The 56,279-nt window shown below is 61.2% G+C and carries 55 protein-coding genes and 1 pseudogene (1 of these 56 running past the window's edge); 27 read left to right on the forward strand and 29 right to left on the reverse strand.

The window, feature by feature from the left end; all coding sequences use genetic code 11:
* Together H7C86_RS36985 and H7C86_RS24920 are read left to right on the forward strand one after the other, a co-directional pair.
* Positions 1–193: pseudogene (locus H7C86_RS36985) on the forward strand (hypothetical protein); the annotation flags it as partial.
* Between the two features lie 521 nt (positions 194–714).
* Positions 715–1,212 (forward strand): hypothetical protein, encoded by a 498-nt coding sequence (locus H7C86_RS24920; protein WP_020971070.1) that lies wholly within the window; start codon positions 715–717, stop codon positions 1,210–1,212.
* 194 nt (positions 1,213–1,406) lie between these two features.
* Here H7C86_RS24920 and H7C86_RS24925 read toward each other — a convergent pair whose 3' ends face one another.
* The gene (locus H7C86_RS24925; protein ID WP_019745679.1) at positions 1,407–1,898 is read right to left on the reverse strand and encodes an Lrp/AsnC family transcriptional regulator; all 492 of its coding nucleotides are present in this window, start codon (positions 1,896–1,898) and stop codon (positions 1,407–1,409) included.
* A gap of 137 nt (positions 1,899–2,035) precedes the next feature.
* On the opposite strand from H7C86_RS24925, the gene kynB reads away from it, so the two are divergent.
* The 3 genes from kynB to H7C86_RS24940 are packed head-to-tail and all read left to right on the forward strand — an operon-like array spanning position 2,036 to position 5,500.
* Positions 2,036–2,752 carry an arylformamidase gene (gene kynB, locus H7C86_RS24930; RefSeq protein WP_182262414.1) on the forward strand — a complete coding sequence of 239 codons (717 nt, stop codon included), beginning with the start codon at positions 2,036–2,038 and terminating at the stop codon, positions 2,750–2,752.
* Entirely contained in the window at positions 2,749–4,014 is a 1,266-nt protein-coding gene (kynU, locus tag H7C86_RS24935; RefSeq protein WP_182262415.1) for a kynureninase, read from the forward strand. The genes kynB and kynU overlap by 4 nt, the downstream gene beginning before the upstream one ends.
* 52 nt (positions 4,015–4,066) lie before the next feature.
* Positions 4,067–5,500: an amino acid permease gene (locus tag H7C86_RS24940; protein ID WP_080909824.1), complete on the forward strand. Its 1,434-nt coding sequence runs from the start codon at positions 4,067–4,069 to the stop codon at positions 5,498–5,500.
* Between the two features lie 13 nt (positions 5,501–5,513).
* Here the strand turns inward: H7C86_RS24940 and H7C86_RS24945 are convergent, their stop codons facing one another.
* Positions 5,514–6,200, reverse strand: a complete 687-nt coding sequence (locus tag H7C86_RS24945) for a dienelactone hydrolase family protein (RefSeq protein ID WP_182262416.1) — start codon at positions 6,198–6,200, stop codon at positions 5,514–5,516.
* A gap of 73 nt (positions 6,201–6,273) precedes the next feature.
* Between H7C86_RS24945 and H7C86_RS24950 the strand changes: the two genes are divergently transcribed.
* The 4 genes from H7C86_RS24950 to H7C86_RS24965 all read left to right on the forward strand — a co-directional run bounded on the left by H7C86_RS24950 (position 6,274) and on the right by H7C86_RS24965 (position 10,739).
* A complete protein-coding gene (locus H7C86_RS24950) occupies positions 6,274–7,218 on the forward strand; it encodes a D-cysteine desulfhydrase family protein (protein WP_182262417.1) in 945 nt (314 codons plus the stop codon).
* Positions 7,215–8,072 carry an AraC family transcriptional regulator gene (locus tag H7C86_RS24955; protein WP_020971067.1) on the forward strand — a complete coding sequence of 286 codons (858 nt, stop codon included), beginning with the start codon at positions 7,215–7,217 and terminating at the stop codon, positions 8,070–8,072. Before H7C86_RS24950 ends, H7C86_RS24955 begins: the two co-directional genes overlap by 4 nt.
* A gap of 95 nt (positions 8,073–8,167) precedes the next feature.
* Complete coding sequence (locus H7C86_RS24960; protein ID WP_092764801.1) at positions 8,168–9,151, forward strand: ABC transporter substrate-binding protein; 984 nt, start codon at positions 8,168–8,170, stop codon at positions 9,149–9,151.
* A 421-nt stretch (positions 9,152–9,572) separates the two neighbouring features.
* Positions 9,573–10,739, forward strand: a complete 1,167-nt coding sequence (locus tag H7C86_RS24965; RefSeq protein ID WP_019745671.1) for an alkane 1-monooxygenase — start codon at positions 9,573–9,575, stop codon at positions 10,737–10,739.
* Positions 10,740–10,777: 38 nt separating this feature from the next.
* Here H7C86_RS24965 and H7C86_RS24970 read toward each other — a convergent pair whose 3' ends face one another.
* Entirely contained in the window at positions 10,778–11,725 is a 948-nt protein-coding gene (locus H7C86_RS24970; RefSeq protein ID WP_019745670.1) for a nuclear transport factor 2 family protein, read from the reverse strand.
* Between the two features lie 2 nt (positions 11,726–11,727).
* Entirely contained in the window at positions 11,728–12,366 is a 639-nt protein-coding gene (locus H7C86_RS24975; RefSeq protein ID WP_019745669.1) for an NAD(P)-dependent oxidoreductase, read from the reverse strand.
* A 167-nt stretch (positions 12,367–12,533) separates the two neighbouring features.
* Between H7C86_RS24975 and H7C86_RS24980 the strand changes: the two genes are divergently transcribed.
* From H7C86_RS24980 to H7C86_RS24990, 3 genes are all read left to right on the forward strand, one after another.
* Positions 12,534–13,505 carry a serine/threonine dehydratase gene (locus H7C86_RS24980; RefSeq protein ID WP_070795553.1) on the forward strand — a complete coding sequence of 324 codons (972 nt, stop codon included), beginning with the start codon at positions 12,534–12,536 and terminating at the stop codon, positions 13,503–13,505.
* Between the two features lie 58 nt (positions 13,506–13,563).
* Complete coding sequence (locus H7C86_RS24985; RefSeq protein ID WP_020971062.1) at positions 13,564–13,965, forward strand: hypothetical protein; 402 nt, start codon at positions 13,564–13,566, stop codon at positions 13,963–13,965.
* Between the two features lie 61 nt (positions 13,966–14,026).
* Positions 14,027–14,863 carry a DUF1206 domain-containing protein gene (locus H7C86_RS24990; RefSeq protein WP_019745667.1) on the forward strand — a complete coding sequence of 279 codons (837 nt, stop codon included), beginning with the start codon at positions 14,027–14,029 and terminating at the stop codon, positions 14,861–14,863.
* Between the two features lie 19 nt (positions 14,864–14,882).
* On the opposite strand, the gene H7C86_RS24995 is transcribed toward H7C86_RS24990, so the two are convergent.
* The 3 genes from H7C86_RS24995 to H7C86_RS25005 form a co-directional block, all read right to left on the reverse strand.
* The gene (locus H7C86_RS24995; RefSeq protein WP_182262418.1) at positions 14,883–16,190 is read right to left on the reverse strand and encodes a serine hydrolase; all 1,308 of its coding nucleotides are present in this window, start codon (positions 16,188–16,190) and stop codon (positions 14,883–14,885) included.
* 82 nt (positions 16,191–16,272) lie between these two features.
* The gene (locus tag H7C86_RS25000; protein WP_182262419.1) at positions 16,273–17,010 is read right to left on the reverse strand and encodes an SDR family oxidoreductase; all 738 of its coding nucleotides are present in this window, start codon (positions 17,008–17,010) and stop codon (positions 16,273–16,275) included.
* Positions 17,003–17,710 (reverse strand): TetR/AcrR family transcriptional regulator, encoded by a 708-nt coding sequence (locus H7C86_RS25005; protein ID WP_020971059.1) that lies wholly within the window; start codon positions 17,708–17,710, stop codon positions 17,003–17,005. Before H7C86_RS25005 ends, H7C86_RS25000 begins: the two co-directional genes overlap by 8 nt.
* 175 nt (positions 17,711–17,885) lie before the next feature.
* On the opposite strand from H7C86_RS25005, the gene H7C86_RS25010 reads away from it, so the two are divergent.
* Positions 17,886–18,656, forward strand: a complete 771-nt coding sequence (locus H7C86_RS25010; protein WP_182262420.1) for a DUF4190 domain-containing protein — start codon at positions 17,886–17,888, stop codon at positions 18,654–18,656.
* 13 nt (positions 18,657–18,669) lie between these two features.
* On the opposite strand, the gene H7C86_RS25015 is transcribed toward H7C86_RS25010, so the two are convergent.
* From H7C86_RS25015 to H7C86_RS25070, 12 genes are all read right to left on the reverse strand, one after another.
* Positions 18,670–19,146, reverse strand: coding sequence for a hypothetical protein (locus tag H7C86_RS25015; protein ID WP_182262421.1), 477 nt, complete (start codon positions 19,144–19,146; stop codon positions 18,670–18,672).
* 161 nt (positions 19,147–19,307) lie between these two features.
* Complete coding sequence (locus H7C86_RS25020; protein WP_182262422.1) at positions 19,308–20,408, reverse strand: alcohol dehydrogenase catalytic domain-containing protein; 1,101 nt, start codon at positions 20,406–20,408, stop codon at positions 19,308–19,310.
* Positions 20,409–20,418: 10 nt separating this feature from the next.
* The gene (locus tag H7C86_RS25025) at positions 20,419–21,381 is read right to left on the reverse strand and encodes an ROK family protein (RefSeq protein WP_019745660.1); all 963 of its coding nucleotides are present in this window, start codon (positions 21,379–21,381) and stop codon (positions 20,419–20,421) included.
* On the reverse strand, positions 21,378–22,046 hold the full coding sequence (locus H7C86_RS25030) for an HAD-IA family hydrolase (protein ID WP_182262423.1): 669 nt from the start codon (positions 22,044–22,046) through the stop codon (positions 21,378–21,380). The genes H7C86_RS25025 and H7C86_RS25030 overlap by 4 nt, the downstream gene beginning before the upstream one ends.
* Entirely contained in the window at positions 22,043–22,927 is an 885-nt protein-coding gene (locus tag H7C86_RS25035) for a TIGR03619 family F420-dependent LLM class oxidoreductase (RefSeq protein ID WP_020971055.1), read from the reverse strand. Before H7C86_RS25035 ends, H7C86_RS25030 begins: the two co-directional genes overlap by 4 nt.
* Positions 22,924–23,721, reverse strand: coding sequence for a VOC family protein (locus tag H7C86_RS25040; protein WP_153211467.1), 798 nt, complete (start codon positions 23,719–23,721; stop codon positions 22,924–22,926). Before H7C86_RS25040 ends, H7C86_RS25035 begins: the two co-directional genes overlap by 4 nt.
* Positions 23,718–24,617 carry an NADP-dependent oxidoreductase gene (locus H7C86_RS25045; RefSeq protein ID WP_020909402.1) on the reverse strand — a complete coding sequence of 300 codons (900 nt, stop codon included), beginning with the start codon at positions 24,615–24,617 and terminating at the stop codon, positions 23,718–23,720. Before H7C86_RS25045 ends, H7C86_RS25040 begins: the two co-directional genes overlap by 4 nt.
* Positions 24,614–25,435 carry an SDR family oxidoreductase gene (locus H7C86_RS25050; RefSeq protein ID WP_019745655.1) on the reverse strand — a complete coding sequence of 274 codons (822 nt, stop codon included), beginning with the start codon at positions 25,433–25,435 and terminating at the stop codon, positions 24,614–24,616. Before H7C86_RS25050 ends, H7C86_RS25045 begins: the two co-directional genes overlap by 4 nt.
* Entirely contained in the window at positions 25,428–26,423 is a 996-nt protein-coding gene (locus H7C86_RS25055; RefSeq protein ID WP_020909399.1) for a zinc-binding dehydrogenase, read from the reverse strand. Before H7C86_RS25055 ends, H7C86_RS25050 begins: the two co-directional genes overlap by 8 nt.
* A gap of 5 nt (positions 26,424–26,428) precedes the next feature.
* Positions 26,429–27,631 carry an MFS transporter gene (locus H7C86_RS25060; protein ID WP_020971053.1) on the reverse strand — a complete coding sequence of 401 codons (1,203 nt, stop codon included), beginning with the start codon at positions 27,629–27,631 and terminating at the stop codon, positions 26,429–26,431.
* 3 nt (positions 27,632–27,634) lie between these two features.
* Positions 27,635–28,663 carry a 3-oxoacyl-ACP synthase III family protein gene (locus H7C86_RS25065; RefSeq protein ID WP_182262424.1) on the reverse strand — a complete coding sequence of 343 codons (1,029 nt, stop codon included), beginning with the start codon at positions 28,661–28,663 and terminating at the stop codon, positions 27,635–27,637.
* Entirely contained in the window at positions 28,660–29,895 is a 1,236-nt protein-coding gene (locus H7C86_RS25070) for a sedoheptulose 7-phosphate cyclase (RefSeq protein ID WP_021345782.1), read from the reverse strand. The genes H7C86_RS25065 and H7C86_RS25070 overlap by 4 nt, the downstream gene beginning before the upstream one ends.
* A gap of 176 nt (positions 29,896–30,071) precedes the next feature.
* Here H7C86_RS25070 and H7C86_RS25075 point away from each other — a divergent pair, with 176 nt between their 5' ends.
* Entirely contained in the window at positions 30,072–30,686 is a 615-nt protein-coding gene (locus tag H7C86_RS25075) for a TetR/AcrR family transcriptional regulator (RefSeq protein WP_020909395.1), read from the forward strand.
* Positions 30,687–30,779: 93 nt separating this feature from the next.
* Here H7C86_RS25075 and H7C86_RS25080 read toward each other — a convergent pair whose 3' ends face one another.
* The 4 genes from H7C86_RS25080 to H7C86_RS25095 form a co-directional block, all read right to left on the reverse strand.
* Complete coding sequence (locus H7C86_RS25080; RefSeq protein WP_256922173.1) at positions 30,780–31,223, reverse strand: hypothetical protein; 444 nt, start codon at positions 31,221–31,223, stop codon at positions 30,780–30,782.
* A gap of 21 nt (positions 31,224–31,244) precedes the next feature.
* Complete coding sequence (locus H7C86_RS25085) at positions 31,245–31,913, reverse strand: FadR/GntR family transcriptional regulator (protein ID WP_084325439.1); 669 nt, start codon at positions 31,911–31,913, stop codon at positions 31,245–31,247.
* A gap of 101 nt (positions 31,914–32,014) precedes the next feature.
* The gene (locus tag H7C86_RS25090) at positions 32,015–33,223 is read right to left on the reverse strand and encodes an MFS transporter (RefSeq protein WP_020971048.1); all 1,209 of its coding nucleotides are present in this window, start codon (positions 33,221–33,223) and stop codon (positions 32,015–32,017) included.
* 121 nt (positions 33,224–33,344) lie between these two features.
* Positions 33,345–34,319, reverse strand: coding sequence for a YafY family protein (locus tag H7C86_RS25095; protein WP_182262425.1), 975 nt, complete (start codon positions 34,317–34,319; stop codon positions 33,345–33,347).
* 102 nt (positions 34,320–34,421) lie between these two features.
* Here H7C86_RS25095 and H7C86_RS25100 point away from each other — a divergent pair, with 102 nt between their 5' ends.
* Positions 34,422–34,889 carry a VOC family protein gene (locus H7C86_RS25100; protein WP_182262426.1) on the forward strand — a complete coding sequence of 156 codons (468 nt, stop codon included), beginning with the start codon at positions 34,422–34,424 and terminating at the stop codon, positions 34,887–34,889.
* Positions 34,890–35,273: 384 nt separating this feature from the next.
* Here the strand turns inward: H7C86_RS25100 and aztD are convergent, their stop codons facing one another.
* From aztD to H7C86_RS25115, 3 genes are all read right to left on the reverse strand, one after another.
* On the reverse strand, positions 35,274–36,521 hold the full coding sequence (gene aztD, locus H7C86_RS25105) for a zinc metallochaperone AztD (RefSeq protein ID WP_182262427.1): 1,248 nt from the start codon (positions 36,519–36,521) through the stop codon (positions 35,274–35,276).
* 688 nt (positions 36,522–37,209) lie between these two features.
* Positions 37,210–38,667, reverse strand: a complete 1,458-nt coding sequence (locus tag H7C86_RS25110) for an APC family permease (RefSeq protein WP_259349291.1) — start codon at positions 38,665–38,667, stop codon at positions 37,210–37,212.
* A gap of 273 nt (positions 38,668–38,940) precedes the next feature.
* Entirely contained in the window at positions 38,941–39,534 is a 594-nt protein-coding gene (locus tag H7C86_RS25115) for a TetR/AcrR family transcriptional regulator (RefSeq protein WP_019745642.1), read from the reverse strand.
* Between the two features lie 341 nt (positions 39,535–39,875).
* Between H7C86_RS25115 and H7C86_RS25120 the strand changes: the two genes are divergently transcribed.
* Genes H7C86_RS25120 through H7C86_RS25160 form a run of 9 tightly spaced genes read left to right on the forward strand, consistent with a single transcriptional unit; the run spans position 39,876 to position 50,001 of the window.
* A complete protein-coding gene (locus H7C86_RS25120; RefSeq protein ID WP_019745641.1) occupies positions 39,876–40,550 on the forward strand; it encodes a hypothetical protein in 675 nt (224 codons plus the stop codon).
* Positions 40,543–41,922: a glutamine synthetase family protein gene (locus H7C86_RS25125; protein ID WP_020971041.1), complete on the forward strand. Its 1,380-nt coding sequence runs from the start codon at positions 40,543–40,545 to the stop codon at positions 41,920–41,922. Before H7C86_RS25120 ends, H7C86_RS25125 begins: the two co-directional genes overlap by 8 nt.
* Positions 41,923–41,942: 20 nt before the next feature.
* Complete coding sequence (locus H7C86_RS25130; RefSeq protein WP_029256442.1) at positions 41,943–43,028, forward strand: Zn-dependent alcohol dehydrogenase; 1,086 nt, start codon at positions 41,943–41,945, stop codon at positions 43,026–43,028.
* The gene (locus H7C86_RS25135; RefSeq protein WP_029256441.1) at positions 43,006–43,764 is read left to right on the forward strand and encodes a gamma-glutamyl-gamma-aminobutyrate hydrolase family protein; all 759 of its coding nucleotides are present in this window, start codon (positions 43,006–43,008) and stop codon (positions 43,762–43,764) included. The genes H7C86_RS25130 and H7C86_RS25135 overlap by 23 nt, the downstream gene beginning before the upstream one ends.
* Positions 43,751–45,241 (forward strand): amidase, encoded by a 1,491-nt coding sequence (locus H7C86_RS25140; protein ID WP_259349292.1) that lies wholly within the window; start codon positions 43,751–43,753, stop codon positions 45,239–45,241. Before H7C86_RS25135 ends, H7C86_RS25140 begins: the two co-directional genes overlap by 14 nt.
* Positions 45,238–46,722, forward strand: a complete 1,485-nt coding sequence (locus tag H7C86_RS25145) for an aldehyde dehydrogenase family protein (RefSeq protein WP_019745636.1) — start codon at positions 45,238–45,240, stop codon at positions 46,720–46,722. Before H7C86_RS25140 ends, H7C86_RS25145 begins: the two co-directional genes overlap by 4 nt.
* A 15-nt stretch (positions 46,723–46,737) precedes the next feature.
* Positions 46,738–48,219, forward strand: coding sequence for an NAD(P)/FAD-dependent oxidoreductase (locus tag H7C86_RS25150; RefSeq protein ID WP_029256439.1), 1,482 nt, complete (start codon positions 46,738–46,740; stop codon positions 48,217–48,219).
* Between the two features lie 5 nt (positions 48,220–48,224).
* A complete protein-coding gene (locus H7C86_RS25155) occupies positions 48,225–49,100 on the forward strand; it encodes an NAD(P)-dependent oxidoreductase (protein WP_037120596.1) in 876 nt (291 codons plus the stop codon).
* Between the two features lie 10 nt (positions 49,101–49,110).
* Positions 49,111–50,001 carry a phytanoyl-CoA dioxygenase family protein gene (locus tag H7C86_RS25160; protein ID WP_020971037.1) on the forward strand — a complete coding sequence of 297 codons (891 nt, stop codon included), beginning with the start codon at positions 49,111–49,113 and terminating at the stop codon, positions 49,999–50,001.
* Between the two features lie 186 nt (positions 50,002–50,187).
* Here H7C86_RS25160 and H7C86_RS25165 read toward each other — a convergent pair whose 3' ends face one another.
* Both H7C86_RS25165 and H7C86_RS25170 read right to left on the reverse strand, forming a co-directional pair.
* Complete coding sequence (locus tag H7C86_RS25165; protein ID WP_020971036.1) at positions 50,188–51,816, reverse strand: 4-hydroxyphenylacetate 3-hydroxylase family protein; 1,629 nt, start codon at positions 51,814–51,816, stop codon at positions 50,188–50,190.
* 11 nt (positions 51,817–51,827) lie between these two features.
* A complete protein-coding gene (locus tag H7C86_RS25170; RefSeq protein ID WP_019745631.1) occupies positions 51,828–52,397 on the reverse strand; it encodes a flavin reductase family protein in 570 nt (189 codons plus the stop codon).
* 275 nt (positions 52,398–52,672) lie between these two features.
* Between H7C86_RS25170 and H7C86_RS25175 the strand changes: the two genes are divergently transcribed.
* Positions 52,673–53,611: an AraC family transcriptional regulator gene (locus tag H7C86_RS25175; protein ID WP_047889028.1), complete on the forward strand. Its 939-nt coding sequence runs from the start codon at positions 52,673–52,675 to the stop codon at positions 53,609–53,611.
* On the opposite strand, the gene H7C86_RS25180 is transcribed toward H7C86_RS25175, so the two are convergent.
* On the reverse strand, positions 53,608–54,378 hold the full coding sequence (locus tag H7C86_RS25180) for an IclR family transcriptional regulator (RefSeq protein ID WP_029537119.1): 771 nt from the start codon (positions 54,376–54,378) through the stop codon (positions 53,608–53,610). The genes H7C86_RS25175 and H7C86_RS25180 overlap by 4 nt on opposite strands.
* A 198-nt stretch (positions 54,379–54,576) precedes the next feature.
* Between H7C86_RS25180 and catA the strand changes: the two genes are divergently transcribed.
* Both catA and H7C86_RS25190 read left to right on the forward strand, forming a co-directional pair.
* Positions 54,577–55,416, forward strand: coding sequence for a catechol 1,2-dioxygenase (catA, locus tag H7C86_RS25185; RefSeq protein ID WP_019745628.1), 840 nt, complete (start codon positions 54,577–54,579; stop codon positions 55,414–55,416).
* A gap of 29 nt (positions 55,417–55,445) precedes the next feature.
* Positions 55,446–56,279, forward strand: the 5' portion of a protein-coding gene (locus H7C86_RS25190) for a muconate/chloromuconate family cycloisomerase (RefSeq protein ID WP_019745627.1). The gene runs 288 nt beyond the window's last position; only the first 834 of its 1,122 coding nucleotides appear in the window; it begins with the start codon at positions 55,446–55,448; its stop codon lies beyond the right edge, outside the window.

Raw genomic sequence — 56,279 nt, forward strand, 5'->3', positions numbered from 1 at the left:
GCATGATCTGCATCCTTCACAAAAACGGATGCGGCATCAAACCCGGCACGGTTCAAAGATGTCGTCAGACTACTGGGCAGGGATGGTCAATCTCATGTCGAGTTTCGTTGGGGTTGTATTGTTCGGCCTCAGCACTGCTTCCGCCGAAGGTGCGGGCTGGTCCAGCGCAGAGTCGCTCAGCGCCGGCAGGTGACGCCACTTGATTGGTGGACGAATTCACCAATCTCGTAGCTCGAAAGATGTTTCGGCACAGGTGTTTTCTGAAGTTGATTGATGAGGTGGGTGCACGTGGTGCGCCCACCTCTCTTCGTGCAATCGAACACTGGTGATTGTGCCGAGGAAGTGTTGCATGAGCGTCTTCGCTATCTGACTGCCTGTGTGGCTGGCGGGACCACATCCTGCGCCCTAGTGGCAACGAAGGATCTCGAAAAGTGATGTTGTGCAACATTTTTGAGAATGTCTAAATCGCCGACAAGCGTAACAAAAAGTGCATATAGTGTATGTAGCACGACGGTTAGTTCAGTTCACGGCCGGAGCGTCGAACTGCCGAGTGCCCAAGACGGGGAAACTCAGATCATCGCCACAGCTGCATGAACCATGTGTCTTCCCTGCGCTCTGAATGGCGTGCAAACAGGAGGTTTCCGAGCCGCACAGTGGACAGAAGATTCGAATAGCGATTCGTTCGCGTTTCATCTACGAAAGGTGTTCACAGTCATGGGATTTAAGAGAGTCGGAATTGGTGCGGGTGTTCTTGCGTCCGCCGCTGCCCTCGCGTTCGCAGGAACCGCTTCTGCCGCTCCCGCGGTCGAGGCCGTACCTACCGCTGATTACCAGCTGTGTGGCAACGTTTACAGCGGTGCGGGGTTGGAGTACAACGCCGCACCACCGGCGGCCGCACAAGGTGTCTCCGGGGTCGTAATCTCCGGCGTGATTAGCACGGCACCCTCCACGACGTATACCGCGACCACCGATTCAGCGGGGCGTTACTGTATCCAGGCTCCGAATACGATGAAGGCTGATGTACTGGGCGGAGCCACGGTCAAGCTCACTGCCGGCACCCCGCCGTCACCGTTCACCACCATCACCAACAATCCGTGGAAGAGTGCAGCAGTTTTCGGGACTACGAACATCGGAACGATCATTTTTGCAGCGCATCAGTACGGATCGCTCAGTTCCAACTCGGCGTACCACTTTAATTTCGTTGCCTCGTAGATAATCCGTCGACTGATTTGACCGAGCGACATCTTGAGTCCGCACGTGAGGTCTGACTGTCGGCTGACGAGGTAGTTCAAGGATGGGGTGGGTGCAATCCAATGCACCCACCCCGTTTCACTTGTGCTCACATGATCGAACGGCAGCCAGACGACTGGTGCGATCGATCGACGATGATTGCTGTGCCCTGCGGTTCAGTCACCCTGCCGCAGTTCGCTGAAGATCAAGTTGGTCTGGGTATTGGCGATGGCCGGATCGTTGAGGTGCGCGCTGACGAAATCGCGAAGCCGAGTGGGAGATTCACACGAGACGTGCACCAGGAGATCACGGTCCCCACTCATCAGGAACACTCGCTGAACGGAATCCAGTCCGCTCAGGTGCTCGGCAATTTCCGTCATCCGGCTCCTGGCGTGGGAGTGAATCAGAATCGACACCATCGCCGAGATCTCGAGGCCGAGTAGCTCGAGGTCTATGTCTGCGTGAAACCCCTTGATGACGCCCGATTCGCGTAGCGCACGCATCCGCGCCAGAGCGGTCGACGGCGCTATCCCGACCTTCTCGGCGAGTGCATTGTTGGGGATGCGTGCATCCCGGACGAGTTCGCGGAGAATCGCCGTATCGACGTCGTCGAGCCGAACATGATTCGGCCGAGCCGCGGCTGCCGCCCGTTCGATCGCATTAATCATCCGATTTCTCCCTGCCGTTGCGAAAATATTCAGCAACTATTGACCGCGCCCGTCGATGATTCTAGCTTTTGCCAAACACATCGAATTATCAAACGGTCGAGATCGACACAGTCGACTGTTGCGACGAAGGGGTCCGGATGGTTCCGAGGATCGGCCGACACACGGGCGATTCGGGGGCGCGGTTGATCGACATCAGCCCGCCGATCTCCGAATCGACGCCCGTGTGGCCAGGCGATACCGCCTTCACCCGCGCTGTTACGTCAGACCTCGGCGACAGTGACGCCGTCACGATCAACCGAATCACCACCACTCCTCATATCGGTGCTCACGCCGATGCGCCGGCGCACACCCGCATCGGCGGTGCGCCCATCGGTTCTGTTCCCCTCGAGCCCTATCTCGGCGAAGCACTGGTGGTCGACATGACGGGCGTCGACGGTGCCGCATGCATCAGGCCCGTCGAAGAGACGGTGGAGCGACTCGGCGGCCATCTGCCGCAGCGGCTGATTCTGAGGACTTACCCGAAGTACCCGCGCGAGTGGGACAACGACTTCGCCGGCGTTTCTCCGGAGCTGACCCACTGGTTCGCCGACCGCGGTGGAGTTCTGATCGGAATCGACGGCGCCTCGTTCGATCCGATGGACAGCAAGACCATGGACGGGCACCACGCGGCAGGCGATCGTGGCGTCGCGATCCTCGAAGGACTTTGCCTCGACGACGTCGACGAAGGCTACTACGAGTTGATCGCACTGCCGCTGAAGTTCCTCGACCTCGATGCCAGCCCGGTACGGGCCGTGCTCCGGACTCTGCCTTCATCACCCTCAACGCCGACACATGCAGGAGAAGAATCGTCATGACATCGACAACCACCCTTTCGTTGGAAGACTGCGTCAAGGCCGACGCAGTGGATCCCCTGAGGGAGTTCCGCCGCGAGTTCGCGATTCCGGAGGGCGTTCTCTACTTCGACGGAAACTCGCTCGGCGCGCGTCCCATTGCTGCGCAGGAATGCGCCGCGAGAGTGATCGGCGACGAGTGGGGCAACGGCTTGGTTCGCAGTTGGAACGAGGCTGGATGGTTCGACCTCCCGGTCCGCCTCGGTGACAAACTTGCCCCGTTGCTGGGAGCAGGTGAAGGCGAAGTGGTAGTGACGGATTCGACGTCGATCAACCTGTTCAAGGCATTGGCCTCCGCACTGTCCATCGCGGCTGCGCAGGATTCCAGCCGGAAGGTGATCGTCTCCGAGCGCGACAATTTCCCCACTGACCTCTACATTGCGGAGGGCATCATCTCGCTGCTCGATCAGGGATACGAACTACGCCTGATCGACCAACCGGGCGACCTCACCGAAGCAGTAGGACCAGACACCGCCGTAGTGATGTTGTCGCACGTCAACTACCGCACCGGAAACCTGTATGCGATGACGGAAGTCACTGCAGCAGTGCAGGAACGTGGCGCCCTCATGATCTGGGATCTCGCACACTCGGCCGGCGCCGTCACTGTCGATCTGAGCGGCGCCGACGCCGACTTCGCGGTCGGGTGTACGTACAAGTACCTCAATGGTGGTCCGGGTTCACCTGCATTCATCTGGGTCAACCGTCGCCATCAGAACACCGGAATCCAGCCGCTGTCCGGGTGGTGGGGGCACGCGCGACCGTTCGCGATGGAGTCGGCCTACGAACCGGGCGCAGGAATACGACGGTTTCTGAGTGGTACTCAACCCATCACGTCGTTGTCACTCGTCGAGTGTGGTCTCGACGTCATGCTCAAAGCTGACATGGCCGACATCCGCAGCAAGTCGCTCGCGCTGGCCGATCTCTTCATCAGCCTCGTCGAGGAGCGTTGCGCGGCCTACGGTTTGGAGTTGATCACGCCCCGCGAGCACGAGCGTCGTGGCTCGCACGTGAGTTTTGTTCATCCCGAGGGCTATTCGATCATGAAGGCTCTCATCGCGAGGGGCGTGATCGGCGACTACCGCGAACCAGGAGTGCTGAGGTTCGGTATCACTCCGCTCTATCTCGGATATGCCGACGTGTGGAACGCCGTCGACGTGTTGCGAGACATCCTCGAGAACAAGTCCTGGGATCGCCCCGAATTCCGCGAGCGCGACGCAGTCACCTGATTCTTCCAAGTTTCCGCGGACCGGGAGGTACCGCCTTTCGCAAGGAGCTTTCATGAGTGATTTCAAAAACATTCAGCAGCGAGAATCAGGTCTCAAACGCGAACTCGGCCCCAAGCAGATGAGCATGATCGCGCTCGGTGGTGCAATCGGCACCGGACTCTTCCTCGGCAGTAAGTTCGCCATCGGATTTGCCGGCCCGAGCGTCATCATCAGTTACGCGATCGGCGGGTTGATCGCCCTGCTGCTGATGGGTGCCCTCGCCGAAATGACCGTCGCACATGCGACATCGGGTTCGTTCGGTGCGTACGCCGAATTCTACGTCGGACCGTTGATCGGCTTCCTCGTTCGCTATCTCTACTGGTCATGCATCGTCCTCGCGGTCGGTACCGAGGTCACCGCGATCGGTGAATACATGCAGTTCTGGTTCGCCGACGTACCGTCGTGGCTGTGGATCGTGTTGTTCTCCGGAGTGTTGATCGGCGTGAACATGTTCAACGTCAAGGCCTTCGGAACGATGGAGTACTGGTTCTCGACGATCAAGGTCTTCGCGATCGTGGCATTCATCGTGATGGCAGCGTACGTCGTGTTCGGTAGCGGAAACCCGGACTATGGATTCCACAACTACACGGCCGGTGGCGGATTCTTTCCGAATGGTTTGTCCGGCATGTGGTTTGCCGTGATCGTATCGATCTTCAGCTACTTGAGCATCGAGATGATCGCCATTGCGGCCGGTGAGGCGGAAAACCCCGCGGTGGCGGTGAAGAAGGCGTTCCGTGTGACGATCGTCCGGCTGTTCGTCTTCTACATCGCAACCCTTGCTTTGATTCTGGCAATTGCTCCGATGGACAAGATCTTGAGCGGCGGAAGCCCTTTCGTCACGGTGATGCAGGTCGTGAAGATTCCGGGCGCAGACAGTGTGCTGAACTTCGTGGTGATCATTGCCGCGCTGTCCGCGATGAACAGTCAGTTGTACGTGTCTTCGCGAATGATGTTCTCGCTCTCGCGTGCTGGTGACGCGCCGGCCATTCTCGGCAAGGTCAGGGCCAACGGCTCGCCGGTCAACGCCTTGCTGCTGTCGACGTCGGGCATCGCCGTCGCGACCATCGTCTACGTTCTCTTTCCCGAGCAGGCATTCACGTTGATGATCTCGTTGTCGATGTTCGGAGCGATGGCGACGTGGCTGCTGATCTTCGTGACGCACTGGTTCTTTCGCAAGCGGATGAAGGAGGACGGAACCAAACTTTCCTTCACGATTCCGTTCTTTCCGGTGGGAACAATCCTCGGCGGAGTCCTCATGGTCGCGATTCTGATCACCACGCTGTGGGTCGACGATTTCAAGATGACGCTGGTGTTCGGAGTTCCGTTTGTTCTTGCCGTGATCGGCATCTACTACTTCACCCGATCACGTCGGGCGCAGAGTCGAGCGGTAACGGCTGAACAGGTTCAGGACGAGATCACCGGCACGGTGGTCAAGCGGGTGCCCTGACTCGCATTGGGAATCACAGGGTTTCGGCGAAGAACTCCATAGTGCGGGTCCAGGCGAGGGCAGCAGAATCCGGGGCGTAGTGGCTGGTCGAAGTGTCGTTGTTGAACGCGTGGCCGGCGTCGGCATAGCGGTACACCCGGGTGAGATCGGACGCGGTTGCGCGCAATTGCTCGACGCTCTCCGGCGGGATACTCGGATCGAGGTCGCCGTAGTGACCGAGCCACGGGACCTGCAGTTGCGCTGCAAGTTCGGTGCCTGCCGCGATTCCGTCCCATCGGGCCTCGGCGACACCGCCGCCGTAGTACGTGACAGCGGAATCGACGAGGGGTACCGCGGCACACCACAGTGACGCGGTGCCGCCCATGCAGAATCCGAGGGAGCCGACTCTGTCTGCTCCCTCGGATCGGCTGTAGTCGACGGCGGCACGTACGTCGTGGCCGATGCTTGTGCTGTCGAGTGCCATGAGCGCATCCTTCGCGGACGGGAAGTCGGTGAAGGAGGTCTGTGCGCCGCGGTGGTAGAGATGCGGGGCGACGGCAAGGTAGCCGGCGTCGGCGAGGCGTTCGAGGATGCTCTCGATGTGTTGGTTCACGCCCCACGCTTCTTGGAGAACTACTACCGCATGTCTCGGTTCACTCGGCGAATCCGGTCGGCTGACGGTCAGCGGTACGTCACGTGTGGTCGTCGTGAAAGTTCCCATGTCCCGACTGTATGCGAGTACGGACTGTATTCGAGTACGGACTGTGGGTGCCCGGTCGAACTAGACTCGTCGAATGTTCAGTTCCGACGTTCCGCCGATCAGCCTGGGCAGTTGGCCGACGCCCGTCGAACCTTTGGCGCGTTGCGCGAAGGCACTCGGATTGGGGCCGGAAGACCTGTGGATCAAACGTGACGATGTCACCGGACTAGGCGGCGGCGGCAACAAGATCCGAAAGCTGCAGTACACCTGCGCTCAGGCTTTGGCCGTCGGCGCGACGACTTTGATCACTACCGGTGCACCGCAAAGCAATCACGCTCGGTTGACTGCATCCTCAGCAGCCCGTTTGGGATTGCGTTGTGTGCTGGTGCTCGGTGGTGCCGAGCCGGAATCCGCGCAGGGAAATCTCGTTCTGGATGCACTCGCGGGCGCTGAGATCGTCTGGGCCGGTGGGGACACGGCATCCGCGGTCGACGCCGCGGTGCAGGCCGTCGCTGACTCGGGCGGAGTTCCTTTTGTCATTCCCTTCGGTGGTACCAGCGCGGTGGCCGCGCAGGGTTACGTCGACTGCGCACGCGAGATCGAGCAGCAACTCCCCGGAGTGGAACGCGTCGTGGTTGCACTCGGATCGGGCGGAACGATGGCTGGACTTGTCGCGCATCTGGGCGTCGACAGAGTTGTCGGCGTCGATGTCGGGGCTGTTGCCGATCCAGTGTCGACTGTCGCTGGGTTATTGGACGAGATGCCTGGTCCGATCGTGCGAGCCGCGGATCTTCAGATCCTGCGAAACCAAGTTGGACAAGGATATTCGACGCTCACGGAAGCATCAGCCGGCGCGATCCGATGTTTGGCTCGTACGGAGGGCATCTTCCTCGACCCGACGTACACCGGCCGAGCCTTTGCGGGTTTGATCCAACTCGTGAAGGACAAAGCCATCACGGTGGGATCAGAAACGGTCTTCCTGCACACCGGTGGGTTACCTGGCCTGTTCGGACATCCCGAACTGTCGACGCTGCGGTGAGCGAGCAGATCGACTACCCGCTCAGCAGCCCGCTCGACGAGCTGTCCGAGTGGCAACGCGTCGTGCGACCGCTGCGCGTCAGTGCCGACGGGTATCTGCGTTTGGCGACCAATCGGCTGTCAGTCGACTCCGACTACACGTGGGAGATGCACCGCCACAGCGATCACGAATTGCTGTGGGCGATCGACGGTGTTCTCGAGGTCCGTACTCCGGAGACTGTGTACACGGTGCCGAGCGGGGTCAGTCTGTGGATCCCGTCCTATGTTCCCCACGAGGTGACGGCGCGTAGCGGCACAGAATTGTCGTGCACGTGGTTGGTGGCATCCGATGTGACCGGGTTGGATCGTGTGGTGGCCTTGTCCACCCCTCCGCTGCTCGAACAAGTACTCGATCACCTCACCCGAGACGACTTGACCGACGCGGCTCGTCGACGAGCCGAGGCGTTTGCCATCGACCTCGTCGAACCCGTTCCGCGACTGATTTTCGATGTGCCGCTGCCGACGACGCCGTGGCTTCGGCAGATCGCAGATCAGTTGGTTGCCAGCCCGGCCGACACCCGATCGGTCGAGGAGTGGGCCACCGACGCGAAGGTCAGTACGAGGACTCTCACACGAAGGTTTCCGGCCGAAACCGGCTTGACCTTCTCGGAATGGCGTATGCGACTGCGGGCTCATCATGCGATGCAACTTCTGGCACTCGGTCGAAGCATCTCGTTTGTATCGAGGAAGACGGGTTTCCGTTCCGAAAGCGCGTTCGGTGCGGCTTTTCGTCGAACGATGGGTGTGACCCCGGGGGAGTTCGCAAGCCTGATCGATCATCCGCGCGCGCCAATGACCGATTGGCTACAGGACTAGTCCGAACAGCGACTCAAAGCGCCTCGATCGGACTTGTGTCGTGCCACAGAATGAACTTAGGGTTGGCTAAACAATCACCTCTGTAGGAGTTCTGCGTGCGCGCAATTCGATCATTTTCTTTCGGTTCCAGAGTCATCGCAGCGGCGGCAGTTGCCGTTGTCGGTGCGATGGTGGTGACTGGCTGTTCCTCGTCATCGGCCGACTCCGAGCCGACGGACGTCCGGACCGTTGCATCGGCATACGGGGACATCGAGGTTCCCGCCTCGCCGGAGCGCGTCGTCGCCGCGTCGTACGACACTCCTTGGCAGCTCATGTCCCTCGGAGTGAAACCGGCTGCTGTGCAGGACTACGGCAAGTGGATCAGTGAATTCACGCCCGAGCAGCAGGCCTTCGTCGACGGGCTCCCGACCATCGGGCCCTACGGGGAAATGAACTTTGAAGCGATCGCTGCGGCAGATCCCGACATCATCGTCGGCGACGCCGACGAGGTGGACCAAGCGGCGTTCGACCGTCTGTCTGGCATTGCGCCCACTGTCATCGTCAAGGGCGAGAGTCGAGGTGACTGGAAGACGATCACCACGGAGATCGCCGAGGCGATCGGCAAGACGGACGTGCTCGAGTCGACGCGCACTGCTTACGAAGAGAATCTCGAACTTGTTCGTGGCGAGTACGCGGACGTGATCGCGAACAACAAGTGGATTCACATTTCGCTCGGAGACGCACCCGGCGCTTTCTCGGTTCAGCAGCCCACTGGTGCGATCGGCAATTTGGTCGTCAACGAACTCGGATTGGCGTACGGGCCCGGTGTTCCGACCAATTACACCGATGCCGGATACGAGTCCTACCCGATGGAGCAGCTGGCCGACATCATGAACGGTGTGACGGTCGTGCTGTATCCGCTGAACGCGGACGGATCGACCAATGCGGCGGTTCAAGCGGTCCTCGACGACAACCTCTTCACGAGGCTGCCGGCGGCGCAGGCTGGGCACGTTTTCGGATTGCAGTCGAGTGTCACAGATTTCGTGACCGCGAACGGTTGGCTGAACGAAGTGAAAACGAAGGTGTTTGCAACGCTCTGACGCTTGCTCACCTTTTGACTGCGCGCCCGCAACTGACCAGTTGAGGGCGCGCAGTCTTTTTGGTTGCCGCTCCGGGTGAGAATCCTGTCCTCTGCTTATGATTTCTGTCACTGATGGTTACCGTTACTTCGTTGAATCGGACCAGGGCTGGTCTTGCCAAACCCTTGACGCTTCGAGGCGCGGCAAAAGATTGATGCGGTGTCCATTGCCGCAGATCGATAGGGTATTTTGTCCGAATCAGCTGTCGGGGTGAACAGTGGCTACTCGGGGGAGAGCGCGTGCCGGACATGTGTCCCGGTCGGGTTTCCAGTAGGGCGTCGTGCGTTCACGGCCACATCCGTCAGCGCGCGAGTCGTGGTTTGCTGAGCGTGAACGGTGCGTGGGGCGAATCGTTCGAGGGGACGAAAGGCGAGATCGGCGAATGACAGCGACTTCCGACGCACGGCATACCGAATCGAAGGCTGTCCAGAACACCGACTCGCCGTCTGGCGAAAACCCGCGCTGGCGCGACCGCAAAAGGTACCTGTGGCCGCTCGGATTGCTGATTCCACTCAGCCCGTTCATCTCCTGGTTTCTCGTCGACAACCTTCGTCTCGGATTGTTCTGGGCGACCGGCGCGTGGCTGCTGGTCATCGTCATCCCGATCATCGACATGTTGGCTGGTGAAGATGGCGAAAGTCCGCCGGACGATGCGATCCCACGACTGCAGAAGGACCGCTACTACCGCTGGTGCACTTACGCGTTCCTCCCCTTGCAATACGCCGGTCTGGTCTTCGCCTGCTGGTGCTGGATCAACGCTCCGATGGGAATCGCGGAGAAGATCGCGATGTCGTTCACGGTGGGCGTCGTCGCCGGCGTCGGTATCAACGCGGCCCACGAGCTCGGCCACAAGAGCGAGAAGAGCGAACAGTGGCTCGCGAAAGTGGCGCTTGCGCAATCTCTCTACGGGCACTTCTACGTGGAACACAATTTCGGCCACCATGTGCGTGTAGCTACTCCGCAGGACCCGGCCAGCTCACGGTTCGGTGAGAGCTTCTGGAGGTTCTTGCCACGAAGTGTGTTCGGCGGGCTGCGTTCGGCATGGCGCATCGAGAGCGCGCGACTCCAGAGGAAAGGCAAACGAACCTGGAGCTTCGAGAACAATATTCTCAACGCTTGGGCGATGAGTGTTGTCCTCTTCGCGACGCTGATCGGTATCTTCGGTTGGGCGGTCGCGCCCTGGCTCCTGCTGCAGGCAGTTGCCGGATTCACCTTCCTCGAAGCGGCGAACTACCTCGAGCATTACGGTCTGCTGCGTGGCAAGCGTGCTGACGGCTCGTACGTTCGCTGCAGCCCCGCTGACAGTTGGAACAGCGATCACGTCGTGAGCAATCTGTTTCTCTACCAACTGCAGCGGCACAGCGATCACCACGCCAACCCGAAGCTGCGGTACCAAAGTCTGCGTAGCGCGGCCGAAGCGCCGCAACTTCCGGCCGGCTACGCAGTGATGATCGTGATCGCGTGGATTCCACCACTGTGGCGCCGGGTGATGGATCAGAGATTGTTGGACTACTACGACGGCGACACAGAACGAATCAACGTCGGCTGATCACGTAGCCGTCCGCTGAACTGTTCGGAGTTGTCGTCTCAGCGACCGTCATCCCACACGGTGTTACCGCTTGCGGTCGTCGAAGGGTAGTCCTGGACCGCGTCCCAGTGTTCGACAATTTTGCCGTTCTCGTCGAATCGGAAGATGTCCATCGAGCCGCTGCCGGCCGTTCCCTCACCGGACGAAGCGAAGGTCTGAACAAAGACGAAGTCGCCCTCGGCTACCGTCCGTGGAAACTTGGTGGCCTTGTCTCCGGTAACGGGTTCGATCCCGGCCAGTGCGGTGACAAATGCGTCCTTGCCGTCAGCGAACGAGGGGTTGTGCTGGGTGTAGGTCGGACCGACCAGCTGGTCGGCAGCCTCGGCGGCTTTGCCTTCGTTGAAGGCGAGCTGCAGGAACGTCAACGCGTTGGCCGTGTTGCGCTCCAAGACTTCTGACGACTTGGACGGCGACGAGGTGGGTCCGTCGAACATCGTGTTCGGATTTGCGGACGTTTCCGGCACGTCTTGAATGGCATCCCAGTGTTCGACGATCTTGCCGTTGTCGACGCGGAAGATGTCGAACACGGCCTGGCCGCGGTCGCCAGGTGCAGACGTGGTGTGAGACTGGAGGGCAACCAGATCGCCCTCGGCGAAAACACGAGTGATCTCGGCGTGCAATCCGGGTGTGGCCTCGACGTAACCGCCTATGCCGCTGACAAATCCGGCTGCCCCGTCGGCGGCAGTGGGGTTGTGTTGGGTGTAGACGTCGCCAAGGTACCGGTCGGCGGCCTGCTGAACCTGACGGCCGTTGAACGCCAGTTCGTAGAAGTCCGTGACGACGGTCTTGTTGGATTCGAGTTGATCGCCCTGTTCGGCAACAACGCTCGTGGACGTCGCAGAACTGCTGGGCGTTGCGGATTCCGCGTCGTTGGAGCACGCGGTGAGCAGGAGAGCGGCGGCAGCGGGAACAGCGATCCAGGCTGCGCGCCTACGAAGGTTGCTCATGTTCAGTGTGCGACGGTGAAACGCTGGCGACGGTGGGCCGGAGTCTCGATCTCGTCGACAAAAGCGTGGGCGTAGTCTTCGCCCGCGACGGCGGAGTTACCCTCGGCGTCCGTCAGGAGAATGTCGCCACCCAACTGGAACGATCCCTTCGGGGCGACGCCGGCATGGGCACCGAACGCTGCGGCCGGGCTCACGTAGAACCAGTCGACATTGCTGTCAGTTGCGCGGAGCGCGTCGAGGACGTCGGCGTGAGCGAGCGCCTCACCCTTGTATGCGTCCGGGAAATCGGGGGTGTCGACGACGCGCGGCCCACCCTCGGCGACCAACAGGCTGCCGGCGCCACCGACTACGGCAATGCGAGCACCGTTGCGTGCGGCGGCATCGGCGAGGGGAGTGACGGCGTCGAGCAGGCGCTTGCCGTCGATCTCGCGAGCGGGGATGGCAACGACAACGACGTCGTTGTCTGCCGTGATCTGCTCCACGATCGTGTTGTCGTGAACCGAACCCTGCACGACATTCGTGTCGGTTCCGGACTGCGCGCTGCGAGCGACGACGGTTACCTCGTGGCCGCGTGAAGCGGCTTCCTTCGCGATTGCACTTCCTGCAAAACCGTTTCCACCGAATACTGCGATCTTCGACATGGCGTGTGCCTTTCCTTGCTGTCGTCGTTGTGTTTGTAGTAGTAAATTTATTCACCTGGAAGGTCGATGTCTCGGTCAGATGCGGGCAGTAATTGGTGAAAAACAGACATCTTGATGACGATGGGCCGACTGCTTCGGGTCGAAGTTGCGAACCGTAGGGTTGGTACATGACTCTCACCGCCGACAACAACGCAGGTCCGCTGGCAATCGAGCGCTCGGATGTCGAAGCCGCACGGACTCGTATCGCAGGACTGGCGCGGCGTACTCCCATCTTTCGAACTGCGGTGCCGACACCACACGGTGAGGTGCCGGTTCTGTTCAAGCTCGAGTACCTCCAACACGGCGGCTCCTTCAAGGTGCGCGGCAGTCTCAATGCAGTGGAACGAGCGGTCGCCGACGGCACCATGCCTGACGCAGGCGTGGTGATCGCGTCCGGCGGCAACGCTGCGATCGGCGCTGCGTGGGCCGCGCGGCGCCGAGGACTCACCTGCACAGTGGTGGTGCCGGAGACAGCGCCCGAAGCAAAGGTGAAGGCACTTGGGGAGCTGGGTGCAACCGTTCACAAGGTCGGCGACCGGTATGCACTCGCCGCTGCCGCTGCGGCGGACATCGCACGCTCGAGCGGTGCGCTCGAACTGCACGCCTACGACCTGCCCGACATCGTCAGCGGAGCCGGGACCATTGCTCTCGAGATCGAGGACGACGCATCCGGACCGATCACGTATTGCGTTGCAGTCGGCGGCGGCGGGTTGGTCTCTGGAATCGTCGCGGCGGCTCGTCCCGAAGATCAAGTGGTAGCCGTCGAGCCGACCGGGGCTGCCACCTTGCACACCTCGCTCGATGCGGGGCGTCCGATCGATATCGAAGTGAACAGTATCGCCGGGGACTCATTGGGGGCCACACGGATTGGCGCCATCGCCTGGGAGACGCTGCATGAGAGTTCGGTTAACAGCGTTGTGGTCGACGATGATTCGATCCGGCAGGCGCGGGCGTTCCTGTGGCGGGAGTTCCGGATCCTGGTGGAGTTGGGAACCGCGGCAGCAATGGTTCCGGTTCTGAACGGAACGGTGACGCCGCCGTCCGACGGTGAATTGTGCGTCGTTTTGTGCGGTGCCAACACGCATCCGACCGACCTGTAATTTTTGCGTATTTCTTTGCCTGCGTGTGAGAAAGTCCCAGGTGGGTACCTCTCGCAGTATGAGTACCAGCAGCATTATCTGGATAATTGTTGCCGTGGTCGTGGTGATAGCGATCGTGGCCGCACTCCTGTGGGTGGCGCGAAACAGGCGCGACGAGCGTCGTCACATCGAGGCAGAACAGATCCGCGAAGACGTCGCAGACAAGTCGCTGCAAGTAGGCGAGCGCGAGGCGCGGGCAGAAGAGACAGCAGCCAAAGCGCGCATGGTGCAGGCAGAGGCCGACGCCAAAGCGGCGGAAGCGTCTGCGCTGCAACATCATGCAGCGCAACATCGGAAAGAGGCGACGAGCTCTCGCGAGGAACTGAACCAGCAACGAGATCATGCAGACACGATCGACCCCAAGGTTCCCAACCCCGAAGAACCGCGGTCGACGCCGGATCAGAACCCTCGAAACCCTTGATCTCGAAACACTTGATGCAGGCGTTCGAGGGAAGCGTCTGCCCGTATATGGTTCGACGATCATGATGAACAAAGAATCGTCACCGCAGGACCAGAAAAGTGTCACGTCCACGGCGGCTGACGTCGCACAGAACAATGTCTTCGAGCGCTTTGCCCGCGCAGGATTCGTCGTCAGCGGTGTGGTTCATCTGCTGATCGGATATATCGCGATCCGCCTTGCTCTCGGTGGATCCGGGTCTGCGGACCAATCGGGTGCGATGGCCGAGTTGGCAGGAAAACCAGGGGGTGTCTTCGCTCTGTGGGTCGGCGTCGTGGCCTTCCTTGCCATGGCGTTGTGGAGATTGGCCGAAGCTGCGTTGGGGAGCTCGTCGTCGCCGTCCTCGGACGACAAGAAGAAGGAGTTCTTCAACCGCGCAAAGGCTCTGGGCATTTCGCTCGTCTATTTCGGTTTTGCTTTCACTGCATTCGGATTCGCCCGCGGAAGCGGGAAGTCCAGCAGCGGTCAGAGTGCGGGAATCACGGCGCGTTTGATGGAGAACACGCTGGGGACTATCGCATTGGTGATCGGTGGGATCGCGATCATCGCTGTGGGTGTTTACCACGTGTACAAGGGCGCGAGCCAGAACTTCCTGGATGATTTGAAAGGCACACCCAGCAACTTCGTGCGCCGACTCGGAACCGTCGGGTACGTCGCCAAGGGCTTGGCCATCGCTGCTGTCGGCGTTCTGGTTCTTCTCGCGGTCAACAGTTCCGAACCCGGCAAGTCCTCCGGACTCGACGGAGCGTTCAAGACGCTGGGTGCGCAGCCGTACGGAGTGGCCCTGCTGATCCTTGCCGGATTGGGCATCATCACCTACGGGCTCTACTGCTTCGTGATGGCACGCTCGACGAAGATGTAGCGCCCGCGGGTAAGTGGGTCTATCCGAATGACCCGGTCTGGAAACCGACGTCGCTGCCCGACGAACTTCCCGTCGAGCTACCGAATATCGGTCGTCTCGGAACCAGATCATGCATCAGGTTCACTGCTGCAGGGTCTATCATCGCCGCATTTCCACCGTTCGCCAGAATCGTGATCGACCAACCGCTGTCGGGAACCAACAGGGTGATGCAGTTGGATCCCGAGCTGTCTCCGTTCTTCTTGGCGAACCGTTGTGGGAAGTTCGGCGTCGGGGGTTGGAGCTGCCACGCCATTCCCATTCCGAATGCAGGATTCTCCGGAGCTTGCGTGTCGATCTGCTCGAGCATCGAGGTCAGGACCGGTTTGAGCGGGTTGGTGCCATAGCCGAGAGTTGTTGCGGCCCAGATCGACATGTCCTCGGCGGTGCTGACGAGGCCACCCCCGCCTGCGATCGCACCCGTGTTGTTCCACAGAGGGGCTCTTGTGCCGTCGAGGTAGTACGGAACGGCCAGGTCGGTTGCATTGGTCTCGATCACGGTACCCATCATCCCGAGCGGGTCGGTGATTTCGCGGGCGACTGCTGCCGCGAAAGGCGGCTTCTCCTGTCCCGGAATGATCTTGTCTGCCATGAGTGTGCCGAGCAGTCCGAACCCGAAGTCCGAGTACAGCCAGTGGCTACCGGGGGCGAACTCCAAGGCCCCGGGAGCCCGGAGTCCTTCCCAGAGCATGTCTCTCGTGTACTTCGCTTTCTCGTCCACACACGATTGTGTGGGATCTGCGCACCCAGCCGAGAGATTGGGTGGGTCGTCGCTAAGACCGGAACGGTGGGTGACCAGTTGGCGAAGCGTGATCTCCTCGCCACCGCTGCCTTTTGGCAGCAGGTTGCCATCCGAGTACTTGCTCGCCAGGTCGTCCAATCCGACTTCTCCCCGAGCGATCAGTTTCGCCAGTAGTGCAGCCGTGAAGGTCTTGGTCTCCGAGGCGATCTCGAATTGCGTTCGTGGAGTGACTCTCACGCCGTTTTCGACGTCGGCCTGGCCGTAGTGGTACGTAGTGGTGACACTCGCTTTGCGGTTCTTCTCATCCGGTTTGACGATGGCGAAGGCAAGGCCGGGGACTCCGCTGTTCAGCAGTGTCTCTGCGACGCGCTGTACCGCTTGGGCTTCTGCAGGATCGCCGACCCGCGAACCTGGATTGGGTGCCGTGGGGCCGGCGGCGCTGGCGGTCGAGGAGGTCGCGAGGGTTATGGCCGCGGTTGCCGCCAGCCCTGCGACGCTGATGAACTGTCGTCGTGACGTCCGGGCGGACCCTCGATCCTGGTTTTCCATTGTTTGCACATTACAACCAAAGTCGACTGGTTTGACTGTTTTGTCGGAATTGCCAAGGTGTGGTCCTTAGACGATGGATTTGTTAAATCACGCCACCGTTGACGTAGATGACCTGGCCGTTGACCCAACGAGCTGGGCCGGCGAGAAACGCGACAGCCTCCGCGATGTCCACCGGTGTGCCGAGGCGTTCCAGAGGAGCCAGCTTGGACAGGTTCTCCACTGTAGCTTCGTCTTTCCCGTCCAGGAACAGATCGGTGGCCGTGGGGCCTGGGGCTACGGCGTTGACCGTGATGTCGCGTCCCCTTAGCTCTTTCGCGAGAACCAGAGTGATCGCGTCGACAGCACATTTGGTGGCGGCGTACGCGGCATAAGTCGGAAACGCCAGCTTCTTCACGGAGGTGGAGAAATTGATGATCGCACCACCGCGTCGGACACGTCTGGCTGCCTGCTGGTCGACCACGAAGGTCCCTCGGACGTTGGTCCGATGCATCCGATCGAAATCGTCGAAGTTCAGTTCTGCGACGGTGGAGAGAATCATGATTCCGGCTGCATGGACGACGACGTCGATGCCCCCGAACTCCTCCTCGACCGTATCGAACAGGGCCCCGACTTCACCTTCGTCGGCGACGTCGGCATGCACCGCGATGGCGCGACCGCCCGCTGCGACGATGGTGTCAACTGTTTCCTGGGCGCGTTGAAGATTTCCTGAATAGTGCACGGCGACAGCCATTCCGTCGGCGGCGAGCTTTTCGGCAGTCGCTCGCCCGATGCCGCCGGAAGCTCCGGTGACGATGGCGACGCGGGTGGTGGTGTCAGTCATGATGTAACTCCTGAACTGGTTTGGGTGCATCGGACAGCTTGCGGAGCCACTCCCGTAGTAGGCCGACTTCGTTGGTGGAGAGGGAAGTTGAATCTGCGGAGGCGAGTTGAGCGTCGAGAGTGGATGCAACTCTGTTGAGGGAGGCGTCCGGGTGGGCGCCGGATTCGTCGATGATGGACGCGAAGATTCCGTCGCGAACTCGCTGTGACAGTGTCGGATCGGGGTACTGTTCCGGCCTTACGACGAGCATCAGAGCGACACCCGCATTGGCGGACATCACCATCTGTGTAGCCACGTCGACCGATACGGTCAGGGCGCCTGCCGCAGCGCATCGTTCGAGAACGGATCGAAGTAGCGCCTGGGCTTGCAAGGCGGTGTCGGCACTCTGGGCGGAAGGTGAGTGCATCAGTCGGTAATGAGCGGGATGTGCGAGCGCGAAGGCTGTATGCGCATCCCAGCCGGCCCGTAGATCGGCGACGGGGTCATCGGAAGGTGTCGCAGCGCGTTTGCCTTCGAGGTATTCGAAGAAACCTGCCTCGACGACGGCTGCGAGCAGTCCGTCCTTGTCGCCGAACTGACGGTAGAGCGCGGGGGCGCCGACGCCGGCCATCTCGCACACGGCACGGGTGGAGATGTCACCGTTGGGGGAGGTGTTGAGCAGCTCGGTCGCTGCGGCCAGAATCTTTGCTCTCGAACTCATGAAAACAACGCTAACACAAATGTGTAATCGTTGCTATCGCGGGTTTGGTCGTGCGAACGAACTACAGACACAGGCACCAGAACTTGATCAGATGAGTGAGCCGGTCCGGCCACGGTTCTGTGTGGAGTGACGGCTAGAGCCGTTCTGTTGTCACACTCTGAACGAAGGAATCCTGGTGATCGACTCGGAAACTACTGTTGCGCCGAATAATTCGCATTCCGGTTATCTGGGGTGGATTCTGCGGGTCATCAGTGTCGTGGCGTGTGTTGCGGTTGCAACGGTCGTTGCCTCGCTGACGCTCGGGCCGCCATCCGCACGGGCCTGGGCACAGTGGGTTGCTCGTCATCTAGGTGGGGACTTCGAGACGGGAGTCGTTGTCGGATTTGTGACTGGGCTTTCAGGCATTGCTGTGACTTTGTTCGCAGCGCTGATGAGTTCGTTGGCGTGGCGGCGCCGAGGTGGCCCGGCATTTTCGCTTGGTATCGGTGCTATTGCCTTGCTTGCCGTTCTTCCTGGCGCAGTGAATTTGAGTATCGCGGTCGGTGCAGCAGGATCCGGGGTAAGGGCGGCGGGGAGGATCCTCGACGTCGACGGGCCGGCGTTTCGTGGAGCCTGGGTAGCCGGATCAGTGGCGGGACTGTCGCTGTATATGGTCGGGGCGCTGCTGTTAGGGAGGAGCCTTCGTTCGGCATTCGGGCCTGTCAGGCGGGTGTTTCCGCCGCCAGGGGTGGTCGGCGGTACGAATGCCTTGGCCATCGTCGCACTGGTACTTGGAATCTTCGGTGGGGTTCTTGCTATTCCCGTGGGCCATGTGTCGCTGAACCAGATTCGCCGTTCCGGCGAAAGTGGGCGCGGATTGGCAGTGGCCGGCCTCGTTCTCGGCTATCTGTCGCTGGTCGTCATCGTAGGTGTCGTACTAGTGGCTGTGCCCGCGGCCTTTCGATAATTTGGGTCGCGCGTCAGAGTTGGGTGGGCTGGAGTGGCTCGATGTCGTAGGCGCGGGGTCCGAACAGGCTCGCCGTCCGGGTGCGAATGGACGGAAGTGCTTCGTAGAGGCTCCCGCCGAGGCGGTGGAGGGAGTTGAACGATCGCGATTCCCAAACCGGAAACTCTCCGTCGGTGTCGCGTGATGCTGTGTCCCACAGGAGGGCGTCACCGTTTTCGCTCCATTCGAAAACCTGCAGCGAGTCGGGGAGTGACCAATCGCCGTCGGGTTCGATCATCCAATCGAACTCGTCATCCTGTCCTTCTGTGTAGACCGAATGAAGATGAGCGGTGAGGTTGCGGGCGCGCCCTTGCCAGCCGTCGGCAAATCCGGGAAGGACGGGCGGATAGATGAGCCAGAGTCCGAAGGTCCGCGCCCACCCTGCGTGCCGGATGAATGCGCGATATGAATCGGGGAAGCCCTGCCGGTCGGGAAATCGAAAAGAATCCAAAAAGGTGAAATCTATGTGTTGAAGCGTCGGTTGGCCTTTTACCGTCAGCGCGTTGGGTCCCGTGGCAAACACGTCATCAACACTAGCAATGCGAGTCCGTGGGGGATCTCGGGCGGGAGGTCTTGGCTGGTTGTTCCCCGAGTTCGTCGGATCAAATACCTTCAATGACCCGCAAGATTCACCACCAATCGAATCACCAACTCGCCGTCCACCTCTCGGGTCCGTTTCTCGCAGATCACGTTCATCAATGCGGTGCCCTCATCGATGCCGAGTTGGTGTGTGAGTAGCGTGTCGATCGTGTCGTCGGCGCTCGTCAATGCAGCTGCAGCGGAGGCGAGTTGGTGGTTCGTGACTCCTCTGTTGCCCGTCAAGGTAACGCGCAGAGAGCCCCTGGTGAACGTCGTGATCGCGGGTGGTGTCGGTCCACCCGTGTTGGCTTGTCGCACCCCGGCGATGTCCACCCCGGGTAACAAATCGGACGTGGCCTTGGCCGGCACTCCACCAATCGGATGCACGGAGACAACTCGATCGCCGAGGCGTTCCAGAGCGGTGTCGATCGACGCTACTGTGCCGGCGCGGTGAGTCGCGACCAGCACGGCGACCGAGCCTGTGGTTTCGCGTACCCAGTTCTCGGTAGCGAGCGAGTTGACCACGGATGGAAAGTGATTTGTCGTCCACTCCATGCCGAGTTCGGTGCGGTGGACCATTACTACTCGGACGGTTGGGAAGAGAACGGAGGGTGCGAGGGCCGCAGCCAGATTTCCGATGAGACCGTCGCCGAAAATGAGCAGCGTCCCCGGTGACTCACGGGAGAGGCAGGAGAGCGCGTACCTGACGACGGCGTACGGTTCGACGAGAGTAGCGCGTGCGCTGGAAAGTTCCAGTGGCAACGGCGTGACCAACCCTCCACTCACCGCGGGCACGCCGATGATGACGCGTTGTTGAAACAACCCCTCGACGTTGTGGCCGAGAAGAAACGATGAATCATGCGGATGCGTCGGGTTGACCACGACTCGATCACCTACCTCGAAGCCGGTGACGCCGTCGCCCACTTCGACGACGCGGGTAGCGCCTTCGTGGCCGACGATGGGCGAGGGGTCGTCCCTGTCTCCGCGCACAATCTGAATGTCAGTCCCGCACAGGCTGACTTTCTCGGGGGCGACGAGAAGTTCGCCGGGTCCGGGAGTTGGAGTCGGCCGCTTTTCGACGCTCGACCGACTGCCCCTTCTCACGATTGCGCGATGGGTGAGTTGCGTTGTCATGAATCCTCTTTCACAGCTTGCTTACGCGGAGGCGACCGGCGGCAATATCGTCGGCACCGGACAGGGTGTCGATGTCGTGAGGACGGCACAGGTATATCGTCTTACGGATTCTCTCGGGAGTCAGTGACGTGTCCGCGTACGATCGCACCGAGGCGAGTTGGGAACAAAGTTCCCTCTCGTACATCTCGGACAGACCTTCGGCGAGCCCGCCACCGATCCCGATGCGATCCAGTCGTGGATCGAGGGCGATCATCGTTCTGACCAGCTCGGCGATCGGCTCGACGACCACGCTCAACAGAAGTGATGCACCAGGGGCGCCTGACTCGAGTGCTGGACCGAACGAATCTCTGTCATAGGGCAATTCGAGAGCCGAGGCGACAGCAGCCAACGCCGAGCCGGACGAGATCGCCGCGACATGTCCGATGCCTCCACATGCGCAGGGCAACTGTCGCACTGTATCCGGCCCCGACGTCACTGCACGAAGGTGGCCGACCTCACCTTGCAACCCCAATGCGTCCACTGGAATCACTCCCTCTCTTGCATCAGCTATCCGCAGTGCGATCCCGCTGCTGATGGTGAGGTAGGCGATGCGCCGATCGGTGGGACGTGTAAACCCACGAGCGAATGACGCCAACCCTGCCGTCACGTCGTTCACGAGTGTCCATCGAACGTCCGGGCGGTGGGATTCGAGGAGGCGCAGCAACGGAATCTCACCGGCAGGAGTGCCGCCCCACAATGGGCCGGATCCATGGGCGACGCCCTTCTGTTCGTCGAGCGCGGCCCCGCACGCCATGTTCACTGCGGCACCCGGCGGTAGATATCGATCCAGTGTCTCGATCAGCTCGCGCAGGAGTTGATCGGGAGTGGCAGACGGTTGTCGGAGCACGCTGGGCGATGGCAGCCGTTCGGTTCGCTCACCGCTGCGGATGCGTAGCCACGTACCTCCCAGATCGACCGATACGGTATCCGTCATAGTTCCGGTACCACGTCGATTACGAGCTCCGATCTCTCTCGGGAGAGTCGTAGTGAAGTAAAATTATTCACTCTCAAAAGGTTTCGTCCGGGCTCGGCTCCGATTGCAACGCATGATGCGCCGGAATCGGCCGCAGCAGCCATGCCGGCCGAGGAGTCTTCGAATACGGTGCAGGAGTCGGCGGAAACCTTCAAGCGCGCCGCCGCTGCAAGAAAGCCCTCGGGATCTGGCTTGCCGGCGCGCACGTCCTCAGCGCATACCGACGCGTGTGGAAGCGGGAGGCCCGCTTCAGTGAGCCTTCGCACCATCATCGATCGAGGGGCCGACGTGACAATCGCCCATTGCTCCCGGGGCACAGACGCCAGGAAGTCCTTGGCGCCGGCGATGGCGCGAACTGGATGCGAGTTCTGCTCTTCGCTTTGCCTGATCCAGTTCAGTTCGGATTCGACGTTTGCTCGATTACCGAGAACCCGAAGGATGATGTCGGAAGCGATGCGGCCTGGAAGTGCCTGCGCTACCACCGCCCGATCAACGCCGTGCCGGTCCGCGAATTCGAACCAGACAGCCTCGATCGACGCCTGCGAATCGACGAGGGTTCCGTCCATGTCGAACAGCAGTGCCGAGGTCGAAATGGATTGTCGAATCAAGCTGGGCCGCAGAGTCATAAGACGGCCACCCGACTCATTCCCAAACTTTCGCCGGCAATGCGAATCAGATCGAGATCGTGGTCGGTTGAGCGGCGCAGTCGCTGGTCGCCAGGATCGGTATCGAGCACAATCGTCTGTGCACCGATCTCAGACAGAAAATCGATGTCGGCACGTATCTGGTTGATGGTTCCGTACCCGAGTGGACGGTCTGGTGATTCGACAGATCTTTCGGTGGGGAGAAAGTAGATGCGGGGGACGAACTCACGCCCGGGGGCGAGTGAAGCGACTCCAGCGATGCATAGGCCCCGGGTAGGGTGCAATGGGTGCCATGCAGTGCCTAATCTGTTGGTTCGGTCGATCGCAGCGGGTCCGTTGCCGCCGATCCACAACGGAGGGTGTGGTTGCTGCAGCGGTAGAGGTCCGTTGTGCACGCGATGTGTTCCGGCCGAGCCCGGTGCGTCGTATGTCTCCGACGTCCACGCTGCGATCAGGGTTTCGAGAGTGGTATCCGTCAGTCGGCCTCGACGTGTGAACGGAACGCCGAGGACGTCGAAAGCCTGTGCAGTCCAGCCGACCCCGATGCCCACGATCAACCGTCCGCCGCTGAGTCGATCAATCGTCGCGGTCGCGTGGGCGAGGTGGGCCGGGTGTCGGTGACTGCCGATCAGCACGCCGCTGCCCAGGCGAATCGACTCGGTACCCGCTGCGAGCCAGGACAGCGTGGCCAGGCACTCGTAAAACGGAGCGGGAGAGCGGCGATTCGCGTCGTCGGTCAACACCACGTGATCCGAGAGTAGGACATTGTCGAATCCGGCAGCTTCCGCTGTCCGGGCCCACGCGAGAATCCCCTCGGGGTCGATCTGCGGCCCGAAGTTGGGGAGATTGATTCCGTACTTCACAGCGAACTCGGAATCAGTCGCGCGGCGCCCCCGTGGCGGAACGTCAGGAAGTTTCCCCCGTTGGCGGTCAAAGGGCGAGGGGCCTCCTGCCGGCCGATGTGGTGCTCGAACAACTCGATGTTCAAGTCGCCGACGGATACCATCGCCATCCGGGACGTTCCTTCGACGTCGAGATCGAACTGTGCCGTCATGAACCCGCGATCCGCTGCGATGTCGGTGCGGAGCACCTCGGTTCCCGAATGGGCGGTCACCAGACGCGCTATCGCGGCGTCGAGGTCCGGGACGCTGTAGCCCGTGTGATCCAAACCGCGGCAGGTCGGGAGAAGGGCTGACGCGATGTCCTCTCGTCTGTGGTGGAGTCGGGCCTGGGTCTCGTGGAAGTATCCCGGCTCCTCGGGCCACTGCTGAAGTTCGAAGAGATCGCCCCACGGCGACCGGAAGTACACCCACTTGTTGCCCGCAATCGGACCCTCGGGTACCTCGATCACGTCGCCGAGGACTGTCACGTCGCTTCGCGAATCAAGGTAGCTCACAGCGAGTTCGATATCGCCGACAGTGAAGCAGAGATGGTTGGTACCGATGTCGACCAACCGCGGTGGGGGTTGATGGGGCCAATCCGCTGATACGAAATCCAGGACCCCCGACAATCCGATCGGTACGGAGACACGTCCGGGGTATCTTACGACGCGGTTCGCACCCAGGAGTGAAGCGAAGAAGTTGGCGGCGGCGTCCGCATCGGGAACGGTGACACCGACTGTGGACAAGGCATCTTCGACATTCGCGGTCACGGTCATGGGATCAGCAGTACCTTTCCTCGGGTTCCGCCCGCGGCCAGCAGAGCGTGGGCTTGGGGTGCTTCGTCGAACCGGAATGTTCGGGCGACAGGGACGGTGACCGAACCGGTCGATACCAGTTCGGCGAATGATTCGAGGCCCGAGCCGTCCTCGTCGACATAGCTTTTCGCCGGTGTGATTCCACGTTGCGGTGCGGGTTGCTCGTTGTCGTCGATGGAGATGAAGGCGCCGTCGTCTCGCACACTGTCGACGGATTCGGCAATACCCGCCGTGTCGACGATGGCGTCGTACTCCTTCTGCGGCAGGTCGACGGGACTCGCTATGACCCGGCTGAGGCTGAGGGCCAAGAGTTCGTCAGTGTCGCTCTCGCGAGCGAGGGCTTCGACGCGGTGTCCCCGCGAGATCAGCAGCGCCGACGCTATTCGGCCCACCGCGCCGGCAGCACCGGTCACCAACACCGTGGATTCTGGTGCAAGGTCGAGTTTCTCGAGGCATTGCACAGCGGTGAGCGCTGCGAGTGGGATCGCAGCAGCGTGCTCGAGGGTGACGTTCGACGGAGCGGGTGCGAACAAGGACTGGTCGGCGGTGACGCGTTCGGCATAGGTTCCGTAGCGGTGTGCCGGTTGCGCGATCATTCCGATGACGCGGTCTCCTGGTGTGAAGCGTGTTACCGCGGATCCGACTGCGATAACAGTTCCGGAGACGTCCCATCCCAATACGGCTGGGAAGTGCAACTCGATGGGCAAGAACCCCGAACGGGTCTTCAGATCGACAGGGTTGACGGCAGCGGCTGCAACGGAAACAGTGACGTCTCCGGGGCCGGATGTCGGCTCGTCAACCTCGGTGAGAGTGAGAACGCTTGGGTCGCCGGTGGCTTCGATTGCGATGGCTTTCATGCGATTCCTTTCATGAGACCTTGCGTTGGAGAATGATCGACGGCGTAGCGGGCATTCGCTTCGGCTGCAGTCAGAACCAGTCCGCCGTCGACGGTAACGGTGGTCCCCGTGAGATAGCTCGAACCGGACCCGGCGAGGAACGCCGCGGCTGCTGCGACCTCGTGCACACCGGCCGGACGCCCCAACGGGATAGCGGGGCGATCGATGTCCGCATACGAGGATTCGTCATCGATGCCGTTCATCGCGGTGGCGGTTTCTCCCGGTGCGACGGAATTGACGCGCACTCCGTGGGGCGCGAATTCGAGGGCGAGGACACGACTCGACGCCGCCAATGCGGCCTTGCTGGCGCAGTAGATTGCACCGCCGGTGATGGGGACCGTGTCATGGATCGATGTGATGTTGACGATCGATCCTGCGATACCTCGCGCGATCATCCGGCGCCCCACCGACGAGGCCAACGCAAGTGGGGTGATCGAATTGACGGCCATGACCTCGCGCATTCGATCGATGGCGAGTGCATCTGCGGGTGATCGATCGTTGATTCCGGCATTGTTTACCAGGCAGTGGATCTCACCCAGTTCATCTGTGCATCTCAGAACGGCGTCGACTGTCGATTCGGCATTGCGCAGGTCCAGTTGCAGGGGAACGACGTCGATGCGGAACTGCGCATTTAGTTCGCTCACCAACCGTGCGATGCGATCGAGACCATTGCCGTATCCGAGGACGAGGTTGTGACCCTCTTTCGCAAGCGCGAGCGCGATTGCCCGGCCGATACCACTACTCGCTCCGGTTATCACTGTGTATTCGAGCTCACTCAACAGAGATCACCACCTTCGGCCGTGTCCTGTGGCCTTCGAGACGATCGAATGCGGACTGTGCTTCGGTCAGAGGAACCACACTGTCGATCAATGCGGTCAATGCCGGGCGAATCAGCGGGAACAGTTCCGCGGCTCGGCGGTAGTGATCTACCCCGTGACGTACTCCGATGATCGAAATGCCGGCCAGCGCAACCGCTCCGGGATCGATCGATTCCGTGTGCGCCGCGACGCCTACGAGGATGCACTTGCCTCCCGGACGGAGAACGCCTACGGCGGTACCCAGCGCACCGGCGCCGCCAGACGCCTCCACGACCACGTCGTACTGCCCGGTCAGGTGTGTGGCATCGGTGAAACTGTGTGTGACGGTGCCGGAGTCGAGGTGTTCGATCGACCGGGGTTCGAGAACGTCGACGGTGATCGGGTATCGACTCAGCATGGCGATGGACAAGCTGCCGATCGTGCCCGCGCCGACGACGAGAACCCGATCACCCGGCGACACCGAAGCAGCGTCGAGCGCCTCGAGCACCGTCACGAGCGGCTCGATGAGAACGTGCTCCGGTTCGACTGTGACGCGACCGAGTGAAACGACCGTGCGCCGCGGCATGCGGAGGAATTCGGCTGCGGCACCAGGATGTTCGTATAGCCCGACCTCACGCAGATCGGAGCATTGGTTGCGTCGTCCGGCCCCGCAGGCCGAACACGCCTGGCAGAAAATCATCGTGCTCCCGGTGACTACGTCACCCGCCGACAGATCGTGAATATTCGGGCCGGTCTGCTCTACGGTGCCCACCCATTCGTGCCCGAAGTGATGCGGAAACGACGTAAGGCCATCAGTGAGGTATGACGACGTGCCGTGCAACAACTCCAGATCCGTACCGCACAGACCGACATAGGCAACCTTGACGACGACATCGTCAGGCCCGCAGTTGGGACGGTCGATCGTCACGATCGACACGGAACGGGGAGCGTCGATCATCGCAGCTCTCATGGCTTTCACGTCACGCTCCGAGCAGTGCGCCGACTGACGAACAGCAGCAGTACTGCGCCCGCCGCGAGGACTGCCCCGATAGCAGGCAGGACTGCAACGCTGTTGCCGCCGGACAGAGCGATCGAGCCGATCCACGCGCCGGCAGCATTCGCAAGTTGGAATCCTGCAATGTTGACCGTGGCAGCAAGGTGCGGGGCTTCGCTTGCAGCACCGATGAGTTTCGAGGCGAGCGGCGGAATAATGGAAAAACCGGTAGCACCGAGTACGAACATCCAGGCGAAGGCAAACCAAGACGTTCCGCCGAAGACGAAGAGAGCGAGAAGTGCCAACGCGAGCGCGGTCAACGCGATGTACAGCGTTTTGTCCAGGTCCTTGTCTGCGTAGTAACCACCGAGTTGATTGCCGACAACAGACCCGACGCCGAATACGAACAACACCACCGTCACCGTCGACACCGAGATGCCGGCATGCTCGGTGAGATACGGCGAGATGTAGGTGAACACCACGAAAAGCGCTGCCTGACTGAGAGCGGTCAGCCCGATCGCCCACAGAACTGGGCCCCGGGTGAACACCCGTAGCTCTGAGCTGACGTTGCCGGTCTGGTGCGAGGGAGCGGCGTTGCGCGTCGAGGCGATCAGCGCAGCGGTGACCAGCAGTTGGAAAACGGCGATGATCGCAAAAGACCAGCGCCAACCCAGTTGTGTACCGATGAGAGTTCCCAAGGGGACGCCGAGGACCGTCGCCAGGTTCAGTCCGAGGGTGACGCGGGCGATCACACGCCCTTGGAATTCAGGCGCCACCAACGACGTCGCCAGCACCAGGCACAGAGCGAAGAACGTCGCGTGTGGCAGAGCAGTGATGATCCGAAATATCACCATGGTTGCGAAGTTCGGTGCCAGCGCAGTTCCGATGTTGCCGATGACGAAGAGAGCCATCAGAGCCGCGATGAGAGGTGTCCGCGGCACCCTGGTGGTAGCGATCGTCAGTAGAGGGCCACCGATGACCACTGTGACGGCATAGATGGTGACGAGCAGTCCGGCTGTGGAGGTGCTGACCCCGAGGTCGGTGGAGATGTCCGGAAGTACACCGGCCACAAGGTATTCGACAGTGCCGACGCCGAACACTGCCAGGAGCATCCAGATTATTGCGGCATTCGCGTTGGTAGAGCGAGCCGTTGTCGTCAATTCGTGCGGAGTTTCGACCACCATGGCCTATCCCTTCTCGTATCCGGTGTATTCGACGACTGCGCATCCCCATGTGAACCCGACGCCGATGCCGGTGAGCATGATCCGGTCTCCAGGGTGCAGGGCCTTGCTGCGGCGGAGCAGGTCGAGGCCCAGTAGTGGGTCGGCAGCACCGGTGTGGCCGATGGTTCTGCCGAGTTCGACCAAGGTCTGCTCGGCGCGGATCTTCAGCGGCTCGAAACATTGTTTGCGGAGTAGGACGTTGCCGAAATTCGGTACGATCCAGGTGGCGATGTCACCGTGATGAGTGGCGGCATCACCCAAAGCTGTTTCAGCGCATCGAGACAGAGCGGCCGCGTTGCGTGACCAGAACTCGTCGATGGAGTGAGTCTCGGTGAAGCCCCCCACCCGTGCTCGGAGATCGATCGGGTCGGCGGTGCCGTAGACAGGCATGCTTGTGCGCTCGTGCCCGCGGTGCATCTGCTCGAGGTGTGCATCAGTGACTACGGAAGTCGAAAGAATACGAAAGGGACCCGGATCCGGGCCGATGACAGCAGCGGCCGCGCCGTCTCCGTAGGCGAGACCGCTGTCGGAATTCCACCGGTCGAACAGGGGGAGACGCCAAGCGTCGGATGCAGTTACCAGGCCTTTGCCGTGTCCGTCGAACCAGCGGCCGATCAGTTCGATTCCGACGATTGCTCCGGCGCAGGTTGTTCGGATCTCGATCGGCAGGCAGTCGTCGATGCCAAGTTCGTTCTGAATGTAGGCGCCGCAGTTCCACGCCTCCAGGCCGTTGTGCAGAACCACTGCATGCACGAGTAGGTCGATTTCGTTGCTGCTGATTCCGCTGTCGGCCAACGCAGCTCTGCCTGCGAAGACTGCCATCTCCGGCGCGGATTCGCCGATATCAGGGTCCGACACTGCAACCGAAGTCTGTCCGGTCTTCTGCTGTTCGACGGGATCGAACCGTCCTTCGGTCACCATGTCGGAGGCTTGTTCCCGCCTGTCCGGTAGGTATGAGCCGAAGCCTTCGATGTAGAGGTCGCCCCACCTCATGACGCGACCTTCGTCACCGACGTCTCACGGACGCGTAGCTCGTCGCTCTTCCTGTTCAAAAGGGCGGAGGCAGAGTTGATTCCGTCGATCGTGACATCATTGACGAAGTGGTGTCCACCGATCCCGACCGGCAAAGGCAGCCGTTGCCGCCCGTCCCGATGACGCACTGTGTCGGCCAATGCGGCGCCGAGGACGCCCGGTGTGGACAAGACGTCGTTCCAGGTGGGAAGGCCGAGGCGCCTCATTACAGTCAGGACGCGATCAAGTTCAGCTTCACTGATACTTCCCCGCAAATAACCCAGTGCTGACGTCAATGCCATGTCGACAGCTACGGCTTCACCGTGCAGAAGTTCCGGTAGTGCTTCCATCTCGAGCGTGGGCGAGAATGTGTGGCCGTAGTCGACGCAGCGTTCGAGGCAGGATTCCCACAGATTGGGCTGCAGTTCCTCGAGCATCAGGTGGATCGACTCGGCGATGACTTGTGTTGCTGCTGTGTCGAGTTCGTCGGAAGAGCCCTGAAACCTGTCATCGATCAATCGTTCCCCGAAGATTTCCAGCAGTTCGAAGAGGTCGAGGGATTTGATCAAGGCCATCTTGAGTATCTCGGCAAGGCCGTTGGACAAGTGTCGGTTGTCGAGGGTACGCAGGAATGCTCGGTCGACAAAAGTTGCCAGGGCCGGTGCATACGTCCCCAGTCGATTCTTGCCCATGCCGTAGTTGACTCCGGTCTTGACGCCGACCCCGGCGTCGACGAGGCCGATCAGTGTGGTGGGGACCCGGATGTACGGCGTTCCGCGGCGGTAGACGCTCGCGGCGAAACCGACAATGTCGAGTAGAACACCCCCGCCGATCGCGATTACCGGCTCCCTGCGTCGGTCGATGCCGAATCCGTTCATCGCGTCGACCACCCGCACCGCAGAACCCCACTCTTTGACCGTCTCGTCGGCTCGCATCGGTACGAAGGATGCTCGTATTCCGTGGTGTTCGAAGTAGCCTCGAATTCTATCCCCGTGAATTCGGTCGACGTTCGCGTCGATGATGATCAAGCGTCGGTCTCCGCGGTGTAGCGACGCTGCGCTGCACCCGTCGAGTAGTCGAGTGCTGTCCTTGGCGAACAGATTTCGTGCGGCAATCACGTGATACTCGACCTGTTTGACCGCTTCGACCTTCCATGTCGAATCGGTGGCCGCGCTGTGGCTGAGACCCAGTTTGAATGAAGCGGCACTACGCATGTCGATCCCCCTAGACGGTGTGAAAGAGCGTTCGCGAGCTGTGTCAGCAGTACGGCGGTACTTCAGTGAACGAAATGAACTTTCGAGGAGAACAGTAGGACATTCGCATAGTGATCGCTACAAGAGTAGAATAGATCACATTTGGATCGGTAGATGCTGCGGAATTGGGAGGTTGCATGGCCGGGGTGCCGGGACAAGGGCGGAAGTTCGACGTAGACGCGGCCTTGGACAAGGCGATGTATGCCTTCTGGGAGCACGGCTACGAGGGGACATCCGTTGCCATGTTGACTGCTGCGATGCAGATAAATCCACCGAGTCTCTACAGTGCTTTCGGCGGCAAGGAAGGAGTGTTCTTTGCCGCCGTCGATCACTACAACGCGACTCGCGGCGACTTCATGGACCGGGCGTTCGCCGAAGAGCGCGAGGCATCCGAATTGATTCGCCGCCTCTTGAACGACGCGGCGTCCCATTACACCGACGAGTCTTGTCCGGGTGGTTGTCTGATCATCAGCGCGGCGGTCAGCGTAACCGACGCCAACAGTCACATAGCAAACCGATTGCGCGACATGCGAAATGCCAACGTGGTGTTGCTGTCGCAGAGGATCGCAGCCGATATCGCCAACGGACTCATGCCCGCTGACTCCGATCCCGAGGACCTTGCCGAGTTCATCGGTGTAGTCATCCAAGGCATGTCTCAGCGCGCCCGAGACGGTGCAACACAGAGGCAATTGGAACTCGTAGCGAACAGGTCTTTCGACTCGCTGAACTTCTCGAAAGACCTCATCGGCTGAACAGATTTCAGTTGACGGTCGGGGGTCGAGCTGGATTGGGCGATGGAGAGCATCGAGGTCGGTCCTAGTGACCTTCTATCCCAATGTAATTCGTCACTGACCGTGATGGCTGTCGGTTCGTTGAAGGAAGGGGCGAGGCCAGGCTCCGAGTGCGAGCACGGCGAGGATCGTCTGGGCCAGTCCGGTGGTGAAGAAGATGCCTTGCAGCGGCGACCAGGCGAGAACGATGGCGATCTCGACGAAGATCCAGATAAGCATGGTCAGCCCGGCGGCGGCGTGCAGGCCCCATGCCAGGCGGAACCTGTTGTGCTGAGCGAAGAGTGCGACGGCTTGGATGCCTCCGACGACGACGCCGAGGAGGATTCCGGGCCAGAAATATGAAGGGAAGACGGTTCCCTCGATCCACTCCGGAGGCAGGCCCATCCCGCCGCCGATCGTCAGGCCCGCCATTCCTACGAGCGCAGAGAGCAGGTTGAGCCACGCGATGGCGGACAGACCGATCCGGAGACCCCGTGGAGGGAGCGATGTGGACGTCATGCCTGACAACGATAGAGAGGGTCAGTCGAGCCCGTCCATGTTCCTGCGCGTTGCCGCGCTGGCAGCGTCGGCATCACCCGCGACGATTGCTTCCACCAGATCTCGGTGGGCAGCGGCTTCGTCGTCGATGGATTGGGGGTTTCGCGCCGCGACGTCGGTGATCACGTCCAGGGCCGAGTTGCGGAGCGTTTCGATGAATGAATCGAACACCATCGACAACACGCTGTTGTGCGCAGCATTCACCACGGCGCGATGTAGTTCCATGTCAGCGTCGACAAATTCTGTTGGTGTCGAAGCATTTTCACGGGCTGCGAGTGCTGCCCGTAACAGGTCGACGTCGGCAGAGGTCCGACGCATGGCGGCCAGGCGGCCCGCTTCCACTTCCAGGAGTCTGCGTACTTCGTAGACTTCGCGGCGGTCCGAGCGTTTGAGTTCTCGCTCGAGTTCTGTGACCGGAGTCGAGGACATGACGTAGGTGCCGGATCCTTGATGAGAGTAGAGCTGTCCCGACGCGATCAGTGCACGCACGGCTTCCCTGCCGGTCGAACGCCCGACTCCGAGGAGCGTGCTCAGATCCTGCTCGTTCGGGATTTTCGTCCCGACCGGCCACTCGCCGTCGCCGATGAGGCGCGCAAGTTCGTCTGCGGCTTTCTGTACCAGTGACTGCTGCTTGACCTGGCGCACTGCCATGTGTCTGCTCCTGACTGACTCGGTGAACCGCCGTGGAGCGGCCCACCGAGTGACACTTCATGTCCTCCGATGAATCTTCAGACTACGGGGCTGTCTTCGGGTTATCGAAGGGCGATGACGTCCAGTTCGCGCTCCGTCTCGTCCTCCGGGTCGAGGCGTCGATCGCGCAAGGTGAATGCGATGACGGCTCCGACCAACAGCACTGCAGTTGTCGCCCCGATCGCCATGCGCGGTCCGAAGTGATCTGCCAGGTAACCGAACAGCGGAGAGGCGATGCCTCCCACTGACATTGCGAGTCCGAGGGTCACCCCACTTGCCGTGCCTGGGCGGTTCGGTAGGTAGTCCTGCGCCAATGTCACCTGTGGCGCGAAGGGCAAGAACATCGCGAATCCGAGACAGACGATTCCAAGTTCGGCAATTGCCACGTTCGGAGCCGCGGCGAGCAATGCCAGTGAAGGTACCGCAAGCAGGTAACCGAGTCGGATGGATGCACGTCGACCACGACGGTCCGCGAGGACTCCGCCCAGTAGCGTGCCGGCCGCTCCCGCCAAGGTGAAGGAGGACAACACGATTGCTGCACTCGAGGACGATCCGTTCAGTCCGTTGAGTACGTACGGTGAGACCAACGACAGCGTGGTCACATATGGAATTGACCAACACACCGTTACCAGCACGAGTCGGGTGAACGAGCGCCAATCATCTGACACGGGACCGTTCGCTGCTAGCTGCGAACTCAACGACTGGGCTGATTCGGCGTCCGTGCCCGTGCCGGCCGATCGTGATTGGGCGACGATCCACCAAATAGCCGCTACCACTGCAGGAACTGCGAGCAGGTAGCCGCCGGACAATCCGAGCGAACCGACCACGAGCGTGACGAACGGTGGCGCCAGTGAGGCTCCCAACGTGCCGCCCACGGAGAACACGCTCATGGCCTTCTGCGAGTGACCTCCAGCTGCGCGTGCCAAATTTGTGGCGGGCGGATGGTATGCGGCAATGCCGATGCCGGCCAAAGCAATTGCCAGCCAAGTAACGATGTAGGTGGTGCTCATCGCGGCCACGACAATTCCCGTTGCGGCCGTCACAAAACCTGTGGGTACCAGCCAATTCCGGCTCTTTCGATCGACCAGCATGCCGAATGCGGGTTGCACGACACTGGATAGTCCGGTCGCGGCGAGCGTGATTCCGGCAACCGCGGAGTAGGAATATCCGCGTTCCAGCATCATGAACGGCAACAGTGCAGGCACAGCCCCCTGGTACAGATCGTTCACGACGTGTGTGCCGGTGAGAAAAGCAACTTGCCCCTTCTTCATCTCCTTGGGCATCCCTTCGTTCAGGTCTTCAAGTCCTCAGGTCCTCTGAGGACTTGAAACCTACATGAACCCACGGACGCACGGTTGTGTTGGAGACCTGGATCTCATTCGCGACGACTGCCTAACTCGCAGCAGTCGCGGCATTGCGGGCGGCGAGTTGTGCGAAAGCGTGGGTCAGTTCTGCCGGGCCGACGACATCGATGTCGGTGTCGAATCGGTTGAAGGAGGCTGCCAGCGCCGTCCAGGACCATGATCCGGCTTCGAGGCTGCACTGGTCGGGGCCAAGATCTTCGACGGCGCCGTCCTCGACAAAGGGAAGAACATAACTGGCTGGTCGATGGAGAACGACCTTGCCGTGGCACGGCCATTTGTTGATATGTTCCGATCCCTTGAAGCGCGCGGCCACGTATTCGCTCACGTCACCGCCGGGGATCCCCTTCGGTGTGAACCGCGGGCCGTTCGGGGTGCGTGGAGTGATGCGATCGGCGCGGAAGATTCGCCAGTCGTCTCGCTCGAGATCCCACGCGACGAGGTACCAGCGACGCTTGGAGGTCACCAGATGATGTGGCTCCACGCGGCGTGGGGGTGTTATTTCGATGTTGTCATTTGAGCGGCCGTTCGAGTAGTCGAAGCGGAGCACCTCGCGAGCGCGCACCGCTGCGGAAATCGCTACGAGCACCTCAGGGGACACCGAGTCTGCGTCGCTGGAATCGGTCGAAATCGTGGTGAACGTGAGTGCGTCGAGGCGATGACGCAGGCGCGACGGCATCACTTGTCGCACGGTGGTCAGCGCACGCACTGCGTCCTCTTCGATGCCGACGCCGGTCAGCGTCGCCGCCTGCAGAGCGACTGCCAAGGCGATGACCTGATCGTCGTCGAACAGCAAGGGTGGTAGCTCGCTGCCGGCGTCGAGTCGGTATCCGCCGTCCGGGCCCATGGTCGCCGCAATGCTGTAACCCATCTCCCGGAGCCGGTCGATGTCGCGGCGGACCGTGCGGTGGCTGATGTCGAGCCGCTCGGCGAGTAGAGCGCCCGGCCAGTCGCGCCTCGTCTGCAAGAGGGACAGCAGATTCAAGAGCCGAGTGGTGGTCGCCATGTCGTGAGACTACGACGAGTCTAGGACGAAAACAGTCCTATACGGCTGTGAGAGTCGACGTTGTCAGGGAAAACCCGGGCGACGTTCGTACTAGGAGCAGACATGAGCATCAAGACAACGACCCACCTCAACTTCCGCGGAGACGCCCGCGCGGCTCTGGAGTTCTACCAGTCCGTCTTCGGTGGCCAGGTCACGATCGCAACCTACGGCGACTTCGGAATGCCCAAGGATGTGCCTGGCGCTGAGAACATTGTGTTCGGCCAAGTCGAAACCGCGGACGGCTTCAGCGTGATGGCGTACGACATCCCAGGACAGTCGGGCGGTTCGACCGCCAATGCCGGCACGACGCACCGTGAGAACGGCACCACGATCACCGACCAACCGTTCTTCGTCTCGGTTCGCGGTGAATCGCTCGAAGAGGTGCAGGGTTACTGGGCCAAACTCTCTGTCGGTGGATCCATCATCGAGGGTCTTGCCGCGGCGGCGTGGAGCCCCGGATTCGGCATGCTCACCGATGCGTTCGGGGTGACGTGGATCCTCGACGTCGCTGCCGTCGAAAACCCGGCCTGATCATTCAGACGACAAAGCCGCTGGCACCGAAAGGTGTCCAGCGGCTCCAGCGCGTCGGTGCCCGTCTTGCGCCTCTCGGCAAGTGGCCACTCGAAGTGGCAATTCTGGGGTGGTACCCGGGGCAAAGAACCGAACACCGACACCATCTACAACGAACCTCTGCGGAGAGTTATTCCAAGCTGACTTGTGCCGCGGTCAGTCGTGGCCGTGCCCACCGCGCAGCTCCGGCGGAGCTGGGCGACAACGGCTTCGATTGGCTGAGGGGCGCGTCGTAGAACCTCGAGGACTGCCTAAGTGTCGAGATTCCCTGGTCAGTAGGCGAAGCACGAGAACGGCTCAGGCCCCCATCTCGGTGTGAGATGGGGGCCGACGTGAGAGTCGGAATCAGCCAGTGACGCCGGTCAATTCGTTGGGGGCGTGATCGAGGGTGGTCTCGGTCAGGATGCTGCCGTCTTCGAGGTCGACGGCGATCAGCTTCTTCGACGTGGGATCGGTGACGTACGCGGTGTGGTCTTCCACGAAGAGTGCCGGCCTGGGCTCTTGCCACTTGGTGGGCTCGGTCCATGCGTCGATGACGGCGATCTTCTTGGTGACGACGCCGGTGTTCGGGTCGATGACGTGGATGGCGCCGTCGGTGCCGAGCACCAGTGCCTCTCCGTGCGGTCCGCGGCCGAGTGAGCGGAAGGTGTAGCTGGTGCCGAGGTCGACGAGCTTGAGTTCGGACGTCGTCGTGTTGGTCAGCGAGACCCGTTGCGGACGTTCGAGTTCGGCGTCCTTGTCAGTCTTGTAATCACCCAGGACGATGTCCGACTCCTCCGAACCTGCTTGATTTCCGATGCGGCCGTATGCATCCGGACTCTGGACCTTGGTGATCGCTCCGTTCTTGTACACGAGCAACCCGTCCTGGCAGCCCAGTACGATGGCTTCGCCGGCAGCGACTGCTTCGCCGTGGACACCGGGGCACTGTTCGTTGCGTAGGATTTCCTTGCGGTCGGCATCGAGGATGGCAATGCCGTTGCGGGACTCCGAATTTCCGATGGTCGTCAACAGGCTGCCGTCGGCAAGCGCGACCGCAACGCCGTGATGGGGTTCTGGCGTGGTGTACGTCTCGACGCGAGGTTGGCGCTTTGCCAGTTGCGCCGGATCGAAGATCTCGACGAGTCCCGAGCCGTCGTTGAAGAGGACAGTCTTTCCGGCATGGCGTACAACGTGTCCGGGTTCGTTGGCTGCGAACTCGACCTCGGACATCGCGGGATCGGCTGTGTAGTAGTGGGAATGGTCGCCGTGGGCCGAGGACCACGTGCCGGTGTCGAGCACCTTGAACGCCTCACCCGACGAGATCATGACGTGGCGACCGTCGCCGGCCGGGTTGAGTCGCGTGAAGCCGTCGATCTTGGTCTCGCCGACCACGTCGAGCGACGTTGCATCCAGCACCAGGACGCCACCGTCGTAGGAGACTGCGAGACGCGGTGTTGCCGAGGCTTGTTCGGTGGGTGCGGACGCGGTTGTCGTGGTGGTCTCCGACAGGGCCGAGTCCTTGTTGTCGGACGAGCAGCCCGTAACGAGGGCGAGTGAGAGGCCAACTGATGTGGCAAGGGTGAGGCGCCGCGACATGCGGGTGTTGAGGTGCATGGGTATAGATCTACTGCTTAATGTAAATGATTGTCAAAGTCGAGTATGCGAATGTTCGCATGTCGGGCGTGGGCACCGCGCTCGAGCATTCGCGAGCCGATGACCCCGAACACGAGTTCCCAGAAAGGGCGTTCCGATATTGAGCGGTTGAGAACATGCCTGCGATTCTTTTGCCGCGTACGGAATCAGCCGCGTCGAACGCCTCGACATTGGATCATGGCCGTCTGCGTCAGTCATGACCCAGGATTCCAGGGCTGGCAGCAGGCCTGGGCATAGTGTGTATTCCCGCCCAGGTCGGCCGGTGTTCGAGTATGTGGGTCCTGATGTCGGCCTGATGCCGAGGACTCCGAATTCGGTGTTGATCAGGAATCCGGAATCGCTCAGTATCGATCCGAGGGTCTCCGTCAGCGAGTGCATGGTCGAAGGGCATTCCATGCGCCACAGCGTTGTTGGCTGCCGCGCACGCGTAGTAGCCGAAGGGGCTGCGTCCGAAGGATGACGCGTACGCGACGTAGCGACGGCTTCAAGGACCATGTCTTTGGCCCACTGATCCAACTCGAGCAAATTGGCGCCGACGGCGCTTCCGCTTTTAGTTCCAGTGCAGGTTAGGTGGCGTGGTCTTCATGCACCGGTGGGCCCGTGCCTCGCGACGGGGAAGCCGGTTTGGTGGCTTGAATTTGAGGTTCGTCTACTGCTCTCGGGCCGTCGCTCGTTCCGAGTTCAGGTGAGGTGGCGGCTGGGAGGCGTCAGCGTGGCTTCGACGCCCCATCAGGTAAAAGGCGATAGTGGCCGGCGTGATGGTTGCGAGCGCAACGTAGGACATGGCACTGACTGGAGACGGTGCGGGGAAGAAGATTCCGTTGAGATAGATCCATGAGGTTGCGACGGCACCGGCGATCAGTGCTGCGATTGTCACGGCGGTGGCTGCGCGCTCGCGGAAGAGGAGCATCACGGCGCCGATGCTGATGACGACGTATGGGCTCACCCAGAAATAGACGACCAGAGTTGACACTGCGTTATAGATGGAAGGAAGTGGGCCCGTGGCGCCGATCACCAAAGTGCAAATGCCGAAGAGGCCACCGAGAATGATCAGCAGGATTGCGGAAACAGGGCTGTGAAATCGGGAGTGTATGCGTGTGAACCTTTGTGGTAGAAGCTTTTCGGCTGACAGAGTGGCGACGAAGCGGGATCCGTAGTTGACGAATCCGATCAGTGCGGCGAAGGTCGCTACGGCGACAACGAGGTCCGTCATTTGTCCCATTGCGGTCGGTAAGCCCGCATTCTCGGCCAGGGCGGCGGGGGATGATGTGCCGGAAAGGATTTGGTCGGACGTCTCCGTGATTCCTGGTGCCTGTAGGAAGGTTGCGATCACGTACAAGGTTCCAAGCACGATGGGAACACTCATCACGGCGGCCGGCACATTCGTCTTCGGGTCGCGGGTCTCCGCGGCCAGGGCCGCGCTCCCCTCGAAACCGACCAGGAACGCAGTTCCGGATGCGATGCCGGCCACGATCCCGCTGACGGACGCGCCCTGAAGAGTCAGTTGTTCCTGCAGATGTAGACCAGTGTGAATCGCACTCGCCCCGGTAATGGCCAGCAACAGTGGAAGACAAATCGCAGTGAGTAGGACCGCGATTACGATCGAAACATCTAGGCCGCGACAGGTGATCGCCGCGACAATTGCTGCGGAGGCGAGGTAGATCGCGATTTGTGCAGGGCGATCGAGGCCGCCGTTGATGCCGATAGATTGCAGGAAGCTACCGCTGTACGCGCCGATGACCAGCAAAATGCTTGCGACCATCGCCAGATACCCGAGGAACAACGAGGCTGCGATCAGTGACTGTGCCCATCGCCCGAATACTTCGCCGGCGTAGGAGTAGAGCGATCCGGAGGCGACATACCGGCTAGCGAAGACGGTTACTGCTCTGCCGACGCAGATGACTGTCAGCGCTGCGAGCAGAGCAGCGACCCAACCACCGAGTCCTGCGTTGAGTACCAGCAGCATTGGAAACGACGCCATGCCGACGGCAGGGATCATTGACGAGATGGCCAGCGAGGTCAGTTGAAGGCGGCTGAGATGGCCGGATTCAAGGTTGATGGACTCCGTATCAGTCTGTGCTACAGCATTATTCGACGAGTGATTCATGTGTGCGTCCTTGAATTTGTGCACTGTCGAGTGCGGGCAGGGGCTATATGCCGGGATCGGCCGCGATCGCGCGTGTGAGGATCGGGATAGCCCTCAGGAGATGGTGATGTCAGTCACATGACTGAGTCGATCGACTGAGATTAGCTTCGCCCTTGCTGTTCGTCAATGAGTTCCGGGAAATTCCTTGAATGCAGCTGCGGGATTCGGATGATGACGGGCACGACTGCGGCCCGGCGCTGTCGATTGCAACGCCGGGCGGGAAACGGGAAAACTCTAGTGGGGCGGGTGGATCGAATCGATGATGCCGACGATTGCGGACGAGATGGCGTCGAGTTCGGGTGCGCTCACTCCGGTCGCGCCAGTTGCGAGATTTTGCATGTAGATTCCGTCGATTGCGCCGATCGTGTAGCGGGCGAGCAGTGTGGCGTCGCTGCCGGCGATGTCGGTTGCGTGCCGAAGCTCATCGGCGAAGGCGGATATGTACGTCGTGTAGCTGGCTCTGGCGAGTTCGGCCTTGTCCGGATTGCGCAGCGCCCACAGCAGCAGCTCGTATTGGGCGATCGGGACGTCCCGATCGGCGTGGAGAAGATCTTGGAAGCGTTCGAGCAATGAACGGATGATCTCTTGACGTGTCCAGCCAGTTGTCGGTACCAGGCGTGATCCCACTGTGGTGGCACGAAACATGTCGTCCACGGCGGTATAGATCTCTCCTTTGCCGTCGAAACTGTAGTGCAACGCAGCGAGGTTGACTCCGGCTTCGTCGGCGATGCGGCGGGTGGTCGCCGCGGCCAGTCCGTCGCGAATGATGACTCGGGCGGCGGCCTTGACGATCGCAGTCCGCCGCTCGGATGCTGTCAGATACGCCATTCGCTTTACCGTTCACCTTCTCGTTGTCGTGGGACTCCAGGGGTCGAGCGTATCGATGTCACTCAGCGTGCGTGACACCCTGGTCGATCCTTTATCTGCCCGGTGCGTTCCGGGTGCGTCGTTGCCGCTCTTCGGGATCTCTTGCAGTTTGCCTATTGACGCTAGCTCCGATCCGCCATAATCTCAGTCACATGAGTTAGTCATGTGACTGACTTCATTGCTCGACTATAGCGCTTGGCAGATCACACCAGGGCGAGAGCTGCGACATCGCACAAAACCGCGTCTCTCTGACGCGCAACCAAATCGCTTGCCCCATGCCCCGAAACTGGAGGGACCACCCCATGACCGACATCCGAGAGCGGGTGGATACAGATCCACCGCGACCCGATGAATCCCATACCCGGTGTGCGCCCGACGTCGCCGTCACGATGGAGTTCGACCCACCCCCGTTGGTACGAGCTGTCGTGACCCGCCTGCGCGTTGCTCTCGATTCCGACTCAGGCAGGAAAGCTCTCGAGGCAATGCCCCCCGAGGTCGACCTGCAGTCGACCAGTGATCCGCAAAGCGCGCGATTGACTCGAACAGCAACCGGCGTGCACGTCAGTAGCCCCGAGGGGTCGACAGTTCCTGTTGTCGGAATCAGCGTCGACGAACTGGCGATATCCGAGGACGAGCCCCTGGCGGGCACTGCGAATGTTGCCGCGTTAACCCCTCTTATCGAACCAGAGCCACCGACGCTGGACATCGCAGCGTGTGAATTCTGGGAGAAAGCTTCGGGCCTGCCTGGAATGCCCGGATTGTCATTGGCTGCTCTCGACACGGGCGCAGCCGTGCACGTGGGGCCGACAACGGATGCGTATGAAATTCACGGGCTCGAGATGGATCTACGTCGACTGCTAGCGGGTTTCGAGTTGTTCGTCTATTCCCTGCGCGCAGGGAAGTTCTACATCAAAGGCACGAACCGACAATTGTCGGTCGTCGCGGGAGCATCAATGAAGGCGGTCCTCCATGTCTGACACGACGAACCTCGGTGAATGGATCGGCAACAATTCCGTTCGCACGATTCGCGCACAAACCGTGACGTTGGATGGTGCCTTGGTCGGAAAACATCTGTCACCCAAAAAGTTTGAGTCCGGAGCGCAATCGGGCTGGGGATTCGCTGATATCGCCCTCGCAGTCGATCTCGGGAACACCGCTCAGCTCGGATTCGATTTCGGTGATTGGCGCGGTGAGATGCACGACGTCTTCCTTCGTCCCGACCTTACGACTCTGTCAACCGACGCATCACTACCAGGTCTCGCCACGGTGATGTGTGATCTGGTCGATCAACACGGGGCACCGCTTCCAGTGTGTTCGCGATCCACGCTCGCACGTGTGGTCAAAGAGCTTGCCGAGCTTGGATTTACAGGTAAGGCGGCCGTGGAGATCGAGGCCACGGTGTTCGAAGAGTCGATCGAGCAGGCCCGCGAACAGCGTTTCACGAACCTGCATCCACTCGGCGGTACCCAGGGCGCGATCTACCTGTTGAGCAGATCACGGGACTACACGACGCTCATGGACGCAATAGCTGACCGCATCGAACGGGCCGGAATCCCTTGGGAAGGCTGGGCAGACGAGTCCGCGCACGGCCAAATCGAAGTAAATCTCCCACCGACCGACATTCTCACCGCAGCGGACTGGTACGTACGAACGAAGCAGATCATGCGGGAAGTCGCCTACGAGCACGGTCGCACCATCACCTTCATGGCTCGGTGGTCGCCGGACCAGTTCGGGCAGGGCGCTCACATCAACCTTTCGCTTCAACAGGACGGACGGAACGCCTTCTTCGATGAAGTTGAGCCCTCGCACCCGTCGGAGACGATGCGGAACTTCATCGGTGGCGTCCTCGACACAATGGCGGCGGCCAGTTCTTTCCAGTATCCGACCGTGAACTCATACCGCAGAATCGCAGAATTCGACGGACCTCCCACCACCGTCACGTGGGGTGTTGACAACAAGAGCGCGGCCGTTCGAGCCGTCTGCACGACCGAGAAGCTCTCTCGTGTCGAGTATCGCGTCCCGTCGGCGGACGTGAACATCTATCTGTCGATGGCATCGTTCCTTGCCGGCGGTCTGATCGGCCTGCGCGATCACAGCGATCCTGGCCTCGAATGCACCGTCATGGCCTGGGGATTGCCGCCGGGAACCCCGAAGTTGCCAGCCAGCCTCTCTCGAGCGATCGCGGAATTGAGTGGCGATGTAAACCTGACGGAGGTTTTGGGGCGAGAGCTGGTGGAGTACTGGATCGGCACGCGCCGGTGGGAATGGTTGCAGTTCTTTACCACTGGGGGAGACCCGGCCGCAGGAGTCTCCGACTGGGAGCTCGAACGCTACTTCGAGCACGTCTGACAACGAGGACAGGTCTGAAGATGAAAGCAGCAATACTGAACGCTGCCCCTGGTCGGCTCGAGTTCGAAGAACTCGACATCGACGTGGCCGGACCTCGAGAAGTTCGCATACGTACAGCAGCCGTCGGGCTGTGTCATACCGATCTGCACTACGTGGACGCGCTCTGGCGAACAGAACTTCCGGAGGTGCTCGGTCACGAGGCATCGGGCATCGTCGAATCGGTTGGGTCAGACGTCACGGCTGTAGCGCCTGGCGACCACGTCGTGACGTGCATGACAGCTTTTTGTGGCCGATGCCGATACTGCATTGCAGGTCGACTCACCCTCTGCTCCAATCATTCCCGCCTCCGCTCGCGGCCCCAGCCGGCGTTGACGACCAAGGCCGGGCGCGCAGTGGGACGAATGGGTGGCATCGGTGGATTCGCCGAACAGATGCTCGTGCACGAGAACAGCGTCGTCCGCGTCGACGATTCGGTACCTCTCGATCGCGCGAGTTTGCTCGGGTGCGCCACCATCACCGGCGTCGGGGCGGTCTGGCACAGTGCTCGCATCGAACCAGGGTCGTCGGTTGCCGTCATCGGTTGTGGAGGCGTGGGGCTTTCGGTAATTCAGGGCGCCCGGCTAGCCGGCGCGGCCCGGATCATCGCGATCGATGTGGACCAGCGAAGTATCGATCAGGCTCTTCGAGTCGGGGCGACTGCGTCAGTGAACGCGGCTGAGATCGAGCCCGTCGACGCCGTACGCGCGTTGTGTCCGGGTGGGGTGGACTACTCATTCGAGGCGATCGGCCGCAGAGTCACTGTCGAGCAGGCATTCTCGATGCTCGCTCCCGGCGGAGTGGCCACGGTCCTCGGCATGGTTCCTGATGACGAGCCGCTGCGGATCACAGCGTCGGAATTGTTTTTCCAGGAGAAGCGATTGCAAGGCTCCCTCCTCGGGTCGAACCAATTCCCGACCGATATTCCGCGATTGGCCGAGCTGTACGTCCAGGGCCGACTCGAACTCGACGAGATGATCTCGTTGCGAGTCCCCTTCGACGAGATCAACACAGGAATCGCAGCGCTTCGTGAAGGAGGGGTGAATCGTGTCGTCGTCGAATTCGCCTGAGCGTGCGCGTCGCCCATTGATCGGAGTGACCGGTCGGCGCTCGAGCGCGGAACGCCTGGCCGTCGAACCTCGGTACCGCCATCTCGAGTTCGACATGCACTACTCCGATTTTCCCACCCGGCTGTCGTCCGAAGGCGCCCTGGTCGTCCAAATTCCCTATGAGGCAAGCGGAATCGACCTGATTGAGCGGCTCGACGGAATAGTCATCTCTGGTGGGCAGGATGTTCACCCCGAAACACTGGGTATCGACGCCGCGCCCACCGACCCGGACAGTGACCCGCGTCGAGATGCGTATGAGATCGAATTAATATCGGGTGCAGTAGAACTCGGTACTCCACTGCTGGGTGTCTGTCGCGGGATGCAGATGCTGAATGTGGCATTGGGAGGCACGCTCGTGCCTGATCTTCCGACCATAGACATCAACCACAAGTCACCAGGACTGGGCATAGCCGAGGAGACCCACCCCGTACGGATCGCCACTGATTCGACGGTGTTCGAGATATACGGCGCACACGTAGAGGTCAACTCCTTGCACCACCAAGCAGTGGACCGGCTCGGCCCGGGCCTCACTCCCAGCGGGTGGGCTCCGGACGGTGTCGTCGAAGCGGTGGAGATGCGCGGGAGACCGATCGTCGGCGTCCAATGGCATCCGGAATGGCGCCGGAAGGACCCCGTCTTCGCTTGGTTGGTCCAGGTCGCTCTCGCGCGAAAGGAAGTGCTCGATGGAGTTGCATGAATACTCGGACATGGACGCCACGGATCTGAAATGTCGACTCGACCGGAAAGAAGTAACCCCTGCTGAAGTGCGCGAAGCCGCACTAGCTGCAATCTCCCACGTCGACACGCACCTCGGTGCCACCGTCGGTCCTCCACTCGACCCACCACCGACGTATTCCACATCCGGTCCTTTCAGCGGAGTTCCGTTCGCGCTCAAAGATCTCCTGTGCACTGCGGCGGGGATAGCGAACGAGAACGGTAGCGCAGCAACCGCAGGCTATATCGCCACACGTGACTCCGATCTGATGGCTAGGTGGCGCGCTGCCGGACTGTCCGTGACCTGTCGCACTGCCACACCAGAATTCGGATTCAGCGCAACGACGGAATCGGCAGTGAACGGTCCTACCCGCAACCCCTGGAACCCACAGCGGGTCGCCGGTGGATCCAGCGGTGGCTCCGCGGCGCTCGTTGCCGCCGGGGCCTTGCCGTGGGCGCACGCCAACGACGCCGGCGGATCCATAAGAATCCCTGCCGCACTGTGCGGGGTGGTGGGACTCAAACCGACCCGCGGGCTCGTTCCACCCGGCCCGGATTCGGATGAACCGCTCTTCGGCCTCACGACTGAGTTCGCGGTCACCCGGACAGTTCGCGACGCCGCCGCGTTGATGGACGTAGTGCACGGCAGCGCACCGGGGGACCGGTACTTTCAGCCGCGTCGAAGCCCCGGCCACTACAGCCGAGCAGTCGGCCGGCGACCGAAAGGCCTCCGGATCGCTGTGTCGACCGAATCACCTGGCAGTCGTTACGCTGCGGACCCCGCCGTGACAGCCGAGGTGATGCGCATCGCGCGCTTGCTCGAACAGTTCGGCGGCCACGTCGAGATTGCGGCACCAGATGTTGACCCCGAACTGTTTCGGGATCTCAATCTCACTTTCTGGTCTGCGTCGATCGCAGAGTCCATGCGCGCACTGACCGGAGTACGCGCCATCGAGGACATGTACTCCTCGCTGGAGAGCTCGACTGCCGCCATGGTTCGTCACGGATTCACCGTGGAATGGGCGGACATCGCCCGCGCCCGCCGCTACCAGAATCACCTGACCCGTGGCACGGCGAGCTTCTTCGAATTCTTCGACCTCACTCTCACGCCCACCACACCGACGACCGCCTGGCACGTCGGCGAACTCGACTCCAACCGGCGGGGTATCACCGCCGGCGAGTGGGTGGACACCTTGGCGAAGTACTCGCCCTTTACTGTCATCTACAACGTCACGGGCCAACCGGCTATCTCCATCCCCACAGGAATGTGTGACGGACTGCCGATCGGAGTGCAGCTCGCCGCAGCTCCCGGCCGTGACGATCTGTTGCTTGCCGTGGCCGCGCAACTCGAGGAAGCCGTCCCATGGGCAGGCCGCGTCCCACCGATTCATGCCGGCAAGCCGCTCCTCCCAGAAACGGAAAAAATGCCGACCCTCTACTCGGAAACGGAACGCACATGAACACCCGCGAGGAATGGACACGATTCGCGACGTCAATCGAAGCGCCATCGGCTATGTGGCTGAACGGTCAATGGTTCAACGGTGACGGGAGTGAGCGCCACCATGTCTTATCCCCGCATGACGACACCGTCGTAACCAGTGTCCCGCTGGCCACTCACGCCGACGTCGACAGAGCCGTCGAAGGTGCTCGCGCGGCGTTTCTCGATGGCCGGTGGGCGAGGATCAGTGCGCGCGAGCGTGGTGCGGTACTGCAGCGGTGGGCAGAGCTCGTCTACGAGCACCGCGACGAACTCGCTGCGCTCATCACACTCGAGATGGGTAAGCCGATCCAGATGGCACGTGATATCGAGCTGCGCGCCGTCGAGAACACCTTCCGCTGGTATGGAGAACTGGCTGACAAACTCTACGACGAGTCGCCACGCGGCCTGATCGATGCGGTCGCGTTGGTGAGCCGTGAGCCGGTGGGGGTGGTCGCGGCGATCACCCCATGGAACTTCCCACTCACTCTCAGTAGTTGGAAAATCGCCCCTGCGTTGCTTGCAGGCAACAGCATGGTCATCAAGCCCGCTACACAGTCACCGTTGTCCTTGCTTCGCTTGGCTCAGCTGGGTTCGGCTGCAGGACTTCCCGACGGCGTGCTGCAAGTTGTCACAGGTAGCGGTGGACAGGCCGGAGCTGCCCTTGCTCGCCACAACGGCGTCGACTGTCTCACCTTCACCGGATCACCGGACGTCGGCAAACAGCTGCTGATCTACGCGGGTGAGTCGAATGCGAAACCCGTGCATCTCGAACTCGGCGGCAAGAGCCCACAGTTGGTATTCGCCGATGCTCCGGACCTCGCCGTTGCAGCGCGCACCGTGGCGTGGGCAATTACCTTCAACGCCGGACAGATGTGCACTGCAGGTGCTCGCTTGTTGGTCGAGGAAACGATCGCGGATCAATTCGTCGCCGAGGTCGTTTCGGAAATCAAGCGCTGCACTGTCGGTGACCCTTTCGATCCCGATACCCACATCGGGCCCGTCGCGAGTCGGGCGCATCGCGCGGACGTCCTCGAACACGCGAGAACTGCTCACACAGAAGGCGCAACGCTCGCCCACGGTTCGCTGCAGGAACGAGCAGGTTCGGGGGCGTACCTGGATCCGATCGTGTTCACCGATGTTCAGGCCGAGCACCGCCTGTTCCTCGAAGAAGTTTTCGGACCGATCCTCGCAGTCACCCGTTTCACTGACGACGCTGACGCCGTCAGGTTGGCTAACGCCACACCGTTCGGTCTCGGAGCGGGGGTGTGGACGTCGAATCTCACACGAGCCCATCGGCTCACGCGCGAAATCGACGCAGGTCTTGTCTGGGTGAACTGCTACGAGGAAGGGGATCTCTCCGTCCCCTTCGGCGGTCGCAAACTCTCAGGCCACAGTGTGGACAAGAGCATCCATGCACTCGACAAATTCACGTCGACGAAGTCGACGTGGATCCATCTCTGAACAAAGGCACAGCACATGTCATCACGGGTCAACGACGGCCACATCGCGATCATCGGAACCGGGTTTTCCGGGCTGTGCATGGCGATCGAACTGAAGAAGAAGGGCATCGACGACTTCGTCCTGTACGAACGCGCCGACGATGTCGGCGGAACCTGGCGCGACAACACATACCCAGGGGCAGCCTGCGATGTGCCCAGCGTGTTGTATTCCTACTCCTTCGCTCAGAACCCGAACTGGACCCGTATCTTCCCGCCATGGTCGGAACTGCTCGACTATCTCAGATCTGTTGCTGCGCAGTATGATTTGCTGCCGCACATCCGCTTCGGTGTCGAGGTCTCCGAAATGCGGTTCGACGAGGACCGGCTCCGGTGGAACATCCAGTTCGCATCCGGCGAATCAGTGACGGCGGCCGTTGTCGTCAACGGCTCAGGGGGCTTGAGTAATCCGTACATCCCGCAGCTACCCGGACTGGAATCATTCGAGGGTGCCGCATTCCACTCCGCCAAGTGGCGACATGACCTCGACATGTCGGGAAGGCGTGTCGCGGTGATAGGTTCCGGCGCCAGTGCGATCCAGTTCGTCCCCGAAATCGCCCCGCACACCGAGACCCTGCATGTGTTTCAGCGATCACCCAACTGGGTCATGCCACGTGGTGATGCCGCGCTGTCGCCCGCCACCCGCGAAAGATTCTCACGGCGTCCTTATCGTCAACGGTGGCTGCGATGGCGGACCTACTGGGCATTCGAAAAGCTCGCCAGCGCCTTCCTCGGAAATCGCAAACTCGTCGAACAGTACCGATCCCAGGCGCTCGCCAATCTTCAACAGCAAGTGCCGGATTCGGACTTGAGGCAGAAGGTCACCCCAGATTACGATCCCGGCTGTAAACGTCGCTTGATATCCGACGACTGGTACCCCGCGCTGCAACGGGAAAATGTGCACTTGAACACCTCGGGGGTTTCCGAGATCCGCCCGCATTCGATCATTGACTCAGAGGGAGCGGAACACGAAGTCGACACCCTGATCTTCGCGACGGGATTCCAGGCAACCAGCTTCCTGGCACCGATGAAAGTATTCGGCCGCGAAGGAGTCGAACTCTCCGACAGTTGGCGCGAGGGCGCCGCAACAAAGCTCGGGCTTGCATCCGCCGCGTTCCCGAACCTGTGGTTCCTCAACGGCCCGAATACCGGTCTCGGTCACAACTCGATCATCTTCATGATCGAAGCACAAGCCAGATACATCGCTTCGGCAGTGCAGTACATGCGCCGAAAGAGTATCTCTGCCCTCGAACTCGATCGCACCGTCCAGACAGGCAGCTACGCCGCCACCCAAGAACGCATGCGCCGAACTGTATGGGCATCGGGTGGCTGCGACAGCTGGTATCAATCCGCTGACGGTCGAATCGACACCCTGTGGCCGGCCAGCACAATCGAATACTGGTTGCGCACCAGGCTATTCCGCAAGTCCGACTTCCGTGCACTGACGACAGGCAAAGGATGAACAACATGGACGTATCAATACTCGGCACCGGCTTGATGGGAACAGCTCTCGCTCAGGCGCTCATACGCAGCGGGACAAAGGTGACGGTGTGGAATCGAACCGCCGACAGAGCGTTACCCCTCGCTGCGACTGGAGCTACAGTCGCCGAATCTCCACAATCTGCGATTGCGGCCAGCCCGCTAATCGTCATCAGTCTCCTGAACTACGAGATCGCCAAAGATGTCGTTACAGAAGCAGATTCGATTGCCGGAAAAATCATCGTCAACACCGCAACCGGTACGCCGGAGGAAGCGAACCAGTTCGCCGAGTGGATCGCAGGGCGAGGCGCTCGGTACCTCGACGGAGCCATAGCTGCATACCCGGAGGACATCGGAACCGAAAGTTCAGGGATCAACTATTCCGGAGACGAGGACGTGTGGGAGGACGTCCAGAGCCTTCTGACACCCATCGCCGCCCAATCACGATATGTCGGAGCCCGTCCCGGTGCCGCCAACGTGATCGACGCGGCCATGGCAGGCGCATTCTTCAACGTCGCGCTCGGTGCCTTCCACGAAGCAGCAGCGTACGTGCGGTCCGAGGACGTCGCGATCGCGGAGATGCGCCACAGTTTGCACCTGTGGACCGACAAACTTCTCGAACTCCTTCACGAAGCACTCAAAGCGTTCGAATCTGGAGAGTACGAGACCGATCAGGCAACCTTGAACGTATACGCAGCCGCAGTAGAAGCCTGGCAACAATCGATGCAGCGAGCAGGCCAACGCGCCGCTCTGATGACGGCGAATCTCGACAACTTGCAACGTGCATGCGCAGCCGGGCACGGGGACAAGGGCATCTTCGCCCAAATCGAAACACTCTCCGCCAACCCTCAATCCGCAATCTAAGGAGACATCAATGACAACCATGGCCAATCACCTCACCGCCCTGCCCTCGACAACAACAGTCGACGAGATCGTCGACGTGATCCACCGTGACGGCGGTGTCATCGTCGAAGATTTCCTCGACACCCCCCAGCTCGACGAGCTGCGCGCCCAACTTGGCCCCGTCCTTGAAAGCACCGGCTACGGAGAAGACGAATTCTTCGCCGGAACCCAAACGCGAAGAGCAGGAGGGCTGTTCGGTCGGATCGACCTCATGCCCCAGATCGCGCTCCACCCGCTCTACTACGGGGCCGCCAAGAAGATCCTTCAGGTGCCCCTGTCCGTCTGGGTCGGAGACGACCAGATCGAAATCACGCCTGATATCCAGATCGGTGTCACTCAGGCAATCGAAATCCACCCAGGGCAGGGTGCCCAGCGTCTCCATCGAGACGACACGAGCTTTCTGTGGCGCCACCCCGACTACGGACGCGAGGGCCGACTGCAGATCATGGTGGCGGTCAGCGATTTCACAGCAGAAAACGGCGGCACCCTCGTCATACCCGGAAGCCATCGGTGGGACGACCAACGAGGCCCGAAACAAGCCGAAGCGGCGCCGACGGTGATGCGGGCCGGTGCTGCCCTCATCTGGACCGGATCTACGTACCACGGCGGTGGTAACAACTCGTCCGAGGCGCCACGGACCGGCTTGACGATGGCATTCGACCTCGCCTGCTTACGTCAGGAAGAGAACCAATACCTGTCAATCCCGCGTGAAAAACTGCTTGATCTTTCCGAAGAGGTACAGCGACTGCTCGGCTGGGGGTCCGGAGCGAACCTGATGGGTTACGTCGAACGGGGCGGTCAGATGATCGACGCACACGTTCTCCTCGAAAACGGCGCCGTCGAACTCCCGACTGCCCGCTGAACCCTCGATCCTGCACGTCGCTTGCCACCCGCAACCCAACTCGCACAGTAGTTTCTGGGTTTCGAATCGAGAAACATATCCGTCATGGGCGTACTCCAGCTGATTCACCTTGACATCGTGTGTCTCAGGTCAGGACTAGGCAATTGCCTAGTCCTGACCAAGGGTGCAGTGTTCGTACCGCGTGAGCTACCGGTTCTTGAAGAACGAGACGTCGTCGTTGCCGATGAGGTCAGGGACCGTCCAGCCGTCGAGGTCGTATTCACTCAGGCACTGCTCGGCCAGTCCCTTCATGGAACTTGCGTGTCCACGATTCTGGGCTGCGAACAGCAGTTCCGCCTTGACGTTTTCGTGGTTGCCGGAGTAGTTGCGCTCGTAGAGTTCGTGTCGGCCGCCGAACTCGGTGCCGATCGAATCCCACAGCGCCTTCATGACTTTCACCCGGTCGACGGCGGTGATGCCGTCCGAACCACGGACGTACTTGTCAAGGTACGGACGCACGTCCGGGCTCTTGAAGTCGAGTGAACTCGAGGGCAGGTAGATCAGGCCCGACGCCACGTCCTGTTCGATGATCTCCTTGATCCGCGGGTACCCCTGGATCATGAACATTCGATAGGTGAGGCCGTACTCGAGCTTCGGTATCACCGAATCGCCGACCCACTGTTCGGGATCGCGTGCCATCGATTCGGTCAACGACCAGAAGAGGTTTCGCCACCCGATCACCTCGCCGACACGGGTCTGAACTCCGCGGAAGCCGCCAGCGCCGGTGGCTTCGAGTGCTTTCATCAACAGTCCGGCGATGAAGTCGAGCTTTACGGCCAGGCGAGTGCAGCCCTGAAAGGTGAAGCGCGGCAGGAAACCCGATTGAGGGAAGAATGCGTTGATCCGGTCGACGTCGCCGTACATGAAGACGTTCTCCCATGGAACCAGCACCTTGTCGAAGACGAAGATGGTGTCGTTCTCGTCCATGCGGCTCGACAGCGGGTAATCGAACGGACTGCCCATCACCGCAGCATGTTCGGTGTACGAGGTGCGGCAGATCAGCTTCACACCCGGAGCGTCCATCGGTACCGTGCAGATCAAGGCGAACTGCTTCTTCTTGATCGGCAGACCGTAGTGAGCGATGAAGTTGTAGTTCGTGATCGCCGATCCGGTGGCGACCACCTTGGCTCCGCTGACGATCAAACCGGCGTCGGTTTCCTTCTCCACCTTCATGAAGACGTCGCCGACTTCGTCAGGTGGAAGTTGGCGATCCACCGGGGGATTGATGATCGCGTGGTTCCAGTACAGAACCTTCTCCTGCGATTCGCGGTACCAGCGCTCGGCGTTGTCCTGGAACGGTGCGTACAACTCCTTGTTGGCGTGGAGGGTTCCCAGGAAACTTGCCTTGTAGTCGGGGGAGCGGCCCATCCAGCCGTAGGTCATACGTGCCCACGTCGCGATGGCGTCGCGTTCCTTGAGCAGATCAGCCGACGACGTCGGAGTGCGGAAGAACGGCATGGTGACACCGCCGTTGCCCGTGTCCGTCGGAACGGTCAAGGCGTCTACGTGCTCGCCCGTGTGCAGAGCGTCGTACAGCCTTGCGGTCATGCGGATCGGATTCCGGAAGGCGGGGTGCGTCGTGACGTCCTTGACGCGATCACCGTGAAGCCAGATCTCGCGACCGTCCTGCAGGCTCGAGATGTACTCGTCGCCCGTCATCGGCCGGGTGGCGAAGTTCTTCGTGCGGTTGGCTTCGCTGTCGGCGGCCGGATTGACCTGTGGCGCTCCGGAATCTGCGGGGTCGACGCCGGTGGGAGGAATTTCGGTGGTCGTCATGGCAAAGCCTTTCAGATCGTTTGGGGTGCGGGCTGAAGATGAATCGGGGTGAAGGAAGTGGTGGCGTCGAACCATCCGCTGTGGGGGTCGTCCTGACTGCCGTTCCAGACTGTGGTCGACGAGGTGGCGCCTAGGTCGTGAAAAGTGCTTCGGTAGAACAGAAGCGGATCCTTGCCACTCGACTGCGCATCCACGATCTCACCGATGAAGATGATGTGGTCACCGCCGTCGTACTCCTTCCACGGGACGCACGAGATGGTTGCTGCGGCGCCGTCGAGCAGGGGGGCGGTCGGTCCGTCGATCCACTTCGGTTCGGTGCGCTGCGGTCGGCCGGCAAAATGCATGGCCGTGTCCACTTGGTCGGCGGCAAGGATGTTGACGGCAAACGGCGCGTTGCCGAGGTAGCCGCACGCCTTGGACTTTCGCGTCATCGTGATCTGGCACAGGCGTGGTTCCAGGGAGATTGCCGTGAATGCGGTGACGGTGGCTCCGTGTGGCTGACCGTCGGCGTTGGTGCAGGTGATGACGGTGACGCCGCTGGCGAATTGGCCGAAGATGCCTCGAAGCTGATTTTGTTCCATGACCGGACCTCCTTGTCGGATGGCTGGTGAGTGAGGGTGCCGCGAAGTGCGGGAGGCGGAGGTGCTGGACGACTCGCGCCGGGAGTGAAGACGAACGTACGGCGAGCGCGGCGTTCGGTCGATCCGTACAGCGCGGTGTCTATCCGGATTGCGCACCCGATCGAAGCCTGTATCCGTTTCCTCTTGGAAGTGACCGGGGACACAGTGTTCAATGATGTTCAGCGCTCATGCTCGGCAATGTGGCTGGTCACGGGTTTGGAAGGTGAAGAAGGACGATGGTCGACTCCAAGATCGGTACAGCTCCCCGCGACTGGGACGAGGCGTGTGATGCGGTTTCGGACGCCTATTTTCCGCACACGCTCACGCCGTTGTCACGGCACGCGGCCAGCGGAGTCGGGGTGTGCACCGCCGAGTTGGGACCGCTGAGGATCGCTCATATTCGATGGGGAGCAGACGTCGCGGTCGAATCCGAGCATCCCGGTGCCTACGGGGTGAACATCCCGCTCTCGGGCGAGCTCGAGTCGGTGTTCGCGGGCTCGCACGTGCTCTCGACGGAGGGCGTTGCGACGGTGTGTCCGCCCGACATCACCACAAGAATCACGCGGTGGAGCGCGGACTGCGAAATTGTCGGAGTCCGGATGGACCGTCAGTACCTCGACCGCGAGATGGAGAAGGTACTCGGCCGGCCCGGAATGCACTTGCCTGATCAGGTGGATCTTCGGGGAGACGACGGAGCCAGATGGCTGAAATTTGTTCGCTCACTGTCGGATCAGATCCTCGGCCCGGTCGGCGTGCTGCACAACGAACTGGTGGCAGCTCAGCTCTCCGGTGCCGTGGTCACGGCATTCGTCCTCGCTGCAATGCCCGAAAGTGAGGACGCGGTGCGACATGCCAGGCCACGCATCGTCAAGCGGGTGCTCGACGAGATGCACGACGACCCGGCCCGCGTGTGGACCGCAGCAGAGATGGCCGAGGTGGCGGGCGTCAGCGTACGGAGATTGCAGGAGGGATTTCGGCAGTACGTGGGCCGGAGTCCGTCGGAATGCCTGCTCGACATCCGCCTCGAGCGGGTCCACGCAGATCTGGTGGATGCCGACGACTCGACGACGGTCACCGATGTCGCTGTGAGATGGGGTTTTACGCACACCGGACGATTCGCGTCGTCTTTTCGGCGTAAGTACGGTGTGTTGCCTTCCGAAGTATTGAGAAGTTAGCTCCGGTATCCCATGTCCGCGCTGAGCTGATTCGCCTTCTCGACGAGGAACGGTGCGACGTCGGCGCGAAAGGCTTCCGGGGTTGTGCGTCCGGCCGAGGTAGAACACGCTGCCACACCGACGACGCTTCCGCCGGCGTCGCGGACGGGGGCGGCGAGGGAAATCAGGCCGTCTTCCAGTTCCTCGGACGTGAGTGCATAACCCTGCTCGCGCACCACTCGAAGTGCGGTGTGGAATGCGCCTTCGTCGGTGATCGTGGTGGGTGTGAGGGCGTCGAACGTGGAGTTCGCGATGACTTTGTCGACGATTTCGGTTGGCGCCCAAGCTAGCAGGGCGCGGCCCATGGAGGTCGCATATGCAGGCACTCTGGTACCGACGCTGACGTTGATGCTCATGATCCGGCGTACGGGTACTCGCGCGGCGTAGACCACGTCGACGCCGTCGAGGACCCCGAGCGACGCCGACTCGTGGGTGTGTTCTGCGATCTCCAGCAGGCGGGGGAGCGCCGCCTCGGTCAGGGCATGTGATGCCGAGAAGTGCTGGCCGATGCTTAGAACGCGCGGGGTGAGCGACCACCGACTGTTGTTGCCGGTGACGTATCCGAGTTTCTGCAGGGTGAGGAGGATACGCCGGACCGCGGGGCGGGAGAGGCCCGTTTCGGCGGCAAGATCTGCGAGCGACGGGTTGGGGTTCTTCTCGTCGAAGGCCATCAGCACAGCGAATCCACGCTCGATGCTCTGGATGTAATCGCGATCGTTCTCGCTCACGGAATGACCTTTCATCTGCGGGTATGCCTGATCAGTGCCCTCGAAGGTTGACAAACCTTGTGACTGGGCGCACAGTGCAAGCGTACGCACAGCGTAACAGATGTACGCACAGCGTACAACCAGACTTGGGAAGCCGACTCAGCCCAGCAGTACGGCACCCACCCGGTAACAGCCACATACGGCCCCGAGGAGGACCACATGACCACTTCCGAGAGCCCCACCGCAGTAGGTTCGGGCACGGCCGCCACCGACAAGTTCCTCCAGGAACGAGTCAGCGCGGACACCCCGCCCGAGCGCGTCTCGGCCATCGCCAAGGACGTGCTCGAGGCACTTGCCGGCGTCATCGACAAGCACGGCATCACCTACCCCGAGTACCGCGTACTCAAGCAGTGGCTCATCGACATCGGCCAGTTCGGCGAGTGGCCCCTGTGGCTGGACGTCTTCCTCGAGCACAACGTCGAGGAGGTTGCGTACCGCGGCCAGCACGGCACCAAGGGAAGCATCGAGGGCCCCTACTACGTCGCCGACGCCAAGACGTTGCCATCCAAGTGTGAACTTCCGATGCGTGACAACGAGGTTGGATCGAAGCTGGTCTTCGAGGGCCAGGTTCGCGATCTCGACGGCAACGGGTTGGATGGGGCCACCGTCGAGCTGTGGCATGCGGACGACGAGGGCTACTACTCCCATTTCGCGCCGCACATCCCCGACGGGAACCTCCGCGGAACGATCGTGACCGACGGAGCGGGACGGTTCGAGATCACCACGATTCAGCCTGCGCCGTACCAGATCCCGACCGACGGCCCCACCGGTTGGTTCATCGAGAAGGCCGGCTGGCACCCGTGGCGTCCGGCTCACCTGCACCTCATGGTGAAGGCACCCGGCAAGCGCACGATCACTACGCAGCTCTATTTCAAGGACGGTGAGTGGATCGAGAACGACGTGGCAACTGCCACGAAGCCCGAACTGATTCTCGATCCGAAGCCGGGTGCCGATGGAATCAACCGGGTCACGTACGACTTCGTGCTCGACCCGGCCTGATCCACAACTGTTCGAAAGAAAGTGATTTGATGACAGACCTGTCGATCGTCTCCATCGAGACGACCATCCTCGACGTTCCTTTGGTCCGCCCCCACAAGTTCGCCACCACGTCGATGACGGCGCAGCCGTTATTGCTGGTCGCGATTCGCACATCCGACGGTGTTATCGGATATGGCGAAGGTGTCGTTCCGGGCGGTCCGTGGTGGGGCGGCGAATCGGTGGAGACGATGCAGGTCATCATCGAGAAGTACATCGCGCCGGTGGTGGTCGGCAGGCGTGTGGATCAGATCACCGCGATCATGGCCGACATCGAAAAAGTTGTTGCCAATGCACGATTCGCGAAGGCCGCCGTCGACGTGGCGTTGCACGACGCCTGGGCTCGTAGCCTGGGAGTCCCCGTGCACACGCTCCTCGGCGGGGCTTTCCGCGAGAGTGTCGACGTCACGTGGGCACTGGGTGCTGCGCCGGCGGACGAGATCATCGAAGAAGCTCACGAAAAGCTCGAATCACGGCTCAATTTCAGCTTCAAACTCAAAATGGGAGCACTCGACCCGGCGGTCGACGTCGCGCGCATCGTCAGCATCGCGCAGGCGCTCGACGGCCACGCCGGCGTCCGCGTCGACGTCAACGCGCGGTGGGATCGCTTCACGGCGCTGCGGTACCTGCCACAACTCGCAGACGGTGGAGTCGAACTGATCGAACAGCCCACTCCGGCAGACCAAATCGAGGTCCTCGCCGAACTCAGCAGGCTACTACCGATTCCGATCATGGCCGACGAGAGTGTGCAGACCCCACACGACGCTCTCGAAATCGCCCGCCGGAGCGCCGCCGATGTCATCGCCCTCAAGACCACCAAGTGTGGT

Source organism: Rhodococcus sp. UFZ-B548, assembly GCF_903819475.1.
Classification (GTDB): Bacteria; Actinomycetota; Actinomycetes; order Mycobacteriales; family Mycobacteriaceae; genus Rhodococcus_F; species Rhodococcus_F erythropolis.

What these genes read in the sequence shown, in the direction of transcription:
- H7C86_RS24920 (WP_020971070.1), top strand. Translation starts at nt 715, where the DNA reads ATGGGATTTAAGAGAGTCGGAATTGGTGCGGGTGTTCTTGCGTCCGCC.
- H7C86_RS24925 (WP_019745679.1), bottom strand. Translation starts at nt 1,898, where the DNA reads ATGATTAATGCGATCGAACGGGCGGCAGCCGCGGCTCGGCCGAATCAT.
- kynB (WP_182262414.1), top strand. Translation starts at nt 2,036, where the DNA reads ATGGTTCCGAGGATCGGCCGACACACGGGCGATTCGGGGGCGCGGTTG.
- kynU (WP_182262415.1), top strand. Translation starts at nt 2,749, where the DNA reads ATGACATCGACAACCACCCTTTCGTTGGAAGACTGCGTCAAGGCCGAC.
- H7C86_RS24940 (WP_080909824.1), top strand. Translation starts at nt 4,067, where the DNA reads ATGAGTGATTTCAAAAACATTCAGCAGCGAGAATCAGGTCTCAAACGC.
- H7C86_RS24945 (WP_182262416.1), bottom strand. Translation starts at nt 6,200, where the DNA reads ATGGGAACTTTCACGACGACCACACGTGACGTACCGCTGACCGTCAGC.
- H7C86_RS24950 (WP_182262417.1), top strand. Translation starts at nt 6,274, where the DNA reads ATGTTCAGTTCCGACGTTCCGCCGATCAGCCTGGGCAGTTGGCCGACG.
- H7C86_RS24965 (WP_019745671.1), top strand. Translation starts at nt 9,573, where the DNA reads ATGACAGCGACTTCCGACGCACGGCATACCGAATCGAAGGCTGTCCAG.
- H7C86_RS24970 (WP_019745670.1), bottom strand. Translation starts at nt 11,725, where the DNA reads ATGAGCAACCTTCGTAGGCGCGCAGCCTGGATCGCTGTTCCCGCTGCC.
- H7C86_RS24975 (WP_019745669.1), bottom strand. Translation starts at nt 12,366, where the DNA reads ATGTCGAAGATCGCAGTATTCGGTGGAAACGGTTTTGCAGGAAGTGCA.
- H7C86_RS24980 (WP_070795553.1), top strand. Translation starts at nt 12,534, where the DNA reads ATGACTCTCACCGCCGACAACAACGCAGGTCCGCTGGCAATCGAGCGC.
- H7C86_RS24985 (WP_020971062.1), top strand. Translation starts at nt 13,564, where the DNA reads ATGAGTACCAGCAGCATTATCTGGATAATTGTTGCCGTGGTCGTGGTG.
- H7C86_RS24990 (WP_019745667.1), top strand. Translation starts at nt 14,027, where the DNA reads ATGATGAACAAAGAATCGTCACCGCAGGACCAGAAAAGTGTCACGTCC.
- H7C86_RS24995 (WP_182262418.1), bottom strand. Translation starts at nt 16,190, where the DNA reads ATGGAAAACCAGGATCGAGGGTCCGCCCGGACGTCACGACGACAGTTC.
- H7C86_RS25000 (WP_182262419.1), bottom strand. Translation starts at nt 17,010, where the DNA reads ATGACTGACACCACCACCCGCGTCGCCATCGTCACCGGAGCTTCCGGC.
- H7C86_RS25005 (WP_020971059.1), bottom strand. Translation starts at nt 17,710, where the DNA reads ATGAGTTCGAGAGCAAAGATTCTGGCCGCAGCGACCGAGCTGCTCAAC.
- H7C86_RS25020 (WP_182262422.1), bottom strand. Translation starts at nt 20,408, where the DNA reads ATGACAACGCAACTCACCCATCGCGCAATCGTGAGAAGGGGCAGTCGG.
- H7C86_RS25025 (WP_019745660.1), bottom strand. Translation starts at nt 21,381, where the DNA reads ATGACGGATACCGTATCGGTCGATCTGGGAGGTACGTGGCTACGCATC.
- H7C86_RS25030 (WP_182262423.1), bottom strand. Translation starts at nt 22,046, where the DNA reads ATGACTCTGCGGCCCAGCTTGATTCGACAATCCATTTCGACCTCGGCA.
- H7C86_RS25040 (WP_153211467.1), bottom strand. Translation starts at nt 23,721, where the DNA reads ATGACCGTGACCGCGAATGTCGAAGATGCCTTGTCCACAGTCGGTGTC.
- H7C86_RS25045 (WP_020909402.1), bottom strand. Translation starts at nt 24,617, where the DNA reads ATGAAAGCCATCGCAATCGAAGCCACCGGCGACCCAAGCGTTCTCACT.
- H7C86_RS25055 (WP_020909399.1), bottom strand. Translation starts at nt 26,423, where the DNA reads ATGAGAGCTGCGATGATCGACGCTCCCCGTTCCGTGTCGATCGTGACG.
- H7C86_RS25060 (WP_020971053.1), bottom strand. Translation starts at nt 27,631, where the DNA reads ATGGTGGTCGAAACTCCGCACGAATTGACGACAACGGCTCGCTCTACC.
- H7C86_RS25065 (WP_182262424.1), bottom strand. Translation starts at nt 28,663, where the DNA reads ATGAGGTGGGGCGACCTCTACATCGAAGGCTTCGGCTCATACCTACCG.
- H7C86_RS25070 (WP_021345782.1), bottom strand. Translation starts at nt 29,895, where the DNA reads ATGCGTAGTGCCGCTTCATTCAAACTGGGTCTCAGCCACAGCGCGGCC.
- H7C86_RS25075 (WP_020909395.1), top strand. Translation starts at nt 30,072, where the DNA reads ATGGCCGGGGTGCCGGGACAAGGGCGGAAGTTCGACGTAGACGCGGCC.
- H7C86_RS25080 (WP_256922173.1), bottom strand. Translation starts at nt 31,223, where the DNA reads ATGACGTCCACATCGCTCCCTCCACGGGGTCTCCGGATCGGTCTGTCC.
- H7C86_RS25085 (WP_084325439.1), bottom strand. Translation starts at nt 31,913, where the DNA reads ATGGCAGTGCGCCAGGTCAAGCAGCAGTCACTGGTACAGAAAGCCGCA.
- H7C86_RS25090 (WP_020971048.1), bottom strand. Translation starts at nt 33,223, where the DNA reads ATGAAGAAGGGGCAAGTTGCTTTTCTCACCGGCACACACGTCGTGAAC.
- H7C86_RS25095 (WP_182262425.1), bottom strand. Translation starts at nt 34,319, where the DNA reads ATGGCGACCACCACTCGGCTCTTGAATCTGCTGTCCCTCTTGCAGACG.
- H7C86_RS25100 (WP_182262426.1), top strand. Translation starts at nt 34,422, where the DNA reads ATGAGCATCAAGACAACGACCCACCTCAACTTCCGCGGAGACGCCCGC.
- aztD (WP_182262427.1), bottom strand. Translation starts at nt 36,521, where the DNA reads ATGCACCTCAACACCCGCATGTCGCGGCGCCTCACCCTTGCCACATCA.
- H7C86_RS25110 (WP_259349291.1), bottom strand. Translation starts at nt 38,667, where the DNA reads ATGAATCACTCGTCGAATAATGCTGTAGCACAGACTGATACGGAGTCC.
- H7C86_RS25115 (WP_019745642.1), bottom strand. Translation starts at nt 39,534, where the DNA reads ATGGCGTATCTGACAGCATCCGAGCGGCGGACTGCGATCGTCAAGGCC.
- H7C86_RS25120 (WP_019745641.1), top strand. Translation starts at nt 39,876, where the DNA reads ATGACCGACATCCGAGAGCGGGTGGATACAGATCCACCGCGACCCGAT.
- H7C86_RS25125 (WP_020971041.1), top strand. Translation starts at nt 40,543, where the DNA reads ATGTCTGACACGACGAACCTCGGTGAATGGATCGGCAACAATTCCGTT.
- H7C86_RS25130 (WP_029256442.1), top strand. Translation starts at nt 41,943, where the DNA reads ATGAAAGCAGCAATACTGAACGCTGCCCCTGGTCGGCTCGAGTTCGAA.
- H7C86_RS25140 (WP_259349292.1), top strand. Translation starts at nt 43,751, where the DNA reads ATGGAGTTGCATGAATACTCGGACATGGACGCCACGGATCTGAAATGT.
- H7C86_RS25145 (WP_019745636.1), top strand. Translation starts at nt 45,238, where the DNA reads ATGAACACCCGCGAGGAATGGACACGATTCGCGACGTCAATCGAAGCG.
- H7C86_RS25150 (WP_029256439.1), top strand. Translation starts at nt 46,738, where the DNA reads ATGTCATCACGGGTCAACGACGGCCACATCGCGATCATCGGAACCGGG.
- H7C86_RS25155 (WP_037120596.1), top strand. Translation starts at nt 48,225, where the DNA reads ATGGACGTATCAATACTCGGCACCGGCTTGATGGGAACAGCTCTCGCT.
- H7C86_RS25160 (WP_020971037.1), top strand. Translation starts at nt 49,111, where the DNA reads ATGACAACCATGGCCAATCACCTCACCGCCCTGCCCTCGACAACAACA.
- H7C86_RS25165 (WP_020971036.1), bottom strand. Translation starts at nt 51,816, where the DNA reads ATGACGACCACCGAAATTCCTCCCACCGGCGTCGACCCCGCAGATTCC.
- H7C86_RS25170 (WP_019745631.1), bottom strand. Translation starts at nt 52,397, where the DNA reads ATGGAACAAAATCAGCTTCGAGGCATCTTCGGCCAATTCGCCAGCGGC.
- H7C86_RS25175 (WP_047889028.1), top strand. Translation starts at nt 52,673, where the DNA reads ATGGTCGACTCCAAGATCGGTACAGCTCCCCGCGACTGGGACGAGGCG.
- catA (WP_019745628.1), top strand. Translation starts at nt 54,577, where the DNA reads ATGACCACTTCCGAGAGCCCCACCGCAGTAGGTTCGGGCACGGCCGCC.